62 protein-coding genes and 2 pseudogenes (1 of these 64 running past the window's edge) are annotated in these 57,671 nt (G+C 48.4%); 17 read left to right on the forward strand and 47 right to left on the reverse strand.

The window, feature by feature from the left end; translation table 11 throughout:
* Positions 1 to 112: 112 nt before the first annotated feature.
* The 4 genes from adk to cysM all read right to left on the reverse strand — a co-directional run bounded on the left by adk (position 113) and on the right by cysM (position 5,571).
* Positions 113 to 766 carry an adenylate kinase gene (adk, locus tag QT397_19560; GenBank protein ID WNZ55050.1) on the reverse strand — a complete coding sequence of 218 codons (654 nt, stop codon included), beginning with the start codon at positions 764 to 766 and terminating at the stop codon, positions 113 to 115.
* Between the two features lie 176 nt (positions 767 to 942).
* On the reverse strand, positions 943 to 1,770 hold the full coding sequence (gene mazG / locus QT397_19565) for a nucleoside triphosphate pyrophosphohydrolase (GenBank protein ID WNZ55051.1): 828 nt from the start codon (positions 1,768 to 1,770) through the stop codon (positions 943 to 945).
* Positions 1,771 to 1,789: 19 nt separating this feature from the next.
* Positions 1,790 to 4,036 (reverse strand): GTP diphosphokinase, encoded by a 2,247-nt coding sequence (relA, locus tag QT397_19570; GenBank protein WNZ55052.1) that lies wholly within the window; start codon positions 4,034 to 4,036, stop codon positions 1,790 to 1,792.
* A 638-nt stretch (positions 4,037 to 4,674) separates the two neighbouring features.
* A complete protein-coding gene (gene cysM / locus QT397_19575; protein WNZ55053.1) occupies positions 4,675 to 5,571 on the reverse strand; it encodes a cysteine synthase CysM in 897 nt (298 codons plus the stop codon).
* 298 nt (positions 5,572 to 5,869) lie between these two features.
* On the opposite strand from cysM, the gene QT397_19580 reads away from it, so the two are divergent.
* A complete protein-coding gene (locus QT397_19580; GenBank protein ID WNZ55054.1) occupies positions 5,870 to 8,701 on the forward strand; it encodes a response regulator in 2,832 nt (943 codons plus the stop codon).
* Here QT397_19580 and acpS read toward each other — a convergent pair.
* From acpS to QT397_19620, 8 genes are all read right to left on the reverse strand, one after another.
* The gene (acpS, locus tag QT397_19585) at positions 8,698 to 9,084 is read right to left on the reverse strand and encodes a holo-ACP synthase (GenBank protein ID WNZ55055.1); all 387 of its coding nucleotides are present in this window, start codon (positions 9,082 to 9,084) and stop codon (positions 8,698 to 8,700) included. The genes QT397_19580 and acpS overlap by 4 nt on opposite strands.
* Positions 9,081 to 9,833: a DNA repair protein RecO gene (gene recO, locus QT397_19590; GenBank protein WNZ55056.1), complete on the reverse strand. Its 753-nt coding sequence runs from the start codon at positions 9,831 to 9,833 to the stop codon at positions 9,081 to 9,083. Before recO ends, acpS begins: the two co-directional genes overlap by 4 nt.
* A gap of 26 nt (positions 9,834 to 9,859) precedes the next feature.
* A complete protein-coding gene (gene era / locus QT397_19595) occupies positions 9,860 to 10,759 on the reverse strand; it encodes a GTPase Era (GenBank protein WNZ55057.1) in 900 nt (299 codons plus the stop codon).
* A gap of 123 nt (positions 10,760 to 10,882) precedes the next feature.
* Positions 10,883 to 11,563 (reverse strand): ribonuclease III, encoded by a 681-nt coding sequence (gene rnc, locus QT397_19600; protein WNZ55058.1) that lies wholly within the window; start codon positions 11,561 to 11,563, stop codon positions 10,883 to 10,885.
* Positions 11,556 to 11,996 carry a DUF4845 domain-containing protein gene (locus QT397_19605; GenBank protein ID WNZ55059.1) on the reverse strand — a complete coding sequence of 147 codons (441 nt, stop codon included), beginning with the start codon at positions 11,994 to 11,996 and terminating at the stop codon, positions 11,556 to 11,558. Before QT397_19605 ends, rnc begins: the two co-directional genes overlap by 8 nt.
* Before the next feature lie 53 nt (positions 11,997 to 12,049).
* Complete coding sequence (gene lepB / locus QT397_19610) at positions 12,050 to 12,817, reverse strand: signal peptidase I (protein WNZ55060.1); 768 nt, start codon at positions 12,815 to 12,817, stop codon at positions 12,050 to 12,052.
* A 50-nt stretch (positions 12,818 to 12,867) separates the two neighbouring features.
* Positions 12,868 to 14,673 carry a translation elongation factor 4 gene (gene lepA / locus QT397_19615; GenBank protein WNZ55061.1) on the reverse strand — a complete coding sequence of 602 codons (1,806 nt, stop codon included), beginning with the start codon at positions 14,671 to 14,673 and terminating at the stop codon, positions 12,868 to 12,870.
* Positions 14,674 to 14,807: 134 nt separating this feature from the next.
* On the reverse strand, positions 14,808 to 16,202 hold the full coding sequence (locus QT397_19620; protein WNZ55062.1) for a Do family serine endopeptidase: 1,395 nt from the start codon (positions 16,200 to 16,202) through the stop codon (positions 14,808 to 14,810).
* Between the two features lie 171 nt (positions 16,203 to 16,373).
* On the opposite strand from QT397_19620, the gene mpaA reads away from it, so the two are divergent.
* Positions 16,374 to 17,051 (forward strand): murein tripeptide amidase MpaA, encoded by a 678-nt coding sequence (gene mpaA / locus QT397_19625; GenBank protein WNZ55063.1) that lies wholly within the window; start codon positions 16,374 to 16,376, stop codon positions 17,049 to 17,051.
* Between the two features lie 13 nt (positions 17,052 to 17,064).
* Here mpaA and ycjG read toward each other — a convergent pair whose 3' ends face one another.
* The 6 genes from ycjG to rpoE all read right to left on the reverse strand — a co-directional run bounded on the left by ycjG (position 17,065) and on the right by rpoE (position 21,218).
* Positions 17,065 to 18,012, reverse strand: a complete 948-nt coding sequence (ycjG, locus tag QT397_19630) for an L-Ala-D/L-Glu epimerase (GenBank protein WNZ55064.1) — start codon at positions 18,010 to 18,012, stop codon at positions 17,065 to 17,067.
* A gap of 83 nt (positions 18,013 to 18,095) precedes the next feature.
* A complete protein-coding gene (locus QT397_19635) occupies positions 18,096 to 18,545 on the reverse strand; it encodes a SoxR reducing system RseC family protein (protein WNZ55065.1) in 450 nt (149 codons plus the stop codon).
* Positions 18,546 to 18,557: 12 nt separating this feature from the next.
* Positions 18,558 to 19,781 carry a MucB/RseB C-terminal domain-containing protein gene (locus QT397_19640; protein WNZ55066.1) on the reverse strand — a complete coding sequence of 408 codons (1,224 nt, stop codon included), beginning with the start codon at positions 19,779 to 19,781 and terminating at the stop codon, positions 18,558 to 18,560.
* Position 19,782: 1 nt separating this feature from the next.
* Entirely contained in the window at positions 19,783 to 20,046 is a 264-nt protein-coding gene (locus QT397_19645) for a hypothetical protein (protein ID WNZ55067.1), read from the reverse strand.
* 16 nt (positions 20,047 to 20,062) lie between these two features.
* Complete coding sequence (locus tag QT397_19650; GenBank protein WNZ55068.1) at positions 20,063 to 20,485, reverse strand: sigma-E factor negative regulatory protein; 423 nt, start codon at positions 20,483 to 20,485, stop codon at positions 20,063 to 20,065.
* A gap of 118 nt (positions 20,486 to 20,603) precedes the next feature.
* The gene (gene rpoE / locus QT397_19655) at positions 20,604 to 21,218 is read right to left on the reverse strand and encodes an RNA polymerase sigma factor RpoE (GenBank protein ID WNZ55069.1); all 615 of its coding nucleotides are present in this window, start codon (positions 21,216 to 21,218) and stop codon (positions 20,604 to 20,606) included.
* 178 nt (positions 21,219 to 21,396) lie between these two features.
* Between rpoE and QT397_19660 the strand changes: the two are divergent.
* Together QT397_19660 and nadB are read left to right on the forward strand one after the other, a co-directional pair.
* A pseudogene (locus tag QT397_19660) lies at positions 21,397 to 21,678 on the forward strand (FAD-dependent oxidoreductase).
* On the forward strand, positions 21,675 to 23,003 hold the full coding sequence (gene nadB, locus QT397_19665; protein ID WNZ58568.1) for an L-aspartate oxidase: 1,329 nt from the start codon (positions 21,675 to 21,677) through the stop codon (positions 23,001 to 23,003). The pseudogene QT397_19660 and the gene nadB overlap by 4 nt, the downstream one beginning before the upstream one ends.
* A gap of 46 nt (positions 23,004 to 23,049) precedes the next feature.
* Here the strand turns inward: nadB and QT397_19670 are convergent, their stop codons facing one another.
* The gene (locus QT397_19670) at positions 23,050 to 23,502 is read right to left on the reverse strand and encodes a hypothetical protein (protein WNZ55070.1); all 453 of its coding nucleotides are present in this window, start codon (positions 23,500 to 23,502) and stop codon (positions 23,050 to 23,052) included.
* A complete protein-coding gene (locus tag QT397_19675) occupies positions 23,477 to 23,722 on the reverse strand; it encodes a succinate dehydrogenase assembly factor 2 (GenBank protein ID WNZ55071.1) in 246 nt (81 codons plus the stop codon). The genes QT397_19670 and QT397_19675 overlap by 26 nt, the downstream gene beginning before the upstream one ends.
* Before the next feature lie 112 nt (positions 23,723 to 23,834).
* Between QT397_19675 and QT397_19680 the strand changes: the two genes are divergently transcribed.
* From QT397_19680 to QT397_19690, 3 genes are all read left to right on the forward strand, one after another.
* Entirely contained in the window at positions 23,835 to 24,875 is a 1,041-nt protein-coding gene (locus QT397_19680; protein WNZ55072.1) for a folate-binding protein, read from the forward strand.
* Positions 24,876 to 25,071: 196 nt separating this feature from the next.
* Positions 25,072 to 25,623: a hypothetical protein gene (locus tag QT397_19685; protein WNZ55073.1), complete on the forward strand. Its 552-nt coding sequence runs from the start codon at positions 25,072 to 25,074 to the stop codon at positions 25,621 to 25,623.
* Between the two features lie 186 nt (positions 25,624 to 25,809).
* Entirely contained in the window at positions 25,810 to 26,355 is a 546-nt protein-coding gene (locus QT397_19690) for a hypothetical protein (protein ID WNZ55074.1), read from the forward strand.
* A gap of 157 nt (positions 26,356 to 26,512) precedes the next feature.
* Here the strand turns inward: QT397_19690 and QT397_19695 are convergent, their stop codons facing one another.
* The 8 genes from QT397_19695 to QT397_19730 all read right to left on the reverse strand — a co-directional run bounded on the left by QT397_19695 (position 26,513) and on the right by QT397_19730 (position 32,530).
* Positions 26,513 to 26,752, reverse strand: a complete 240-nt coding sequence (locus tag QT397_19695; protein WNZ55075.1) for a DUF1059 domain-containing protein — start codon at positions 26,750 to 26,752, stop codon at positions 26,513 to 26,515.
* A gap of 274 nt (positions 26,753 to 27,026) precedes the next feature.
* A complete protein-coding gene (gene ung / locus QT397_19700) occupies positions 27,027 to 27,749 on the reverse strand; it encodes a uracil-DNA glycosylase (GenBank protein WNZ55076.1) in 723 nt (240 codons plus the stop codon).
* A gap of 2 nt (positions 27,750 to 27,751) precedes the next feature.
* A complete protein-coding gene (locus QT397_19705; GenBank protein ID WNZ55077.1) occupies positions 27,752 to 28,342 on the reverse strand; it encodes a uracil-DNA glycosylase family protein in 591 nt (196 codons plus the stop codon).
* Between the two features lie 13 nt (positions 28,343 to 28,355).
* Positions 28,356 to 29,291 (reverse strand): hypothetical protein, encoded by a 936-nt coding sequence (locus tag QT397_19710; protein WNZ55078.1) that lies wholly within the window; start codon positions 29,289 to 29,291, stop codon positions 28,356 to 28,358.
* A gap of 64 nt (positions 29,292 to 29,355) precedes the next feature.
* Positions 29,356 to 30,294 carry a hypothetical protein gene (locus QT397_19715; GenBank protein ID WNZ55079.1) on the reverse strand — a complete coding sequence of 313 codons (939 nt, stop codon included), beginning with the start codon at positions 30,292 to 30,294 and terminating at the stop codon, positions 29,356 to 29,358.
* A gap of 246 nt (positions 30,295 to 30,540) precedes the next feature.
* Positions 30,541 to 31,485: an SdiA-regulated domain-containing protein gene (locus QT397_19720; GenBank protein ID WNZ55080.1), complete on the reverse strand. Its 945-nt coding sequence runs from the start codon at positions 31,483 to 31,485 to the stop codon at positions 30,541 to 30,543.
* An 11-nt stretch (positions 31,486 to 31,496) separates the two neighbouring features.
* The gene (locus tag QT397_19725) at positions 31,497 to 31,979 is read right to left on the reverse strand and encodes a YajQ family cyclic di-GMP-binding protein (GenBank protein ID WNZ55081.1); all 483 of its coding nucleotides are present in this window, start codon (positions 31,977 to 31,979) and stop codon (positions 31,497 to 31,499) included.
* 14 nt (positions 31,980 to 31,993) lie between these two features.
* Positions 31,994 to 32,530, reverse strand: coding sequence for a YaeQ family protein (locus QT397_19730; protein WNZ55082.1), 537 nt, complete (start codon positions 32,528 to 32,530; stop codon positions 31,994 to 31,996).
* Positions 32,531 to 32,616: 86 nt separating this feature from the next.
* Between QT397_19730 and QT397_19735 the strand changes: the two genes are divergently transcribed.
* The 7 genes from QT397_19735 (at position 32,617) to QT397_19765 (ending at position 38,680) form a co-directional block, all read left to right on the forward strand.
* Positions 32,617 to 33,477 (forward strand): LemA family protein, encoded by an 861-nt coding sequence (locus QT397_19735; GenBank protein ID WNZ55083.1) that lies wholly within the window; start codon positions 32,617 to 32,619, stop codon positions 33,475 to 33,477.
* Positions 33,478 to 33,519: 42 nt separating this feature from the next.
* Positions 33,520 to 34,266: a TPM domain-containing protein gene (locus tag QT397_19740; GenBank protein ID WNZ55084.1), complete on the forward strand. Its 747-nt coding sequence runs from the start codon at positions 33,520 to 33,522 to the stop codon at positions 34,264 to 34,266.
* Positions 34,266 to 34,877, forward strand: coding sequence for a TPM domain-containing protein (locus QT397_19745; GenBank protein WNZ55085.1), 612 nt, complete (start codon positions 34,266 to 34,268; stop codon positions 34,875 to 34,877). The genes QT397_19740 and QT397_19745 overlap by 1 nt, the downstream gene beginning before the upstream one ends.
* Before the next feature lie 151 nt (positions 34,878 to 35,028).
* Positions 35,029 to 35,514: a hypothetical protein gene (locus QT397_19750; protein WNZ55086.1), complete on the forward strand. Its 486-nt coding sequence runs from the start codon at positions 35,029 to 35,031 to the stop codon at positions 35,512 to 35,514.
* Between the two features lie 57 nt (positions 35,515 to 35,571).
* Entirely contained in the window at positions 35,572 to 36,072 is a 501-nt protein-coding gene (locus QT397_19755) for a hypothetical protein (GenBank protein ID WNZ55087.1), read from the forward strand.
* 16 nt (positions 36,073 to 36,088) lie between these two features.
* Complete coding sequence (locus QT397_19760; protein WNZ55088.1) at positions 36,089 to 37,354, forward strand: hypothetical protein; 1,266 nt, start codon at positions 36,089 to 36,091, stop codon at positions 37,352 to 37,354.
* A gap of 27 nt (positions 37,355 to 37,381) precedes the next feature.
* Positions 37,382 to 38,680 carry a HupE/UreJ family protein gene (locus tag QT397_19765; protein WNZ55089.1) on the forward strand — a complete coding sequence of 433 codons (1,299 nt, stop codon included), beginning with the start codon at positions 37,382 to 37,384 and terminating at the stop codon, positions 38,678 to 38,680.
* A gap of 303 nt (positions 38,681 to 38,983) precedes the next feature.
* Here QT397_19765 and QT397_19770 read toward each other — a convergent pair whose 3' ends face one another.
* The 8 genes and pseudogenes from QT397_19770 to QT397_19805 form a co-directional block, all read right to left on the reverse strand.
* Positions 38,984 to 39,385, reverse strand: coding sequence for a GFA family protein (locus QT397_19770; GenBank protein WNZ55090.1), 402 nt, complete (start codon positions 39,383 to 39,385; stop codon positions 38,984 to 38,986).
* On the reverse strand, positions 39,382 to 39,654 hold the full coding sequence (locus QT397_19775) for a hypothetical protein (GenBank protein WNZ55091.1): 273 nt from the start codon (positions 39,652 to 39,654) through the stop codon (positions 39,382 to 39,384). Before QT397_19775 ends, QT397_19770 begins: the two co-directional genes overlap by 4 nt.
* A gap of 114 nt (positions 39,655 to 39,768) precedes the next feature.
* Positions 39,769 to 40,769: pseudogene (locus QT397_19780) on the reverse strand (IS5 family transposase).
* A 334-nt stretch (positions 40,770 to 41,103) separates the two neighbouring features.
* Positions 41,104 to 41,973, reverse strand: a complete 870-nt coding sequence (locus QT397_19785) for a hypothetical protein (GenBank protein ID WNZ55092.1) — start codon at positions 41,971 to 41,973, stop codon at positions 41,104 to 41,106.
* Positions 41,974 to 42,574: 601 nt separating this feature from the next.
* Positions 42,575 to 43,147 carry an NAD(P)H-dependent oxidoreductase gene (locus QT397_19790; GenBank protein ID WNZ55093.1) on the reverse strand — a complete coding sequence of 191 codons (573 nt, stop codon included), beginning with the start codon at positions 43,145 to 43,147 and terminating at the stop codon, positions 42,575 to 42,577.
* 36 nt (positions 43,148 to 43,183) lie between these two features.
* A complete protein-coding gene (locus QT397_19795; GenBank protein ID WNZ55094.1) occupies positions 43,184 to 43,561 on the reverse strand; it encodes a MerR family transcriptional regulator in 378 nt (125 codons plus the stop codon).
* 451 nt (positions 43,562 to 44,012) lie between these two features.
* On the reverse strand, positions 44,013 to 45,095 hold the full coding sequence (locus QT397_19800) for an FAD-dependent oxidoreductase (GenBank protein WNZ55095.1): 1,083 nt from the start codon (positions 45,093 to 45,095) through the stop codon (positions 44,013 to 44,015).
* Positions 45,096 to 45,393: 298 nt separating this feature from the next.
* Entirely contained in the window at positions 45,394 to 46,950 is a 1,557-nt protein-coding gene (locus tag QT397_19805; protein WNZ55096.1) for a transposase, read from the reverse strand.
* A 128-nt stretch (positions 46,951 to 47,078) separates the two neighbouring features.
* On the opposite strand from QT397_19805, the gene QT397_19810 reads away from it, so the two are divergent.
* A complete protein-coding gene (locus QT397_19810) occupies positions 47,079 to 47,327 on the forward strand; it encodes a hypothetical protein (protein ID WNZ55097.1) in 249 nt (82 codons plus the stop codon).
* A 12-nt stretch (positions 47,328 to 47,339) separates the two neighbouring features.
* Positions 47,340 to 48,221, forward strand: a complete 882-nt coding sequence (locus QT397_19815) for a LysR family transcriptional regulator (GenBank protein WNZ55098.1) — start codon at positions 47,340 to 47,342, stop codon at positions 48,219 to 48,221.
* A gap of 499 nt (positions 48,222 to 48,720) precedes the next feature.
* On the opposite strand, the gene ltrA is transcribed toward QT397_19815, so the two are convergent.
* Entirely contained in the window at positions 48,721 to 50,019 is a 1,299-nt protein-coding gene (gene ltrA, locus QT397_19820; protein WNZ55099.1) for a group II intron reverse transcriptase/maturase, read from the reverse strand.
* Positions 50,020 to 50,740: 721 nt separating this feature from the next.
* Here ltrA and csrA point away from each other — a divergent pair.
* A complete protein-coding gene (csrA, locus tag QT397_19825; GenBank protein WNZ55100.1) occupies positions 50,741 to 50,905 on the forward strand; it encodes a carbon storage regulator CsrA in 165 nt (54 codons plus the stop codon).
* A gap of 166 nt (positions 50,906 to 51,071) precedes the next feature.
* On the opposite strand, the gene QT397_19830 is transcribed toward csrA, so the two are convergent.
* The 10 genes from QT397_19830 to lysS all read right to left on the reverse strand — a co-directional run.
* Positions 51,072 to 51,650 carry a dienelactone hydrolase family protein gene (locus QT397_19830; GenBank protein WNZ55101.1) on the reverse strand — a complete coding sequence of 193 codons (579 nt, stop codon included), beginning with the start codon at positions 51,648 to 51,650 and terminating at the stop codon, positions 51,072 to 51,074.
* Positions 51,651 to 51,696: 46 nt separating this feature from the next.
* Entirely contained in the window at positions 51,697 to 52,146 is a 450-nt protein-coding gene (locus QT397_19835; protein WNZ55102.1) for an N-acetyltransferase, read from the reverse strand.
* Between the two features lie 234 nt (positions 52,147 to 52,380).
* Entirely contained in the window at positions 52,381 to 52,971 is a 591-nt protein-coding gene (locus tag QT397_19840) for an RNA methyltransferase (GenBank protein ID WNZ55103.1), read from the reverse strand.
* A 98-nt stretch (positions 52,972 to 53,069) separates the two neighbouring features.
* Complete coding sequence (locus QT397_19845) at positions 53,070 to 53,507, reverse strand: hypothetical protein (GenBank protein WNZ55104.1); 438 nt, start codon at positions 53,505 to 53,507, stop codon at positions 53,070 to 53,072.
* Between the two features lie 314 nt (positions 53,508 to 53,821).
* A complete protein-coding gene (locus QT397_19850) occupies positions 53,822 to 54,010 on the reverse strand; it encodes a hypothetical protein (GenBank protein WNZ55105.1) in 189 nt (62 codons plus the stop codon).
* A 90-nt stretch (positions 54,011 to 54,100) separates the two neighbouring features.
* Positions 54,101 to 54,424 (reverse strand): hypothetical protein, encoded by a 324-nt coding sequence (locus QT397_19855; protein WNZ55106.1) that lies wholly within the window; start codon positions 54,422 to 54,424, stop codon positions 54,101 to 54,103.
* 56 nt (positions 54,425 to 54,480) lie between these two features.
* A complete protein-coding gene (locus QT397_19860) occupies positions 54,481 to 54,969 on the reverse strand; it encodes a hypothetical protein (protein WNZ55107.1) in 489 nt (162 codons plus the stop codon).
* An 83-nt stretch (positions 54,970 to 55,052) separates the two neighbouring features.
* Positions 55,053 to 55,391, reverse strand: coding sequence for a hypothetical protein (locus QT397_19865; GenBank protein ID WNZ55108.1), 339 nt, complete (start codon positions 55,389 to 55,391; stop codon positions 55,053 to 55,055).
* A gap of 730 nt (positions 55,392 to 56,121) precedes the next feature.
* The gene (locus tag QT397_19870) at positions 56,122 to 57,009 is read right to left on the reverse strand and encodes a hypothetical protein (GenBank protein ID WNZ55109.1); all 888 of its coding nucleotides are present in this window, start codon (positions 57,007 to 57,009) and stop codon (positions 56,122 to 56,124) included.
* A gap of 151 nt (positions 57,010 to 57,160) precedes the next feature.
* A protein-coding gene (gene lysS / locus QT397_19875; protein ID WNZ55110.1) for a lysine--tRNA ligase crosses the window boundary here: on the reverse strand, positions 57,161 to 57,671 show its 3' end. The gene runs 974 nt beyond the window's last position; 511 of the gene's 1,485 nt are visible here — the last part of the coding sequence; its start codon lies beyond the right edge, outside the window; the stop codon is at positions 57,161 to 57,163.

Raw genomic sequence — 57,671 nt, forward strand, 5'->3', positions numbered from 1 at the left:
GAAGAGCGCATACTGCCAGGCCAATACCGCCGTGATCAACTCGCTCTATATCACTTCTGGAGATACAAAAAAGCCCCCAAGTGGGGGCTTTTAAAAAATGTTAGCGATGATCTCAGCTGAGAGCTTCCAACACTTTCTCGCGAATCTCATCCATACCGCCAACACCCATTACCTTGCTGTACTTGGGAGCCGCTTCAGGAGAGCGTGCTTCCAGCTCGCGATAGAAGCCTACCAGCGGTGCCGTCTGCTCGTGATAAACCGCCAAACGGTTGCGAACAGTTTCTTCAGTATCATCTGTACGCTGGATCAGTGCCTCGCCAGTCACATCATCGACACCCTCAGCCTTGGGCGGGTTGTATACGATGTGATAGACGCGACCAGAGTTTTCATGAACCCGGCGGCCCGAGAGACGCTTTACGATTTCTTCATCGTCAACAGCTATCTCCAGAACATGATCGATATGTACATCGGCTTCCAGAAGGGCTTCAGCCTGAGGAATGGTGCGAGGGAAACCATCGAACAGGAACCCTTTAGCGCAGTCTTCCTGGGCAATGCGCTCTTTAACTAACGCAATGATCAGGTCGTCAGAAACCAATTTTCCCGCGTCCATAACATCCTTGGCCTGTAGGCCAAGAGGGGTACCCGCCTTCACCGCAGCGCGAAGCATATCGCCGGTGGAGATCTGCGGAATGCCGAACTTCTCTGTTATGAATTGAGCCTGAGTGCCCTTGCCGGCTCCCGGCGCGCCCAAGAGAATAATTCGCATGTTCAGTAAGCCTCCAATACTATCGACGAACCAAAAGCCGCCGCGCTAAAAGAGCGCTACCTTACACTCACACCTCAGATTGGGCAAGATTGCTACCGATACCCCCACAATCCATACAAACCACAGAGTACTAAAAGGGGCTTAAAGCTCCGCTCTATGTAAGCCTGTTAAGATCCCTAGCTATCAGCACCGGGCTCCCGCTGAACTTTGGCCTTGTCCCAAAGTCTGTCCAGTTCCTCCAGCGTTGCCTCTGATACTTGCCGACCTTCACTGTGTAAACTGGACTCAACATAACCAAAACGCCGCTCAAATTTCCTGCTACACCCCCGCAAAGCTGCCTCAGGATCAACCTTCAGGTGGCGGGATGCATTCACACAAGAGAAAAGCAGATCCCCCAGCTCCTCCTTTGCATGCTCCGTATCCCCATTTGTCACGGCCTCCCGCAACTCTGCAACCTCTTCCCCAATCTTATCGAGGACACCATCAATATTGGGCCAGTCAAAACCGACACGGGAGGCGCGCTTCTGTAATTTGGCTGCACGCGTCAAAGCCGGAAGACCCACAGCTACTCCTGCCAGGGTTCCTGCATCCCCTTTGGCAGTGCGTTCGGCCTCTTTAATCGCCTCCCAATTCCTCTTTACTTCAGCTTCATCAAGAGCTTCGGCAGAGCGGTCGCCGTAGAGGGTTCCACTTGGAAAGACATGGGGATGCCTGCGCACTAGTTTGCGTACCAAAGTGTCAACAATCTGGGGGAAATCAAAGTGGTCTTTCTCACGCCCTAACTGGGCATAAAAAATGACTTGGAAGAGCAGATCTCCGAGCTCTTCGTGCAGGTGCTCAAAGTCTTCCTGCTCAATAGCCTCTGCTACCTCATAGGCCTCTTCAATCGTAGAGGGGACAATACTGGCAAAGTCCTGTTTCAGGTCCCAAGGGCAACCGCCCTCAGGGCTGCGAAGCTGAGCCATCAAGTGGAGGAGGTCCTCCACAGAATAATTATTTTCCACGTTATTCCTTACTCAGCGTTCAGCGCAGAATTCGTCGCTTTGCCGCTGCCACATTGGGCAGTTGATTGATCCGATGTAAAACCTGGCTCAACTCTTCAAAGTTGTGGATCTCAGCAGTCACGATCATTTCTACCGTATGCTTGTTCTTATTAGAGCGGGTTTGCATAGCGGTAATATTAATTTTCTGACTGTCCAGCATCACTGTGACATCCCGCAACAGGCCCTGGCGATCGTAGGCTTCGATCATAATTTCAACGGCGTAAAGTTCGCGGGGTTTTTCCGCCCAACTTACCTGGAGTACCCTTTCAGACTCCTCAACCTGCATACGCAACATATTTGCGCAGTCTTTACGATGTATTGAAACCCCGCGCCCAAGGGTGATATATCCCATAATTTCATCGCCTGGAACGGGGTTACAACAGCCGGCAATGTGGGTGAGCAAATTACCCACTCCGTCGATATAAACATCTGCCTTGCCTTCTCCCCGGGCAACTGGAGCCGTCAGCGATGGTACCCGAGGCACATTGTCGACCTTCACCATTCGCTGGGCTGCGTTGAGAACCTGACCCACGCCTATATCACCGGCACCCACTGCCGCATAGAGGTCCTCTAGGGAATGCATGTTGAGCTTGGCTGCCAACTTATCGAAATCGAAATCACTCAGCGCCAGCTGCTTAAATTCCCGGTCGAGAATACTGCGGCCATCGGCGATATTCTGATCCCGAGCCTGCTGCTTAAACCAGTGAATAATCTTGGCTCGGGCACGGGAGGTAGTGATATAGGCCATGCCCGAAGAGAGCCAATCGCGACTCGGCGCTTCGAGTTTTCCTGTGAGGATTTCAACCTGATTGGCTGTCTCCAACCGGTGGTTGAGCGGCACGATTCGGCCATCTACTTTAGCCCCGCGACAACGGTGACCAATTTCTGTATGGATCTTGTAGGCAAAATCTAATGGTGTTGCACCCCGAGGCAGGTCTACAACATGACCGCCGGGGGTAAATACATAAATACGTGAATCTGCCTCACTGGAGCGCAAATCATCTTGTAGTGGGTTACCTCCCACCTCTTCATGCCAATCGAGCACCTGACGCAACCAGGATATTTTTTGCTCGTAGCTATCTTTACTCTCGCTCTTAAGATCAGTGCCCTTGTAACGCCAGTGAGCACAAACACCGTATTCCGCCTCTTCATGCATAGCAAAAGTTCGTATCTGAACCTCGAGCACCTTTCGTTCAGGGCCAATTACAGCCGTGTGCAGAGAGCGATAACCGTTTTCTTTGGGGGAGGCGATATAATCATCGAATTCATTCGGTATGTTGCGCCAGAGGTTGTGCACTATACCCAAAACCGCATAGCAATCCCTTACAGTTGGGACAAGAATACGTACTGCGCGAATATCATAAACCTGGGAGAAGCCGATATTTTTCCGGCGCATTTTCCGCCAGATACTATAGATATGCTTTGCTCGCCCGTAGACATCACCTTCGATATGCGCGCGCTCGAGTTCAGAGCGCAATAGCTCCAATACTTCGTCGATATACTGCTGCCGAGCCAGTCTTTTCTCATCTAACAAGCGAGCAATCTGCTTGTAATCTTCCGGCTCAAGATAGCGAAATGATAGGTCTTCCAATTCCCATTTGATATGACCAATTCCCAGGCGGTGGGCAAGGGGTGCATAAACATCGGCCACTTCACGAGCAACTCTCTGGCGTTTAGCCGGCTCTGAGTTTTTTGCAGCACGAATAGCACAGGTACGCTCAGCGAGTTTGATCAAAGCGACTCGCACGTCGTCGACCAATGCCACCAGCATACGCCGGATATTCTCTGAATGTTCCTCTACCGCACCACTCGGGCTTTCTTCTCCGGTATCTGCGCTGCGACTGCGAATCGCAGCCATACGCAAAACACCACGAATCAGCTTGGCAACTCGCTCACCAAATTCTTTTTCCACAGCTTGTAGTGGCAGGCGTTTTTCACGTACGGCACGGTACAGCACCGCCGCGACAAGTGCTTCTGAGTCAATTTGTAAGTCGGCGAGAATCTCAGCCATCTCAAGGCCTGTAGCAAAACTGCTAGCGCCCTCAGCCCAGATATTTTCCGCCTCAATTGCGCGCTGTTCTGCTTCGGCACTCACCTCAGCTGCGCGCCGCAAAGTTACTATCGCAGAACCATCCAGGCCCGCGAGTTTCTGTACATGGCGCAACCAGGATTCAAGGTCGAGTTCACCTTCTCCACCAAAGGAATGATGCTTTCTTACTTGAACCATGTTTTAACAAGAGTCATTTGTGTTATTGGCATAATTTTGTCGTTACCTGGCTTAGCAGCACATTTACTCAGTGCTCATGCTGGATTAAGCGCTTCTCTATCATAGGTTTGAACTCACCAAAGTCCATGATTTTCTGTATACATTTCAATAAGCTGCGCGAAATTCAGCAGTTTTTCGTACCAATTTGAGTGGGAGGGTATAAGTCTTGTGCAGCTTGTTGACCTTTTAACCAACAGTAAACCTGCAAAACCAATGCCTATAGAAAACCAAAATTGTGATATTGGGGAAATCGATAGAAGTGGACAGGTTACATCTATTACTTAAAAGTGAATTTCTCCACCTCTACGTGAACATAAAACAAGACTTTACCGAACTTTACAAACTATCAGTTTTTTGTATTTACCAGCTTAGTTATTGCTTTTTTTAACTGGCAATGCACATATAGCAAGAGGATTAGCGGCCCCCCCCAAAAAAAGGGGCAAAAGAGATGATTGTAAATTGATTGGGAAATCACTTTACAAAGCTGCAAATCTCACAACGTTTTTGCTAGTAGATATCAGGAACAATACTGGAATTAAGGTACTTTATTTCCAGCATTGTTCAATAAAATAAGATAAATTAGAGAATAAAAGTAAGAACTATTTTGGGGCGGCAAAAAGCCCTGAAGATAAATAACGATCTCCACGATCACAGACAATTGCAACAATCGTCGCTTTTTCTAGCTGCGCAGACAGCCTTAAAGCACCGGCTACCGCTCCTCCAGAGGAAACGCCACAAAAGATACCCTCTTCTTTCGCCAGCCTGCGAGTCATATCCTCAGCTTCTCGCTGGTCCATATCCATGACCATATCCACTTGCTCAGGAACAAAAATCTTAGGTAAGTATGCCTCCGGCCAACGGCGAATCCCCGGAATACTGGAGCCTTCAGTTGGCTGCAATCCAACGATTTGAATATCGGGATTTTGCTCCTTCAAGTAACGCCCGCATCCCATAATGGTACCGGTTGTACCCATTGAGGAGACAAAGTGAGTCACCGCTCCAGAGGTCTGCTGCCAAATCTCCAGACCGGTTCCCTCATAGTGGGCCAGTGGATTATCGCTATTGGCAAACTGGTTCAGTACCAATCCTTTCTTATCCTCTTGCATTTGCAAAGCTAAGTCCCGCGCACCCTCCATACCTTCTTCAGCGCTAACCAATATCAACTCAGCGCCATAAGCTGTCATTGAAGCCTTGCGCTCCTCGGTAGCACTGTCTGGCATAATCAATATCATTTGATAGCCCTTAATCGCTGCAGCCATTGCCAGGGCAATTCCCGTATTACCGCTGGTGGCTTCAATCAGGGTATCTCCTGGAGAAATATATCCTGCAGCTTCCGCATGGTTGATCATTGAAAGTGCCGGGCGGTCTTTTACCGAACCCGCAGGGTTATTGCCTTCCAGCTTGAGCAAAACAGTATTACTGGTATCACCTGGCAGGCGCTGTAGTTTAACCAGCGGGGTATTGCCTACGCAGTCAGCAATTGTTGGATAATCCATAATGCAATAAATTCCAGAAATATCTCGCGGGATCCAAGTGTACAGCAAGCGGTACTACGCACTAAATACCGTCTACTTTGGTCTACTCCCTACCCAGGTTATTAAGGGAGTTATACCTGAAGCGGTATTATTCAGATGGCTATGCCGCGCTATCTAATCTTGGCAAGGTGAATCTTTGAGCCTCTAAAACGCGCATATTGTGACAAAAAAGAAGCGTTTTCTGATAAGTGAATGAGTGCGCTCAGATGTACATAACGGTAAAATGAGGGAAAAATAATCGTACAAGGCCCCTCTTAACATGGCCCCAGGCAACCCTATTCTCTCAATCGAGGAACCAGAGCAACCTCGATCCTTACGAACCCTGGTATTTCGCCTTACTGTAGCACCCGCACTAATTCTGTCCTTGCTCCTCGCTCTCGTTTTCACCCTGCAGCAAATGCACGATCGTCGCCAATTGCTATTAAGCCACGGTCGAGCCAGCGCCGAACAACTAGCTGAACTAATTGAGATGAGCGGGGGCCATCCAGCTGAACTTAGAATGGAATGGCTGCGTAAAAGTTTGCTGGCGCTTATGCTAGAAAAAGATATGGTCAGATCTGTTCATGTCTACTCCACCGAACCCAGCCCCAAGCTAGCCCTCAACCCCAGCACCGGACTCAGCTTGCTGGCCAGTGTCGGGCCGCGTCCACGCACCCCCATTAGCAGAGACACCCTTAACAAGCGCGAACCCTTTATTTTTGAAGATGATGAGACCCTTCAGGTTTTACAGCCATTGAAAGGCGATATCACCACCTGCTGGATAAGTATTGAGCTACATCGCCCCTATTTCCTGGTGGGAACTTACCAAGTTTTACTCGTAGGCTTGGTGGGGTTGATTCTCTGTACCCTAGCCGCGCTGGCCTGGTCGGTCATCATGTCTGAGCGCTTTGCTCACAGCCTGATTAGAATGGGACATACTCTGGAGGCGATTGGCAGAGGTGAGTTTGATCGACGCACCCATGAAACGGAGAATCGAGAACTCGCTCAACTGGGAAACCAAATTAACGAGATGGCTGAAAACCTGTCCAGTTACCAACAGGAATACAAAGCCAACTTGCTCCAGTCTATGGATGACCTGCGCCAATCCCTGGACAGTATGGAAGAACAAAATATTGAGCTGGACTTAGCACGTAAAAGGGCGCAGGAAGCAAGCAGGATTAAATCGACGTTCCTAGCCAATACCAGTCACGAGATTCGCACACCTTTAAATGGAATTATCGGTTTTACCAACCTGTTGTTAAAAACTGGAATTGATGAGCTACAGCAGGATTACCTGCAAACCATTTTACGTTCATCGGAAAACCTGTTGACTACCATCAACGACATCCTGGACTTTTCCCGCATTGAGTCCGGCAACCTGGTCCTTGACCATATCCCTATGGACCTTGGCTTACTACTTGAAGAGACCCTGCAAATACTGGCCCCAAACGCCTATGAGCACCATCTGGAACTGGTGCCCTTGATCGATTCTCAACTCCCTCCCACTTTAATCGGAGACCCGTTGCGAATAAAGCAAATACTTACAAACTTGGTGGGTAACGCGGTGCGCAGCTCGGCAAATGGCAATATCCCCGTGCGCTTGTCAGTACATAGCATTAATAACTCAGAACTTGTACTCCGTATTTCGGTTACCGGCCTGGGTAACCGTCTAGACGAGGCTGGTCGCCGTGAAATTGAGAACATCCTCACCAGCAAGTCCCCACAGCTCACCCAACAAATCAGCGCAAATGGTTTAGGGATGTCTATAGCCCGCAGCCTAGTTGAGAGGATGAGCGGCTGCACAGGTATTGAAGAAACAGCCAATGACGGCAGCACCTGTTGGGTGCAAATTTCCCTCCAGGCTGAACGCAATCGAGGCATGTATCCGCGTATTCAATATCCTGGCTGCCGAATTTTACTTGCAGACCCCAACCCAGTTACACGGACCCAGGTAGCTCAGCTACTCAGCCAATGGCAAGTGGAGCCCATAGAACTCGGCGATACCGATACTCTGCAACCGGCAATCGAGCAAATGTGGCGGCACGATGCCTTACCGGATGCGGTTATTATCGATACAGCTACTGCCAAAGGTGATTTTGATAATTTCAGTAGCAAAGTGCAGTCGCTGGTTGATACCTATCAGTGCCGCGTGATCGTACTGGGCCCACCCGCTGAATTGCGTCGCTGCTACGACCAACTGCGCACCCGCACTCTCACTTTCCTTAGCAAACCCGTCACCCGAGACAATTTGCTGCGGTCCCTGAAACGAGCAGTACCACAGCAGGGGCAACAGCGGGTTAGTGGCGGGGTACAGGCGCTACCGTGGCCCGCACCACCGCGTGTGCTGGCAGTGGATGACCACGCGGCAAACCGCCGACTGGTCGGCGAACTTCTGCGAGCACAATATGTAGAAGTCGTTATTGCAGCAAGCGGCGAAGAAGCTCTACAGCTTTGGCAGCAGGGAGCTTTCGACCTGGTATTTATGGATATTCAAATGCCCGAGATGGATGGTATCGAAGCTACACGCCTGATTCGTGAGCAGGAGACCGGCCGCCGTACTCCAATCATTGCCCTCACCGCCCACGCCGGCGCCGAAGAGAAAGCACGCCTGCTGTCTGCGGGACTGGACGACTACTTAAGCAAGCCTGTTAGCGAGGCCCAGCTCTCCCATATGATCAAGCGCTGGCTTAAGATCATCACTCCCCAGGCCGCAGAAAAAGTGAAGATTGAGGAGATGCGCCTGGTAGACATTGGCGAATGCCTGACCCTCGCCAACGGCGATGCCAAGCTGGCCAGGGACATGCTGCGCATGTTGATTGACGGTCTCAGTTCAGATGAGAGAGAACTGGAAAGGTTGTACAACCTTGGGGATTACAAGGGCATGTTCGAACTCACTCATCGCATGCACGGTGGCTGCTGCTATTGCGGAGTTTCACGCTTGAGAGAATCAACTTGCGTGTTACAAGAGGCATTGCGCACTATCCAAGGCTCCGATGCCCAAGCCTTTGACCAGCGCAAACTCAATGCTGTTCTCAGGGAGATCCGGGCGCTGCGCGAGTGGGCCTCTGAACAGGACTTGGATGCGCTCTTTGGCCTGGAGGTAGTTGCCTAGCAGGATTCAAATACGACGAATGCCAGGGCCGAGTCTTTTTCATCAGACAGGCTGAGGTGGATTCTGTCCACACCAAGTTTTTCGGCCCTCTCCTCAGCTGCGCCCGCCAGCACCACCTGCGGTGCAGCGCCCTTGCGGCGACGGACATCGATGTCTTGCCAGGAAATCCCCTCACCAATCCCAGTGCCCAAGGCCTTGGCTACAGCCTCCTTCGCCGCAAATCGCTTGCACAGATATGCAGCGCGGATGGGCTTAGCCATAGCATAAAAGTCCTTCCTCTCCGCACTGTTAAGAACACGCTCAACAAAGCGATCACCAAAGCGCTGCCACGCCACCTCGATACGGTCGTAGTTACAAATATCGGTGCCAATACTAACAATCATTTTTTTCCGTAAACCTGCCGAAAAAGCTCTCTGCTCTGCAAAGGCTTATCCCCCAATACTTTCCTCAACAATAAACGTGTAAGACGCTTTGCAGGTGCTAAAGCCTCACCTGACCAGCCACCCCCATTCATAGCGCTGTCCACCCCCAATAGTTCGGCACCTGAAAAAAAACACTCTCCCAGACTCTCATCTTTGGAGCGGTGAACAGGAATTAAACCCCACTCATCATCCAGGCGATAAACCCCATCTTCACTTACAGGGTCTCCTCGCGGGCCGCTAATATTGAGGGACGGGCAGGTACCGAGCTCCAGGAGCAGTTGTAACTCAAAGCGACGAAGCGGACCTTCCAGTTCAGCGTTGGAGAGTCCCTCCAGCTGAGACAGAGATTCCAGCAGGCTCTGATAAGCTGCAAACAGCGTGTAATGCGCCTCGCCCTCGGGAAGGAGCCTTACCATCAATTCATTGGCATAAAGGCCCGCATAAACCGCTCGGCTCTTGAGCCATAGTGGTACACCAACATTTTCGACTGGACCGAGCGTTTTAAGTGAACCCGCTCCCATCAATGTGACAAGCAACGGGGTGAAGGGCTGCAACGCTTGTTGGCGGCGTTGCTTGTCACGGCGGGCCCCACGGGCGACACAGCCCAGTCGACCGTAATCGGGAGTGAAAAGCTCCAGGATCAAGCTGGAGTCTTTGTAGGGCCGCGAATGGAGGATATACGCGGGTTGAGGCGGTTGAGGCGTTTTCATAGGTTCAGGGGAAATTACCCTGATGATTACTCGTCTCTATAACCGAGACTGCGCAGAGCCCGCTCATCATCAGACCAGCCAGATTTCACCTTCACCCACAAATTGAGCATTATCTTGCTATCAAACAAGCGCTCCATATCTTCTCTAGCCTGGCTGCCAATCTGCTTGATTCGCTCGCCCTTATTTCCAATGATGATACGTTTTTGGCCTGCCCGCTCAACCAAAATAGCAGCGCTGATATGCAAGACCTTACCCTCTTGGGCAAACTCCTCTACCTCCACAGTAACTTGGTAGGGAACCTCGGCACCCAATTGACGCATAATCTTTTCGCGAACAATTTCTGCTGCGAGAAAGCGCGAGCTGCGGTCAGTCACTTGATCTTCGGGGAAGAAATGCTGCCCCTCAGGCAAGTGCTTCAGAATAACCTCTTCCAGAGTATCCAGATTTACGTTGCGCAAGGCTGATATGGGAACAATTTCAGCTTTTGGATGCTCCTCAGCCAGGGCTTGTAGCTGGGGCAGTAGATCAGCTTTATCCTCAAGCTGATCCACCTTGTTCACGGCGATAATTAATGGGCATTTAATACCGCGCAGCTTATCTGCCACCAACTGGTCTGCCTCACTCCAACGAGTGCGCTCTACAACAAACACCACTACATCCACGTCCCGCGCAGCACTGGCGGCAGCTCGGTTCATATAGCGGTTAATCGCTTTTTCTTGATCGGAGTGCAAACCCGGAGTATCGACAAAAATAATCTGGTTTGGACCTTCGGTTTTAATACCGAGCATATTGTGGCGGGTGGTCTGCGGCTTGCGCGAAGTAATCGCGAGTTTCTGCCCCAGCAGGTGGTTCAACAGTGTGGATTTTCCCACATTGGGGCGGCCGACAATCGCGACATAGCCACAGCGAGAAGGTTGTTCGCTCAAGAAATTTCTCCGAAAGAGTTGGAGGTCTCCGGGAATCCCCGGAGCCAGAAGCGCCCCCAATGATACAGGAGGCTGTCATTACGATGCGGGAAATGGATCCGGCGCGTCGTTTCTATTGTAAGGTTAGTCCTGCCCGGTGAGGAGCTTATAAGCTTCCACCGCCGCAGTCTTTTCAGCATTACGGCGACTGCTGGCTTCGCCTTTTACGGGCTGTGTAAGGCCACTGACACGGCACTCCACTACAAAATGCTGGGCGTGTTCAGCGCCAGAGACATCTACGACTTTATATTCCGGCAGAGGTTTTTTACGCGCCTGCAGCCACTCCTGCAAGCGGGTTTTGGGATCCTTCACAGTCTCTAATGATAGGCCCTGCAAGCGCAATGCAAACCACTCAAGTACCCGGGCGCGCGCAGCCTCCAAACCGGCATCCAGATAGATGGCCCCAATAAGAGCCTCTACCGCATCGGCCAGAATCGATGCCCGACGAAAGCCGCCACTCTTCATTTCACCTTCACCGAGGCGCAGGCAATCGCCAATTTCCAACTCCCGGGCAAGTTTTGCCAGGGTTTCACCGCTAACCAATTGTGCCCTCAAGCGGCTCAACTGCCCCTCGCGCCCGTTGGGGAACTGCTCGTAAAGTGCCGCGCCGATAGTGAACCCGAGTATCGAGTCGCCGAGAAACTCCAGGCGCTCATTATTACGACTCCCATGGGATCGGTGAGTAAGAGCCAACTCAAGCAGCTCGGCCTGATCAAAATCATGGCCGAGGCGCTTGCAAAGGCGTTCCAATAAAAGATCAGTCACGTTTGCGGAATTGCTCCAGATCGATCAGCGCATCACAGCAAAGCTCCGGCTTCGCAGTGTCGAGCTGTTTATTAAACTTCATCACAACATCCACGTTGTATATCAGTGGCTGGCGCAGTTCGTAGTTGATGCTCACCACAGATCCCTTTGCGCCGCGAACTACCTGCACAGATTTAGTAGGCTCTCCGCGCACATTGTTTACCAGGAAAAAACGGCTCAGCTCTTTTTTAATCTGACCCGTGGTCATATCTTCCAGGTTTGGGTTTTGACCGAGGGTTTTTAGCCCTTCGTTAACGTAACGAGCATCTACGTAGGCCGGTGCCATCTTGGACACACAGGTCAAAGCAAATCCCAACATCGCGATAATCAGCAGCCAACCCCAGTAGCTCATACCGCGCTGCTGCTGCAGTGAAAGGTTGAGTTTACTACCCATAACTATGCCCTCTATCCTTTATAAATAACCGGGCTAACGCCCGGCTGGTTTCTTTATTGGATTGAGCCTACACGCTTAAAGCTGGGCAAACTGAGCAACTTGTCCCAGTGCATCCAAATGGCGAAAGCTTTGCCGACGATATCCTTCTCTGGGACAAAGCCCCACTCCCGGCTATCGAGGCTGTTATCGCGGTTATCGCCCATCATAAAATAATGCCCTTCCGGCACTACACCACTAAAGTTACTGTACTGCCGGGGACGGACACTTTTCTGCATCTCATGGCGATAGCCATCGAGATCTTCCCACATGACTTCTGTTTGCGGATTACTCGGCGGGATAGCCCGGATCAGTTCTTGGCGAGCCATCTCACCGTTGACATAGAGCACATTGTTCTTCAGTTCTATCTTGTCACCGGGTAATCCAATCACCCGCTTGATGTAGTAGGTATCGTTATTGTGGGGCGGAAAGAACACCATGACATCGCCGCGCTTGGGCTCACCCACATCCATTACCTTGGTTCGGGACACTGGCAAGCGCACACCATAGGCATACTTGTTGACCAGAATAAAATCCCCGACTTCCAATGTTGGAATCATTGAACCTGAAGGAATCTGGAAGGGCTCGACAATAAAAGAGCGCAGAACAAATACGATCGCCAGAATCGGGAAGAAAGACTTCGCGTACTCGACAACGATCGGATCTTCTTGCTGGTCCCCGACATTCTTCTTGCGTTGACGGGCGAAAAACAGGCTGTCAACTAACCAGATTCCGCCACTAATCACAACCAACCACAGCAGAATCAGAGGTAAATTTATATCCATTACTTTTCTCTACTATCCCTTATTTTTCGTCGTGGCGTAGGGCCGAAGCCCTACTGATCCACCTTCAGTACCGCCAGGAATGCCTCCTGCGGCACTTCAACACGGCCCAACTGCTTCATTCTGCGCTTACCCGCTTTCTGCTTCTCCAGCAGTTTCTTCTTACGAGTAACATCACCACCGTAACATTTGGCCGTCACGTTTTTGCGCAGCGCCTTCACCGTGGTTCTCGAAACTACCTGACCACCAATAGCCGCCTGGATCGCCACATCAAACATCTGACGGGGAATCAGCTCTTTCATCTTTTCCGCCATTGCGCGGCCTTTCTGCTGCGCATTATCGCGGTGGACAATCAGCGCCAGAGCATCCACCCGGTCACCATTAATCAGGATATCCAGTCGCACCAACTTGGCAGCTTCAAAGCGGACAAAGCTGTAATCCAAAGAGGCAAAGCCGCGGCTTACGGATTTGAGACGGTCGAAGAAGTCCATAACCACTTCGCTCATCGGCAGTTCATAGCGCAGGGACACTTGTGAACCTACGTACTGCATGTCCTTTTGAATACCGCGTTTTTCCACACACAAAGTGATGACGTTGCCCAGATACTCCTGAGGTACAAGAATATTCACCTCGGCAATCGGCTCCCTCATCTCTTCGATGGAGCCTACATCGGGTAAGCGCGATGGATTATCTACCATCACTATCTCACCGTCTGACTGTTCAACTTCATAAACCACGGTCGGCGCTGTGGTAATCAGATCCAGGTCGTATTCCCGCTCCAGGCGCTCCTGGATAATTTCCATATGCAGCATGCCGAGGAAGCCACAACGGAATCCAAAGCCCAGGGCATCAGATGTTTCTGGCTCGTAGAACAGGGAGGCATCGTTCAGCGACAGCTTCTCCAGCGCATCCCGGAAAGCCTCATAATCATCTGAACTAACCGGGAACAAGCCTGCATAAACCTGGGGCTTAACCTTCTGGAAGCCCGGCAGCATATCAATATCATCGGCGCCCTTAGCATGGGTCAGTGTATCGCCCACAGGAGCGCCATGAATATCCTTGATCCCTGCCACCACAAAGCCCACTTCACCTGCGCGAAGTACACCGGTTTCGTGGCGCTTGGGTGTAAAGATTCCCACGCTGTCCACAACATGGGCACGACCGATAGATTTGGTGACAATCTTTTCTTTGGTTTTCAGGGTGCCCTGGACAACACGCACCAAGGAAACAACGCCCAGGTAGCTGTCAAACCATGAGTCGATAATCAGCGCCTGTAGAGGAGCATCGACATCGCCTTCCGGCGGTGGTACCGAACGCACCAGATCTTCCAGTACATCCTCAACACCGAGGCCAGACTTAGCACTGCAACGAGTCGCTTCGGCGGCATCGATACCGATAATATCTTCAATTTCTTCGGCAACCTTTTCAGGGTCTGCCTGGGGCAAGTCCATCTTGTTCAAGACAGGGATAACTTCCAACCCCTGTTCAATGGCTGTATAGCAGTTGGCAACCGACTGGGCCTCAACGCCCTGGGCGGCATCTACCACCAGTAGCGCGCCTTCACAAGCTGCCAGAGAACGGGACACCTCATAGGAGAAATCCACGTGTCCGGGGGTATCAATAAAGTTCAGCTGATAGGTCTTACCATCGCGCGCTTCATAGTCGAGCGTCACACTCTGCGCCTTGATGGTAATCCCACGCTCGCGCTCGAGCTCCATGCTGTCCAGCACCTGTTCAGCCATCTCCCGATCGGAGAGGCCACCACAGTCCTGGATAAAGCGGTCAGCCAGGGTAGATTTCCCGTGGTCGATATGGGCAATAATGGAGAAATTGCGGATATGAGAGAGATCTGTGGCCACTGCGGAATAAAAACCCTTGCAAAATCAAATGATTAGCTGGCTATAGTGCCAACTGTGTGGCGCAAGTCTAACAGAACTCATGGACAGAGGTGAGAGCTAGGTGGCCCAATGGGCCACCAATCGCTGGAAAGCGGCTAGCTTTCGATCTTAATTGTACGGAAAGTGGACTGCCCGGCGCGGAAGAAGCGAATCGGCAATAGCTCATCCTCCGGCAGATCCTTGACGACAGTTTTGTAGTCACTAATGTCGCCAACTTCTTCAAAACCAAGTTGCGCGATGATATCGCCACTGCGCAAACCTGCTTTGGCACCAGGCTTGCCTGGAATCACTTGTTTCACCAGCACCCCAGTTTCCACATTCCAGCGCTGCTTCAGGATATCGGGAATTTCCTCAACCACGACTCCCAGGCGCCCACCCACTCCAGAGCTGGGATTGGCTGCCACTTGCCTCGCTTCATCTTCAGAACCTGGTAGGGTGCCGACAGTAACACTCAGACGCTCGGGTTTACGATTGCGGATCAACTCCACCTGGGCCTGTGTACCCGGTCGAATCTGCCCTACAACGTGAGGCAGGTCGCCAAAAACCCCTATCTTCTGACCATGGAATCGCAAAATGATATCACCGGGCATAATTCCCGCTTGAGCTGCGGGCGACCCAGGGCTTACCTGATCGATCAGGGCGCCGGCAGGCTTACCAAGACCCATGGCTTCCGCCATATTGCGGTCGACATTACTGATTCCCACTCCGAGCCACCCGCGATCCACCCGCCCTTTTTCTTTTAACTGGGCAACCACATCCTGGGCAAGGCTTGCGGGAATAGCGAAGGAGAGCCCGATAGATCCGCCACTGCGGGTATAGATCTGAGAGTTGATACCCACTACTTCGCCATCCAGGTTAAAAAGCGGGCCTCCGGAATTTCCGGGGTTAATTGCAACATCTGTCTGGATAAAAGGAACGTAATTCTCGCGGCTCTCATTGGGGATACTGCGCCCCATCGCACTTACGATCCCGGCGCTTGCGGAGTAGTCCAAGCCGAAGGGAGAGCCAATAGCGACAACCCATTCTCCCACCTGTAGTTCTTCGGAATCCCCCCAGCGTACTGACGACAGGTCTTCCGCGTCGATCTTTAACAGGGCCAGGTCGGAGCGCACATCCTTGCCGATAACCTGCGCCTCGTATTCGCGACGATCAGTCAATGTAACGGTTACCTGGTCCGCACCATCGACCACGTGATTATTGGTTACGATATAACCGTCTTCAGAGATGATAAAGCCGGACCCCATACTCGCTACCGGGCGCTGCTGGCGCTGGCGCGGCTCGAAAAGGTGGCGGAAGATATCGGGAATTTCCTGTTGAAGCTGCGGCTGGCTACTGCGACTAGTGCGGTTGCGATCAACCGTGTTGATTTTGACGACTGCCGGAGAGTTATCTTCGATCAACTCCGTAAGTTCGGGCAGTCCGCGGGCACTGGCAGCCCCGGAAACCAACAGACAAAGAACCAGTAGATATTGTGTACAACGTTTAACCATAGGTTTGTTACCCCTAGTGATCCCTTCTAATATGAAACCATTGGATTTTCGAGTCCTTTCAAGGGCGAGCCTTGGCTTGTCCAGCCCCTTAGGGACTCTCAGTAACGACTTAGTGGCGATCTAGTCACCAAAGTTCTACAACAGACTGTAAAACTGTGTAAAGAGTTAACGATGTCCGAAATGCGCCCGCGCCCAGAACGCGGTCAGTTTCACCTGCCCACCGAGCTCTACGGCCAAAGTGTTTTGGGCGCCCCCCTACTCTATTTTCCCGCGCAAACCGGCACCCACCACGGCCTCATAATGGCCGGCACCCACGGAGATGAAGTCGCCGCAGTCGTCGCTCTATCCTGCGCGTTGCGAGCCCTCGCCACCAATTCATTGAGACATCACGTAATCCTCGCTGTCAATCCGGATGGCTGCCAGCTGGGCACCAGGGCCAACGCGCGCGGCGTAGATCTCAACCGCAACTTTGCCACTGCAAATTGGGATGGCAGTGGCAATGTCTACCGGTGGAACAGTGCTGCGGAAAAACGCGATGTTAGGTTAAGTACAGGTGATAGCGCCGCCTCTGAACCCGAGACCTCTGCACTTTGCCAGCTGCTTGCAAAGCTGGGACCGACCTGGACCGTTTCCATTCACGAGCCCCTTGCCTGTGTCGAGGACCCCAGCAACAGCCCTCTGGGCATGCAGCTTGCCAGTGATTTCAAGCTGCCTCTGGTTGGGGATGTGGGTTACCAGACCCCAGGATCATTCGGCACCTGGTGTGCCGAGCAAACACTGCCCTGTATTACCCTTGAATTCCCCCAATATCAGCTGATGCGGCAAGTGAAGACTATCTGCAAGCGCTAATCGATCTGCTGACTTACGACCAATAAACTCTACCCGCCTTGAAACGCAGAGGGGGCTCCACATCGCTGGCCAGCCAGGTGGGCCCATCCAGGTCCAGAAAGCTAGCTCGACTTCCCAAGGGCCAGGCTGCGCGGATAGCCCGAGAGGTACACAGCATACATCCCAGCATAATTTCCAGGCCGAGATCAGTCGCTTCATCTGCCAGTGCCAGGGCCTCGGTAATCCCGCCAGTTTTGTCCAACTTGATATTGACCATCTCATAGCGTTTAAGCAACTTCGGCAGATCCTCCCGAGTATGGCAACTCTCGTCCGCACAAATCGTCAGCGGGTGTTCAAAGCTCTCCAAAAATTCATCTTCACTCGCTGGAAGTGGCTGCTCAAGCATCGCCACCCCCAACTTGCTTAAATCATGACATCTCTGCAACAAGGTCTCTTTTCGCCATGCCTCATTGGCATCAATCACCAACCTGGCATCCGGTGCTGCTGAGCGTACTGCCGACACCCTTTCTTGCACATGTTGGTCATCAAGTTTCAACTTGAGAACATCAGCTCCCGCAGTCACAGCAATTTTCGCAGCACTTGCCATTGCCTCGGGACTATCAACAACTAATGTCTGTACGGTAGGGAGAAAATCCGGAGCCGGATATAGACGCCCCGCTTTTCTAGCCTCCCAGTCTGCCAGCGCACAATCCAATGCATTTCGCGCCGCTCCGGCAGGCATACGCAGCTGTAATTGCTCTCGGGTCAACCCATCGCTCACCTCTTTGAGCATCGGCTGCAGCTGGTGCAAAACAGAGGCAGCACTTTCTCCATAACGAGCATAAGGCGTGCACTCACCGACGCCAGAGACTTCACCATCACTAAGCTCCACCACCACAACCTGAGCCTCAGTGCGCGCGCCACGAGAGATGACAAATGCAGTACGTAGAGGCCAGCGCTCATCAAAACAGCGAGCCCTCATTGGCAGAGCCTCCAGGCAATAAAAGGAACTCTCAGTTTAGGTCAGGGAGACGAGGGCTAGCTGGCGAAGGCGGAGGCGACGGACTATTTCATTTGGGAGGGCTCAATCTGCAGAAGTACAGGGGTGTAGGTGGGGTTTTGCGACTGGGACCTACTGTACCAGCGAACTCCCAAAGCACCTAAGACCAGACCGATCAAGGCCCCGATTACAGCGCCGGGTTCAGCGAAGAGCGAATCCCCAATCAGTGCAACTAGCACCAGGGACATCAAGGGGACGAGGTAAACCAGCAAGGCACTACTGGTCAGGGCATTCTCGGTAATACCAATTACCGCCACATCATCGAGGTGGATTTTATCTACGGAAAAACCGTTGAGAGCTACTTTAACGCGGGTCGAAGAAGAAAACAGATCGCCCAGCAATCCGGTCCCACAGCTGGACTTGGTAGAACAGCCATTACAGGCGCTACTCTGGGTGGTCTCCACCCAGATAGCATCGGCCTCTATGGCCACCACCCGGCCACGCTCTTGAAGCACCTATATACTCACTTAGCTCTTTGCGGTAATTGAGCTGGCGACACGGCGCGCTGTAGTTTCGGGGATTTCACCCACCACTGTTACAGTGTAAGCAACGCCTTCAATTTCCAGACGGTCCATATAGGCTGTTGTGGCTCCGCGAATTGCGCGACCTTTAAAGCCCTCAAGTTCTGGACCGAGGCGCTGGACAAATACAGAAAACACTCCCAGCCCGTCGCTAAACACCATCATATCGCCATCAGATAAGGGCTTGACGGACACTACCCGGAAACCGTCGGGCAACCAGCCCACCTGCCAGCGGCTCTGTGAAGCCGTACACTCATTCCGATTATCGATGCGCCGGGCATTATTGGAGACCGCCTGTAGTGCGGCATCCTCTACAGGGGAGAGATCCAGTTGTACAAACTGGTAACGCTCCAGTACGCGGCCCTGAGTGCTAACCAGCATGGTCTTCAACGGCAGCCCAGTCTGTTTATCGAGACTCACTACCAAGCCCAGGCGATAGCGATCCCTCGGTCGCGCCTCAATCACAACAGCATCGCGATCCGCGATTCGCTCCTCACCCCGCAAGATAAATTGGTAGGCGCGCTGAGCCTGTTGTTGGCCCGCCGAGCTCCATGCTGTAGCACGATTTCTTGGCGAAGCACTGACATCGCAATTTCCGGCACTGCCGTGGCTGATCAACTCTCTAGGCTCACCACTGAGGTAGCGCACGCGCTCTACCTGCTCACCTTCTCGAACCGCGTGAACAACCTGCAAAGTCTCCAGGAGGCCCGCATGCTCAAAGGTCACCAGACCACTGTATTCAAGTTCAGTTACTGCCTTTGCCAACTTGGCTAGCCAATGCTCAACCTCGTTATTACTCACCACACCCGGGCTTACCATGCCGCTCTGCGCTGCAGGGTTGAGGTTAACTACGCCAGATGTCACCGTCTCTTGCGCCGGCACGCCGCCAACAGCACTTTCTGGAGTTGCAGTTGCTGGAACGGCCGGTACCGCAGCGGGACTTTCCACCTCTCCCGAGCCCCCGTCCGTCATAGCAACTTCCACAACAGCCGGGGCTGCTGCGGGAGCAGTACTCATATCGAGATTGATAGTGGTGGGGGCACTGGGCTCTACGCCAGCGTCAACCTGGGCAAATGACATGGGTGCCAATAACGAGGAGGCCAACAGTAGACCGTTGGCCTTGAGAATCCCACTGAGGATTCGGCGCCCCCTGGTTTCGACTTTCGTCACACTACATTCCAACTTGTTCGCCGTAAGTGGCGCGAGCAAAAGGCACCATGCCCTGACTGCCCACATGAGCGGCTTGTTCTGAGTGCTGAATCATTACGCGATTCAGGTGGCGCATCAACTCGGGGGTTGGTGCCTGCTGTATTACAGCCTGCCCCACAACACCTGTGCGCTGCTCGGGTACAAAGCGGGGAGCCGCAGTGCTCACAGAGCGCGTAGAGGGAGCGGGCACATAAAAACCGGAAGGCTGCGGAGCAGACTGAACCACTGGTTGGGCTTCACGCTCAACCGATGCTACTGGCTGGCTCCCCCTGGATGGTGTTCTGCGGAGAATCTGTCATTTGCTGCACACCCAAAATGGCAGCAAAAGCCACCGTCGCAGCAACAGCACCACGGGACAGCGGACGCCACCAGCGATTGTTGACCAAATTGCCAGCAACCGCAGATCCCCCATTGCCGTTTTGCGACAGAGGCTCTTCCTCATCGATGGCGGCAGAAATACTCGCTGCAAGGCCGATGTCGACCGGCGCGACCTGTTCGCGGCGCATAACACTCGCCGCAAGTTGGTAACGCGACCAGCGCTCACCGAACTCTTCAGAGGCCGCGCTGGCCTTCAGAAGCCGTTGCAGCTCCAGTTCGCTGACTTCGCCATCCATGAGCGCCGAGAGCGACTCGTTAAGACGTTCCTGATGATTCCCGTGGGACATAGGGGTTAACCCTCTTGTGCAATCATTTATTCGGTGCCCACAAGCACCATATTTGGTTACATGTTATGACCGGAGTCTGAGCGGTTGGTTTCCCCGACTGGGAAAATTTTCCGCAATTTTAACCCCTGTCACCCAGTGTTTCCGGCTCGCCGGCCATCACGGCCTGGACTGTCCGGTCTATCGCCTCCCGTGCGCGAAATATTCTAGAGCGCACAGTTCCCACCGGGCATCCCATAACCTCGGCGATTTCCTCGTAGCTCAGTCCCTCAAGCTCTCTCAGCGTTACCGCTGAGCGCAGATCCTCTGGCAGTGCGCGAATAGCGCGATGCACCGCCGCTTCCAGCTGGTCGCGAAACATCTGACTTTCAGGTGTCTCGTTGTCACGCAGCAGGTCAGCACCCGAGTAAAACTCAGCATCTTCCAGTTCAACATCGGAAGATGGCGGCCGACGACTGCGGGAAACCAGGTGATTCTTGGCGGTATTAATCGCAATCCGATACATCCAGGTGTAAAAAGCACTCTCGCCGCGAAAATTGGCAAGAGCACGATAAGCCTTAATAAAAGCTTCTTGGGTTACATCCTGTACTTCACTGTGGTCCTTAATGAACCGACTCACTACAGCAACAATTTTGTGCTGGTACTTGAGTACAAGAAGGTCAAAAGCGCGTTTGTCCCCTTTTTGTACCCGTTCTACCAGCTCACGGTCACTCGTTGACGCCTGATGCGCTGTCATCCCCAACTCCCATATCCAGCCACACTGCGGGCGCCACAAAATTTGACTGCGGGGCCACCGGCGCAGGCGTTTCTTTTACTGTGTTGATGACAATGACAATAGGACATAAGTTCCACGTCAAATCGACGAATAATCAGGAGGCGCTATACTACGCGACCCTTAAACATAATTGAAATCTATGAATGCCCAGGCAAACTACGACGTTCTCGTAATTGGAAGCGGTGCAGCAGGCCTTACACTGGCCCTGCATCTCGCCTCCCAGTATCGCGTGGCCCTGCTCTCCAAACAGAGATTGCAAGATGGCTCCACCTGGTTCGCCCAGGGAGGCATCGCTGCAGTGCTGGATGAGATGGATTCGGTTGAGTCGCATATTGCAGACACATTAGACGCGGGTGCAGGACTCTGCCACCCCGCTTCAGTGCGCTTTACCGTAGAGGAGAGCACTGCCGCGATCAGCTGGTTAATCGATCAGGGTGTGGACTTCACCCGCGAGGAACAGGGTTACCACCTCACCAAAGAGGGGGGCACAGTCACAGGCGCATTATTCATAGCGCCGATGCCACCGGCCAAGCGGTACACAGCACCCTGATCACCAAGGTGCTAAACAGCCCCAATATCGACTGTTTCGAACACCACGTTGCCATCGATCTAATCCGCCAGCCGGATCCAGATAAAGGCCGATTTCGCTGTGCCGGCGCCTATGTACTCAACAAGAGCAACGATGAGGTCGAGCTGATCCAGGCTAAAGCCGTCGTCCTGGCCACCGGGGGGGCCAGCAAGGCCTACCTTTATACCAGTAACCCGGACGGTGCCAGCGGCGATGGAATCGCAATGGCTTGGCGCGCCGGGTGCCGCGTGGCCAATATGGAGTTCAATCAATTTCACCCCACTTGCCTTTACCATCCCAAGGCCAAAGCCCTGCTGGTGACAGAGGCTTTGCGCGGTGAAGGCGCTGTACTCAAGCTTCCCGACGGCAGCCGGTTTATGGACCGCTTCGACAAGCGAGGAGAGTTGGCGCCACGGGATATCGTCGCCCGCGCTATCGACCACGAGATGAAACGGCTGGGGGCAGATTGCCTCTATCTGGACATTTCCCACAAAGATCCACAGTTTGTCCGCGATCACTTCCCAACGGTTTATAACAATTGCCTTCGATATGGCATTGATATCACCCGAGAGCCTATTCCAGTGGTGCCTGCAGCTCACTATACCTGTGGAGGCATTATGGTCGATCGCCATGGGCGCACAGATCTGGACCAGCTCTACGCCATTGGCGAAACGACATTTACCGGCTTACACGGCGCCAACCGCCTTGCCAGCAACTCGCTGTTAGAGTGTCTGGTTTACGCTCGCTCAGCAGCCCTGCATATCGATGAGCACCTGGGTATGGTACAGGCGCCCCGCCCATCTCCAGACTGGGATGCATCGCGAGTCACCGATTCCGATGAAGATGTAGTGATTTCCCATAACTGGGATGAGCTGCGCCGGTTTATGTGGGACTACGTAGGCATTGTGCGCACCCGCAAGCGACTCTTGCGCGCACAACACCGAGTAACGTTGCTGCAGAAAGAAATTCGCGAGTTCTACGCCAATTACCGCATCAGCAGCGACCTGGTTGAACTGCGCAATCTCTCCCTGGTATCGGAATTGATTATTCGTTCGGCCCTGGATCGCCGCGAGAGCCGGGGGCTGCACTACTCCCTCGACTACCCCCAACTACGTGAACTTGCTATGGACACGATTTTGGTGCCAGAGAACTTTGCCGGCCAACGCCAATTTATTTAACCGACCAATTTTTAGCCAACTGGGCCCGCCACGGCAACCCAGCTAACTAGCGGGAATAGCGCAGTGCCACTTGTAGCCTGCGCCAATCCTGCGGCGCCAGCATATCCTTGGCCAACACCAAACGGAGCCGGCGCCCAGCCCTGTCCCGACCATTTATCACCACCAACCAAGACCACAACACCAGCTCATTTACAAACTGGAATTCGCGACGATCTGCGCCATCAGGGTGCCAAAACCACCTTCGCTCACGGGTCGATAAATGGCCGCTCACAGTTTTCACCCGGCGCCACTCTATCCCGGCGTAAACCATAACAAAAAGGCTCGCCAGCCCTGATAACACTAAAGGCAGGTTACACAACCAGACCAGTAAGATCGCCAGGAAGGTGATCAGCAAAAGGAGCAAATGCAAAAGAAAGGAAGGCGCAACGACGCAACTTAAGCGGGCGCTGCGCTCATAAAGCGGGGGTGTCGAGCTATTCCTGGAGTCCGGTGTTGTCACGGATGATTTGCACTATACGCTTCAAGTCCGGGTCAGCCGGGTCTTCTCGACGCAAGAACCAGGCGAACAGATCCTGATCCTGCTCATCAAGCAGGCGGATATAGCGCTGCTGATCCTCTGGCTCCAGGGTCTCGTAAACATTATCCAGAAACGGCAGCAAAACCAGATCCAATTCCAACATGCCACGGCGACTGGCCCAAAACAGGCGGTTGCGATCCATACTTCTTTCCAACCAGATAAAAAGCGCAGTATACCCCCTGCCCCACCAAACTTGAAAAGGGCGCGAAGGACCCCCAAATTATGCCCCGAATACAAATGCAGGTGGCAGGATTATGGATCAGCAACAGTGGCAGGATTTTCTCAGCAACGAGGGCGCCATTTGGGAGGGCAGCAAAGCTCACTTCCCTCTCACTAGTCGCGAAGACCCTCAGAGTTTGCACCTGCTGGACCTGGGCCCAATCGGAGCTATTTCCATTACCGGACCCGACAGCCAGAAGTTCTTACAGGGGCAGCTCACCTGTGACTTGATCAACCTTCCCGATGAACACAGCACCCTGGGAGCTCACTGCAATCCTAAGGGGCGTATGATCAGTGCTTTTAGTGCACTGAAACTTTCGCAAAGTGAGTTCATCTTCCGGTTGCCAAAGGATTTGGCCCCCATCGCCCAGCAAGCGCTGGCCAAGTACGCCGTCTTTTTCAAAACAGAGCTGCACGACATCAGTGATGAAACCCACTGGTTAGGCCTGCAGGGGCGCGATGTGGCAGAGCGCACCTCCAAACTGCTGGGCTTCGAGCAACCCTCTGTCGGCGAGGTGAAGCTATTTGACTTGGAAGGAGAGCGCTGCATTGCCCAATGTATTACCGACCTGCAACTAGCCATCCTGGTACCCACCAGCAAGGTCCAGCAACTGTGGCAAAAGCTATCACCAGAGTGTGAAGCTACCGGCTATGACTGTTGGCAAATGCGCCAAATTGAAGCCGGCATCCCCCAGCTGGACGTCGCCACTACAGAGATGTTTATCCCGCAGATGACCAACCTGCACCTGCTCGGTGGCGTGAGCTTTAAAAAAGGCTGCTATACCGGCCAGGAAGTAATTGCCCGTATGCAATTCCGCGGCGCCGCCAAGCGTCGCCTTTACCGGGCAAGCTGCGCTTCGGGGGATCTCCCTGAATCGGGCATGGAGATATTTGGAGATGGAAAGCAAAGCATTGGCAATCTGGTGGAAGCCTGCCATAGCAAAGAAGGCGTTCAGCTACTCGCCGTACTCACCATCGCCAAAGTGGCCGCAGGTGAAACCTTACACCTGAAAGATGGCCGCACTTTGGATATCGGAGAACTTCCCTACGATGCAGACGCCGATCCGCTAGCCTAAACCGGAAAAGTACTTTTAATCAAAAAGGCGGCTTTTTAGTCGCCTTTTTTGTTTATGATTTAACAACCAGAAAAAACCTCTGGAAAGTAAAAAGGTTTGCACCAATCAAAACGCAGCTTACTACCGCTACTATATTTATGGATATTTCCCTGGGCTTCAAAATTTCAGCTAAATAAAGCAGTAGAGGGAGGCAATATTGAAAGAGTTAGACCAACTAATTGTCGTTCTTGAATGCTGCATTATTCTGGCAGGCTTTGCTGCAATAGTTGGCACACTCCAACCCAGAAAAGGCAGAAATCTTGGCAAAGGAAGAATTGTATCCCTCGCAATGATTATTTATATCAGTTTGATCAACGCATTACTGGCAGCCTTCACCCTGACTCTATCCAATTTTGATCTCGCTGATCGCACCCTGTGGTCAGTAAGCAGTTTTGCCATGAGTGTGGCTACGTCGTTTTCTATCGGCTACCTATGGATAAAGAAGCGACTCAAATCTGTTTCAATTGTTGCCAAGGTTACCTATTTCCTTCTTTTTGGAATTGCCGGCTCAGTCGTTATTATCAATATCATGAATGCGCTAGGGGTCATTTTCAACAGGGAGTATGGGCCGTATTTTTTATCCTTTGTTTGCAACCTATTTGTCGTCGGTTATGCATTTTCAAGACTGCTTATGCGCCCATTATGGGTAGCTGTTAGAGAAAATGAACTAGGCCGAACCGGCAAAGAGAAAACGGTGGCGTCCGGCTGATTTTCAGCTAAAAATGTGGCGCCAACCATTGGACACCTACACCTAACAACAATTATTAACCATATAGCAAGCGGGCTAAAATAAAGCTAATTGTGAGACGGGAAACAACTTACCAGCTCTCCATTTCACTCATATACTGTTATCAACTTTCCTATTTAACCTTTCTGCTTGGGACAATAGCGGAAGATGGAAAAACTGTCGGTACAAATCGATCAATTGCTTGTCATTATTGAAATATCCATAGTGCTGGCAGGATTTGCGGCAATGGTTGCCACATTTCAATCAAGGAGAATAGAGAGTATCTCTAGGGGCCATGTGGTGTCTCTGGCCATGATTGTCTATATCAGCCTATTCAGCGCACTGCTCGCCGCCTTTTCTTTGGCGCTTTTGAACTTCCGTATTGATGCTGGCTATGTTTGGTCTACAAGCAGCTCCTTGATGGGAATAGCCACCACAGGCTTTATTGTCTATCTGTGGAAAAAAAGACACTTCAAATTTGTGTCTATTGTAATGAAAGTTACCTACTATGGGCTTTTCAGTATCGCTTCATCGGTAGTTATCGTCAGCACCCTCAACGCTACTGGCATATTTTTCGAAAGAGAGTTTGGCCCTTATTTTTTAGCCTATATCTGTAACTTGTTTTTTGTCGGCTTTGCGTTTGCCCGGTTGTTAATGCGACCTCTTTGGAAGGCCGTTGAAACCAAAAATAAACACCCTGTGAAGGGCCGCTAATCCAAAACAGAGAAGATTATTGAGCAATTAATATATCACCACTCAACTGGAAATACTTTCTGATTTACTCAAGCTTTATATCTACAGTCAATTCCAACACGATTTTAGCGCCATTTTTTACGCTCAAATGATTTTTACCTATAAATACTAATCTTCTCTATTTACAATCCGGGAGAGCTGAAAACTCTTCTTTTTTTGACTCGTACCACTTCTTCATCGATTCAGGATCTTTCATCAGTTCCTGCATTTTCTTCATAGCCAGTAAGTGCTGGGCATCATTTTTACGATACATCTCGATTCCATGCATCTTACTGAGTTCCGCCACCTCTTCAAAACTATCCCCGTGAAACTCCACATCGCAGGCACCTCCCAACTCCTTACAAGTCATCATTTTCATAGCAATATCACCTTAGATTTCATAAGTTATATTTTATCTGACAGATAAATAACTTCAAAAGAGCCAAAAATAGATAATAGCTCTGATTGGCTTTCAAGTCTCTAAAGACCCCCATCACAAAACACTGCCGAAGCAGAGAGTTGACACATATAACCACTAAAAAAAATAGAAGGATTTTTTATCTGGAAGCCAAGAGAAGGATAACAGGAATAGAATTTTTGGCGCTCTGGATAAATACAAACCCGGATAGATAATACCTATCCGGGTCAAGCCACTAAATCTCCACAGCAATCCGCTTCAATTGACCCGCCTCTGGCAAAGCCCATTCAATAGGCTTTTCTCCACGCTGTTGCAACCAGTGATTTGCCTGGGAAAAAGGACGGGTACCAAAGAACCCCCGGTGCGCAGATAGAGGGGAAGGATGTGGAGCACGCAACACTAAATGCTTATTGCGGTCGATAAAGCCTCCCTTCTTTTGGGCATAGCTCCCCCAAAGAACAAAGACTAACCCTTCGCGCTGTTCCGCTAGCTTGTGAATCGCCGCATCCGTAAATTGCTCCCAACCCTGCCCTTGGTGGGCGCCGGCCTTGCTGTCCTCAACAGTAAGGGTGGCATTTAGCAAAAGCACGCCCTGCTCTGCCCAAGGTTGCAGGCAACCGTGGTGTGCAGGGGGAATACCCATATCGGAGTGCAACTCTTTATAAATATTTTGCAGCGATGGAGGAATGCGTACTCCGGGCATCACAGAAAAGCACAGGCCATGGGCTTGGCCAACGCCATGGTATGGGTCCTGACCCAGGATAACGACTTTTACCTGATCAAAAGGTGTGGAGTTAAAGGCATTAAAGATCTGGCCACCGGCTGGGTAGATCTTCTTACCGGCAGCCTTCTCCCCCTTTAAAAACTGACGCAATTGGGCCATGTAGGGTTGGTCAAACTCCCCGCCCAAAACATCGTACCAAGAGGGGTGGATCTTTATTTTGTCCGGAACCGGCATTCTTAAACCTTCAATATCTTTTTAACATAGTGTTGTAACTCGGGCACAACTTCCTCCTCAAACCAGGGCCTGCGACGCAACCACAGGGTGTTGCGCGGGCTTGGATGCGGCAAGGGAAAGTATCCCGCTGGCAGTGCATCGCGGTAATGTCGAACATTCTCGGTAATACTGCCATACCAGTGCGGGAGGTAATGGCGCTGGGCGTATTGTCCCACCAACAGCGACAGTTGCAAGTTGGGTAATTGTGCCATTAGGCGCTGATGCCAGGTGGCGGCACACTCGGGTCGCGGCGGCAGGTCACCGCCCTTGCCGCGCCCAGGGTAACAGAAGCCCATGGGAATAATGGCAATCTGGGACTCGTCGTAAAAGGTGTTCCTATCAATCGCCAACCAATCTCGCAGGCGATCTCCTGAGGGGTCATTCCAGGGGATACTGGTCGAGTGGACCTTGGTGCCCGGGGCTTGGCCGACGATCAGTAAGCCTGCAGATACTGCGGCCCTCAAGACTGGGTTCGGCCCCAGAGGAAGCTGTTCTTCACAGAGGCGACAAGCCCGTATTTCCTCTAGCAGTGCCGGTAACTTCTCAACTACCACCTATTTTACGCCCCTATTGTTTACCGTCGGGGAAAGCCAAATGTAACAACCGCGCGCGGCGATCCTGGGGATCACGGGCACGACTGATATTATTGTTATTGAAAACCACAAATACCCCCTGGTTATTTACAGCAACTCCAGACCCCATTCCCCCCAACCGCGACACTTCATAGGCGTACTCTGGAGACTCCTCAATCTCACGGTAAACCAAGCACCATTCAGCTTGCAAGCTCGGCAGAGTTCTTCTGCATACCGCATATGCGTTGCTTTCAAGAGTAAAAAGAGCGCCGTCATGATAATCAAGTCCTCTCAGATTCTCCGGGTGGTCTCCAAAATCCAACCCCACTACAGAAGGCAAAGAGAAAACTTGAAACTCTCCTTTATTTCCCACCTTTAACAATCCCCTGGGGTCCCGCTCTAAAGCTACCCACAAGTCATCGCCAACCTCAACTATTCCCTCCCCGCCATTGTTGAATCCCAGCGAATAACCCAGGTGTTCTATTGCTGATGACCACTTGTTATTAATCCAGCGTGAACTCCCATCTGTGTCCACTTCTGCTATTCGATTGTGACGTTCACTCAATAAAAATGTACCGTCGTCTCTACAACATATTCCACCAAAACGCATTGCGGATTTAGGCTGCAATAAATCCATAACAAAGTGAGAAATATTATCAGCTACTCCCCTTTTGGGCGAAGGCAGGCCGCTAACTTTCAGGTATTTTTCTAATATCGCACTCTGACCGTGCAAATTGATTCTATATATTTTTTCCGATTCTTTAGGAGATATCGTTATTAATTGGCCACAAAAACTCAAACCAGATAGACCTACACCAGAGCTATTATCTATCCAGTAATCAGCAATATCTTTAGCCAAAAAAATCTCAGCAGCCATTCCCACAGAAGCTAAAAATATGAAATTAATTGCGAGGAAAACTGTCTTGACCATTACATTCCCCATTAAACACAACCCAACTATTCGAACCCCAATAATAGAAAGCCTCTATTGGTATTTAGTCAGATTGATCTGGTAGAGCCAGATGTAATAAGAGTGCTCTGCGATCCTGAGGGTCGTGAATACGGCTGATATTATCATTGTCAAACACAATAAAAACGCCCCGCTCTCCAATAGCCAAACCATCTCCCTTGCCACCGGTCCGCGATACCTCGTAGCCGAGTTCAGAGGAGTTTTCATGTTCCCAGTAATCCAGGCACCACTCAGCTTTCAAGCCGGGTAATTCCCTGCGGCAAACTGCATAGGCATTAGGTTCCAGGGTCCACAAAGCCCCATCATAGTAATAGAGGCCTGCCATATTTTCCGACTCATCACGAAAATCCAGCCCTTTTACTGGCGGCGGTGTAAAAATCTGTACACTTCCCTTGGGGCCGAGTTTTACCAGGGCACGGGGATCCCGCTCTATAGCCATCCAAAAGTCATCGCCCACCTTCTGTAGCCCTACACCGGAGAGATTATACCCGTGCATATAGCCTTGGGCTTTAGCCGTGGCCGACCACATATTTTCTAACCAATGCCCCTTTCCCTCCATATTTATTTCGGCTATGCGGTTGTAACGTTCACTCAACAAATAGAATTTATCATCGGCACAGGTGATGGCTTCAAAATCCATCGCTGCGGCTGGGCGAGTAAGATCCAGTAGGAAATGCCATAAATTGGTCGGCCTATCTTTTTTCGGAACCCGGAGCCCAGCCAGCTTGATATAGGGCTCCAGGGTTGCACTCCTGTCTCCTAACACTATCTGGTAGATCTCCCTGGATTGCTTATCCGACACCGTAACCATTTTTCCATCGCAAAAACTCAATCCAGATATACTTAACCCGGCACTATCATCCACCCAGTAATGAGCTATTTTTTTTGCGGGAATAATTTCAGCTGCCAGCCCCATAGATGATAAGAGCGCACATACGATAGTTAAAAAAATACGCTTAATCACGATCCTTCCAATTTATCGCCAAAGTGATTTAAGAACCGGGAGATTCCCTGCGGCCAACGGACACTACCAAGCTGTAAGGTCCCAATAGCTATTGGTACACAGCATAGTTACCCCAATTGCTCTAAACAATTTTAGCGCTAGTGACTAGAAGATATTTTAAAAATGGAGGGAATTGTTGAACGGGAGAGAACTAAAGGGATGGGATTAGCGCCGACTCTCGGAAAGTACGGCGCCAGACAGAGTCAATTATTGCTGCCTACTGGCCTCATCTGGCATTGCCAGATGCAACAACAGCGCGCGCTTGTCGTCAGCCGCCAGGGCACGGCCGACATTATTGTTGTCGAGGATAACGAAAATACCCTGCTCTCCGACTGCCAGCCCCTCGCCCTTTCCATAGCGGGTTTCTTCATAAACCCGCTCGGGAGATTCTTCAAGGGCGCGATAATCCAGGCACCACTCGGCTTCCAGGCTAGGAAGTGCCCTGCGGCACACGGCGTGGGCGTTGCGCTCCAAGGTAAAGAGTGCGCCGTCGTGGTAATTCAATCCCGCCAAGTCCTCTGAACGGCCAGCAAAGTCCAGGCCATCTACTTGAGGCAGGGTCAGTGTGCTGGCCTCGCCATCTGCATTAAGCCTCAACAAACCACGGGGTTCGCGCTCCATGGCCACCCAGAAAGTATCGTCGGCTTTCACCAACCCCTCGCTGGAAGCATTGGTCTTCTTTAGAAACCCCTGGGACCTGGCTAATGCCGACCAGCTATGCTCCTGCCAGCGTGCATTTCCCTCGATATCTACGATGGCAATTCGGTTGTAATGCTCACTGACCAGATAGACCTGGCCATCGCTACAGGTAACACCTTCAAAGTCCAGATCTCCTGCCGGGCGGAACAACTCCTTGAAGCCTTCCCAAGCGCTGACAGGCTCATCCTGCTCCGGTATCCCAAGGCCGCTTAAGCGAAGATGTGATACCAGGTCGGCACTGCCATCGCTAAATTCAAGCGTGTAGATCTCTTCAGAATTCTTATCGGAGACTGCCAGCAGACTTCCAGAACAGAAACTTAAGCCGGAAATATCCAGGCCTGCACTACTATCAACCCAATAGCTGGCCAGCAACCTAGCCGGGGTAATTTCTGCGGCTATCGCCAATGGCGACAACAGCACGGATAGAACACTGAAGAGAGTACGCTTGATCACTGCAAAACCAATTAATCGCGGAAGTTATTAAACTGCAATGGCTGTTCCAGCTCTTTACCGCGTAACAAGGCGATCACCTGCTGCAAGTCATCGCGCTTCTTGCCAGTAACACGCACCTGCTCACCCTGAATGGCAGCCTGCACCTTGAGCTTTTCATCTTTGATCAGCTTAACAATCTTTTTTGACAGTTCTTTGTCAAGGCCATTTTTCAGGGTCACGTCCAATTTGACCTGCTTGCCGGATTGCTCTTTATCACCTACATCCATCGCCAGTGGATCGATATCGCATTTGATCAGTGCGCCGCGCAGCATATCCACCATCTGGTCTACCTGCATGTCCACTTCAGCGCGAACTACCAGGGAGAACTCACTCATCTCCACTTCCGCATCCACACCTTTAAAGTCAAAGCGGTTGGTAATAGTACGATTCACCTGATCCACAGCGTTGGTGAGTTGATGCTTATCCACTTCAGATACAATGTCAAAAGAAGGCATTAAGTTGTCTGCTCCTATTTCCAGGTTTCCGGAGTAATCTCCGCGTTGTTGTCACTATCAGCCAGCCAGATATGGCCATCCTGAATGGTTGCACTCAGGTCCATATTGCGCTCAGCCATAGCCGCCAATTGCTCAGTGGCATCAGCGGCTAAATGGTAGACGGTAAGGTTATCAAAGCGCTCCAATTGGCTGGCCTGTTTCTGCCACCAGATTGGTGCTGCACGGCGCCCGTAACTGTATACGATAACGCGCTTCGAGCGGTTGCAGGCTTTGCGAATTCGTTCCTCAGTGGGAAGCCCCACTTCAATCCAGAGATCGATTTCCCCGCTCAAGTTCTTTTGCCACAGATCCGCTTCCTCATCGGAGGACAATCCCCGGGTAAACTCGAGCGTTTCCGCCGCATTGTGTGCAAAAGCCAGTAGGCGCACCATCATACGCTCATCTGTTTCCGAGGGATGTCGCGCCAAAGTGAGCGGATGTTCGGCGTAATAATCCCTGTCCATATCGGATATCTGGACTTTGGCCTTAAATATTGTTGCTTTTAACGCCATTTTGGCTCCATGGTGATGCCTTCTCCAGCGCCGGGAGTCAGGCGGACTATTCTTGATGGGTTCACGTGAGAATAAGGATATTCCGCATGACCTCTGCGCTCCCCAGCGGCTGGCCCTTTTGGCAGAGCTCACTGCTACTGCTGCTGGCAACCACCCTCAGCGGCTGTGGTGTCAACAATATCCCAACCTACGACGAGCAGGTTAAAGCCACCTGGGCCCAGGTTCAAAACCAATACCAGCGCCGTGCCGATCTGATTCCCAATCTGGTGCAAACCGTAAAAGCTTACGCATCCCACGAACGGGAAACCCTACAAGCCGTCACTGAGGCTAGGGCCAAAGTCAGCTCTCTCCAGGTTGACGGCAACCTTCTCAATGACCCAGCCAAGCTGCAACAGTTCGAAGCAGCACAAGGCCAGTTAACCAGCGCGCTATCCCGCCTTATGTTGGTGGTAGAGCGATACCCCGACCTCAAAGCCAACCAGAACTTCCTCACACTGCAATCTCAGTTAGAGGGCACCGAAAACCGCATCAGTGTCGCGCGCCGGGATTATATCCAGGCTGTAGAGCGCTACAACCGCGAGATTCGCACTTTTCCAGGAAGAATCTGGCATGCCGTGCTCTACAGGGATATGCCGCTTCGAGAAACTTTCGAAGCCACCAATGAAGATGCCGATAAGGCACCTGAGGTTAAGGAGTCTCTGAATAACTCCATGATACCTCTGGCATGCAGAGCGGTTCACAATCAAGGCGCGGCTTCGCAGGAATGTCTAGACCTTTCAAGAAGTCGTAACGCGGAGTGTGAATCGCTCTGCAAGCCCCGAAGGGCGGGCCTTGAAGGCCACAGCTGCTGTGTTGCAGCTCTTGCAAAGGGCTACGGCCATTCGCGGCGAGCTGCGCCTAACATCTGCAGCCTTCAAGACCCGCAGAGGTATTACGGAGTTATTTAGAGGCTCCTCAACTTCCAATAGACAGGCGCCATCGACCCCAAAATGAACCGCCCCAGTCTTGCCATAACCACCCTGATCGCTCTGGTCTGTGCCTTAGCAGCCTGGGCCGATGTACAGTTTCCAGCGCTTTCCGGCCGGGTAGTAGATCAGGGAGAGTTGTTAAAGGCCGATGAGAGATACCAACTTACTGAGTTGATACAGCAGTATGAGCGCGACAGCGACAATCAGCTGGTTGTCGCCACCATCCCCGAGCTTCAGGGCATCACTATAGAGGAGTATGCCAACCAACTGGCACGCAAGTGGAAGCTAGGAAAAAAAGATAAGGACAATGGAGTGCTTTTCCTGATTGCGCCCAATGATAGAAAGGTCCGTATCGAAGTAGGTTACGGCCTGGAAGGAGCCCTAACCGATGCACTGGCGGCAAATATTATCCAAACCAAAGTACTGCCAGAGTTTCGCAATGGCGATTTTAGCGGCGGAATCAATGCAGGAGTTCGATCAATTATCGCCGCGACAAAAAATGAATATGTCGCTGAACCCGTAGAAACCAAAGAGGGACGCCGAATTGCTGTACTGGTCGGCGTATTCCTTCTGCTGGTCATGCTACACCTCTTCGGCAGTGCCGCACTGGGTTCACCTGTACAGAGCCGCATTTTTAAGCGGGGGCGCTACGGCGGCTACTATGGTGGAGGTGGATTTGGCGGAGGTCTATCCGGCGGCAGCTCTGGGGGCGGGTTTAGCGGGGGCGGCGGAGGTTTTGGCGGAGGGGGCGCATCGGGAGGATGGTAATGCTCACCAATACTTATCAACGCCAGGTAGCAGAGGCAATCAAGGAAGTAGAGTCCCGCACCGACGCTGAAGTCATGGCTGTGGTCGCCAAGGAAGCCGACAACTACCTTTATATCTCTACTCTATGGGCCGCATTCCTAACACTGTTAGTCTCCCCTCTGATCGAATTCCTGCCGTTCTGGATCAACCTCCAACAGGCGGTGATGCTTCAGTGGATTTTATTTATTGTCCTGGCAGTAATATTCCGCTGGCGCCCCATCACCATGCGCCTGGTACCAAAGAAAATAAAATTCTGGCGAGCTTCAAATTTAGCCCGCAGGCAATTTCTGGAGCAGGATTTACACGCAACCAAGGACCGACTCGGGCTACTGATATTTGTTTCAGAAGCCGAACACTATGTAGAAATACTGGCCGACAGAGGCATTGCCCAACACATCACCAATGACAACTGGCAGAGAGTAGTTGAAAATTTTGTGCAACAAATCAAGCGGGGAAAAGCTGGAGAGGCATTACTGGCATGTATTGAGCAATGCGGAGATCTACTTCACGAAGCGATACCCACCAGCACCATTAAAGATGAACTGCCGAATCATCTAGTCGTCATCAATTAAATCCCCGTATCCCCCAAAACTGGCAACACCAACTTATTCAAGTTTCAAAACGAAACTCCACGCCATACCAACCTACCCTCATATTGTGACTTGAATCATCAACTAAGCTGCCTAAAGGCATAAAACCCATAAGTAAACTCTGTACAAGAAGATGATTCCGACTAAAACCCTATTGCAGCTTTTCAGTATTACTCTTCTGTTACTGGCATCTGGATTCAGTGCCGCTCTCTGGTCTCAAGAACTACAAAAGAAAAATACGACTTCGACAATCGGGGACGGTAACTTCCCGGGCACTCGTATAGCCTCCCCTCGCCCAAAGCAAGCCACGACCCGCTTCCTGCCAGCATTGGGTAACAGTGATAAATTAACATTTCATGTCGAGCATCAGTGCAGCAACCACATTGGCGATCTCGACGCCCTCAGAATGGAATGGGCCATCAGTAACCGGCAAGTGAATTTTCCGACTTGGGACCCCAGCAGTACCAAGCCGGAGTCCGAAAAGTTACCAGCTGCCCCCACTGAGGTTGTATTCGTACCTACTATTTATGGCGGAAAAGTAATTTATACAAAGCTGACTGGGAAAATCTATATGGAAGTCAATATAGCCTTCGGTACTGATCTTGAAGTACCAGACTAAATTAACCCCCTTCAAAAACGAATAATGCGCAACTGATCAACTCTGCTCAAGCAACACATGACTCCCAAAGCGAAATTTTATTTATCATTCAACAAAATACTTATCAGCCTGGCCCTGATATTATTCAACAGTACATTATCAACAACCAGCAAGGCTGATTTCATCAGTTTAAGTGGCGCTGAGACCGCCAACAATATTGCGGAGATCGATATACAAAAAAATATCCTAAACATTAGATTCGAGATATCAGCAAGCGATGCCAAACTATTTTGGCCAGGAATTGATGATACACCAGACATTTATCGACTGGCACAATCGGCAAAAACCCAACAATCTTTCGACTTTCAAGTACTCTCTGGAAATAAGAGCATTAAGCCCAAACTCATCTCAATTCGAGTAGCCCAGAGAAAACCTAGAATTTCCCCTTTTGCTGGGCAAACCGATCCCCGCACCGGCATAAAAATGCCGGATTTCCCGACAGATAAAAAGATTCTTTTAACTCAGCTGAAATATCCAATCGGTGGACTTTCAGTCCTGCAACTAACCCCCCATCGGTAGTGATAAGCTGGCATCCGTGACAATTGGCTTTACCAGTCGCCACGGGCAAACACCTATCAGCGGCTTTCACTACCTATCCCAAGCTGAACCACTCATTATCGACTGGAAAGACCCATGGAATACACATTTTAAGAACACCAATATTAGTCGGCATAATCGCTACCCTCTAATGTCTTTCCTCTACGTAGAGCCCCGCCAGATACGTCATGAGATACTCGTTCGCACCAAGGACTTACTGGAGTGGACTAATCACCCTTTCGATGCCTGGCAACCATTAACACCAGAAAGTAAGGCCTTCCTGCACCACACGGTACGCAGCTATCTAAATAATAAAAATCCAACTTCTATTGATCAGTCGCCCTCACAGCCGAATAGCATTGAGACTGTTTTTCTCCGCGCAAATAACAGCGGGTACTCACAGATTTCAGAGAATGACACTATTGAAATGGGCTCAGTGATGATTGGCTACCGGGAAAAATTTTCCATCGATGCACTGCCTCAGAGTGTTACCGTAGACTGGAATCTATTTACCGATACGATCAACTCCGTTCCCACCCTAATTCAGGACCCCACAGGCCCATTCCCCACCCATGTAATTCCCTCATTTCCTGATATTCAGTGGCACAACTACCTATACGATTACCGACCTCCAAATAGCGATCCACTTGTAATAGAAACCCCCAGCCTGGCGGTCCCTATGGCAATCCTATTTTCATTTCTTATTATTACGATAATTGTATTGACGCTATCCACAAAACACTCACTTATAGGCCGCCAGGGTTCAACTATTCTCTATACCGCCATAATAATCTCAGCTGGCGCTTTGTACCTCAATCTTCCAGAAGAATACCTAGTAAACCTCCCGGGAACCGCTAAAAAACGGGACTTGGGCCAAGTAACAGAACAGCTACTGTTAAAAGTTGCAGCCGCATTTAAAGAGCCTCTACCGATCAATCTGGAATTAAAGCTAAAAAACCTGATTACCAAGGAAGGATTCGAAAGTACCTATTCAAATCTGGCACAAATTTATCGCCCCCAAACAACAAGTGGTGGCTTGGGATCAATCAGTACTATTACAAACCTTAAAGTCGAGTACTCCAGCCAAATTAACCTGAATGGCAACAAAGGATTCCGGTTGATTACAAGTTGGCAGGCGGTAGTAGAGGACCGAAGCTGGGGACACTTTGAACAAAGACCGCAAGAGACCCGGGCCAATATCGCAATTATCCAGTCTGATAACCACTGGAAAATCGCTGGATTTACTCCCCTATCCGTACGGTAAGAATAAAATAGAGAAATAGCTAGAGCCATGAAAAACAGCACACTCAAGTTGCCCGCGATGATTGTTCTATATCTCCTCATATCCAGCATCAGCGGGCAAGCACAAGCGCATTTCCTTCTCAACCTCAATGTACGGATTTTCCATATAGAGCACACAGCCAGTGGTGCCAACCTATATATGAGAGTGCCTATGCCCTATTTACTGGCAGATAAAACAGGACTGGGGCGCGACCCCTATACAGGCAAACTCCCACAACCCGCCCCATATACCAAAAACTCCTTGGATCAAGGTGACTTGGTCCACTATGTTGACTTTCAACAGCTGGAGCTAGCGCCTCTAGGACTCGGTAATATTGCAGAGAGCGCCACTTTTCTCCGCAATACTGACATGCAAATAAAAGGCGATGTAAAAGCCGTGCGCTTGTATCGGATAGGAAGTGAACCGGACTTTGCAACGCTGGAGGAGGCACAGCAGGCATTTTTAAAGCAATATTTACCTGAAGATACCAATCAAAGGTTGTATGTGGGTGACACCTTGGTTGATATTCAGATCTACTACCCTCTGGAAGCTCCCCTTGGGGAATATCAACTATCCAGCTCTCTTAACCCAGGCCTCCCCAACCAGGAAGACACCGCCAACATGGTACTGGATTACAATCCAGGTAGGACCCAGGTCTTTCGCTCACGCGGTCTTATGCAAGAGCCACTACTGATTACCCACTCCTCAATAGACGCTGTGAAGACTTTTCTGGCGGAGGGCATCGCCCATATCCTGAAGGGGCTGGACCACGTGTTGTTTGTACTCTGCCTAAGCCTCGGTGCACTCAGCCTACCCCTACTCTTGTGGCGCGCTACCGGCTTTACCATCGGTCACAGTATCACCCTCTCAGCCGGATTCTTTGGCTTTGTTCCCACAGTCAGCTGGTTCGTACCTATGGTAGAAACCGGTATCGCCCTATCCATAATCTATATGGCCTGGATATCACTACACAGGGAAGACACTAAGATCACAGGCAGCGAAAGTACAATTTTTATCGGCACCTGCATGCTCGGCCTACTCCACGGCCTGGGTTTTTCATTTGTATTACATGAAATACTCCAAGTTGACTCCCCGAATATCTGGCAAAGCCTCTTGGCCTTCAACCTGGGGGTAGAAGCCGGGCAAGTACTCATAATTCTTGCCATATGGCCCCTTGCCTATTTAGCCAGGCTGTGGAAAAAGGAATGGGAAATCCGGATACGTTATTCTGTTGCTGGACTCTGCAGCGCAATTGCTTTTATTTGGACATTAGATAGAGGATATGAGCTTGTTTCGGCAATTTCCTGAACAGAAGAATGAGTTTCCTCTCTGGCTATTACACCCGAGATACTAAAAAGGGAGAAGGAAATAATACACTGCTCTCGAGACCCTATGAGGCATGGATGCCGATTAGGAGCTTACAGGGATGTATTCACAGCGTGTCTCGAGTGCGGTGTATTCTTTCCTTACACCCCAGTAGTAATACACCTAAAACTGATTTGTATTCCCAAGTTCCAGAGACAAAACTCACTCCAAAATTAACCTCCCTGCCACTACACACGTAATAGTGAGTAAAAATACAAAGCACAATAAATCAGGATGTTAAATAATTTAAGATCCAAACCCCTTGGGATGCCGCTTCCCTGCGTCACCTATTACTTCCCAAGAAGCCTTTGAGTCAACCCATAAATGATGAACCACTTTTAGATTCTCGTTACCATCCACCAAGCTTCCTGCAGGAATGTAAGTATTTAAAGAATCATTCTCTCCGGGCAGAGTCGAACCGCAAGTAGCGCAAAAATTTGTATGCCAATCATGCCCGGGCTTAGACCAATACTTAAGGTTCTCCTTACCTTTAATCCAACTAAACTTCTCGGTAGGCACAATAGCTACAGTAATAGCGCCACTCCCTGTGGAGCGACGACAGATTGAACAGTGGCACATATATAAATCTGTGAGGGATTCTTGTATCTCATAAGCTATCTCTCCACAATTGCATTCACCTTTAGTCAAAAAGACACTCCTTTTTTAATAATAGAAAGATACAAAGCCCACATATCTGAGACATCTATATCACCTTGTATAGATTTTAACCGATCATGGAGCCCCAAAAGAGCATCTATTCGCACTGAACAATCCCTCCAGCTAATTTTAACTCCGGTATTAGCTATCTGTTCTACAACAAATGTCTCAGGCTGAACTTCCACTCCAAATAGATAAAAGGTTATCAGAAAGAACAGGTTTTCATGGCGCGCATATCTTTTTGCGTTTTCTATTTGCACAAACCTTTATCTAAGGACCCTCTGATCAACGAAGCATTTTTCTAGAATTAAGCTGAACTGCTTGAAAAATTCACTTTATTACGCTCAAGCGCGTAATTTTCGCGTAATAGTCCCCTAGTTTTTCATCTGAAACCCTAAATAGGCGGGTTTCAGGCGAACCACCCCTAGGTGGCCAAGTATTTTCTCCCTATTAGTAAGTTAGTAAAGCCTGCTAGCAAGCACAGCCGCTCAGTATTCTTTAACAGTCCCCGATAGCGGACCTTGTCATAACCAAATACCCGTTTAATGTAGCGAAAGGGGTGTTCAACCTTCGCTCTTATCTGTGCCTTGATCTTTTCCGCCTTACGGAGTGCATCACGCCCTGGAAGAGTTTTTAGCTTGCTCGGCTTCATTGCTATGTACCAATCCACCTCCCGCTCCTTCAACTCTTCACGCTTCTCCGCACCAATGTACCCAGAGTCACCCCAGACTCTTCCTTCCTCCCCATGGAGGACTCGCTCTGTGGTTGTGACATCATGCGAATTCGCTGCTGTTGTATCTACGCTATGTATTACTCCGAGCACATCATCAACCCCGATATGCATCTTCATTCCAAAGTGCCACTGATTGCCTTTCTTTGTTTGATGCATTTCTGGATCACGTTCTTTCTTTTTATTCTTAGTTGAAGTTGGCGCAGAGATAATAGTGGCATCTACAATCGTGCCTTCACGCAGTACCATGCCATTCTCAGCAAGATGCTTGTTGATTTCATCAAAAAGCGCTGCACCAAGCTGATTGAGCTCCAATAAGTGGCGAAAGTTAAGAATCGTTGTTTCATCGGGAATTGGGCCGCTCAAAGTCAATCCAGCAAAACTACGCATGGATTCAATTTCATACAGTGCATCCTCCATAGCGGGATCACTGAGATTGTAAAATAGCTGCATGCAATGAATACGGAGCATGACACTCAATGGATATGGCTGTCGGCCACGTTTGCCTTGTGGATAGCAAGGAGTGATCTGAGCTTCTAGTCGCTGCCATGGGATAAGGGCTTCCATTTGAGAAAGAAACTTCTCTCGGCGAGTTATACGGCGCTTTAGCTTATATTCTGCTTCGGCAAAGGTGACTTGGTGCATGATTCATCGTAGTCTTGATGGGTAGGTGAATATTACCAAATTGGCTCAGAATTATTCAGAGGTTCCCTAACCTGATTTCTCTCAACATTGATTCAAGTTTTCGGTAGCAAGTGGCTAATAGAGGCTGAGTTGAGCAATATATAAAAGTGAGCGCCAGCACACTTAGTGTGGTACTCACTTTCTTACTTGGTGAAAGGATTCTATACAACTTAACAGGTTGCTGCGGGATCAACCGGGGCTTCATGTATCGTGAAGACCGGAAATATCATTAAAGAATTTAAATTTAGCAAAATAATGATAGATACAGAGAACTAGGCGTAGCTTAGTGTAAATTTTATTTAGGTCTAAGGGCCTCAATAAACTTCGCATCTACCCACATTATTTCAAAATTCGGTGGAGTACAACGCCGACAGTAGAAAAGGTATTTTCCATCGGGCGTTACATATCCACCACCATCTTCCCCCTCTGTATTGATCTTGTCACCGAAGTTAATAGCTGCGCCCCATGAGCCATCTTGTTGACGAAAACTGATGTACATATCGCTATCACCAAATCCACCCTCTCTTTCACTATCCCAGATAATATAGGACTCATCAGGGGCAATAAACGGATGAGCAGTCCACTTGCCTGTATTTATCTGCTCTCCAAAAGGTTTTGGCGCTTCACGCTTACCATCTAACAGACGCGAATAGCGAAGAATACCATCTCCATTTGAACCTACTTCATCAAATACAAACGTTCCTTTTGCAGAAGCCGTAAGGCGCATGATACGAAAGTCTTCAAATAGTGGCCCCAGGCTTTTAGGATCTGACCAACCATTATCTGTGCGCTCTCTATATCGATTTCTAGAATACATTGTTTGACCATCAGGTGAGATAGAACCACCCCAGGCCACTTCCGATTCATACCAACGATTACCGTCAAGCTTGAATGCAACTTTCGAAGACTCGCCACTTTGGTGATATCTTCTTGTAACGTAGTACTCCTGCATATCAGGCGTGAAGTAACCACCCCAATCCCGATACTCTTTCGAGGGATTAGGAGCAAACAACTTTGGAGTTAACCCAGGAGGTTTCTGTCCAAGATAGGGTCCTTCAAGAGCTGTCGGTGTATCCTGACTATAACTGTTAACACTCAAAATTAGGAGTGAGAGTAGAGCAATTGAAATACAAAGGTGCCTCATGACATATCCTTGCTTAAACATGAAGTAATAAGCAACCAATGTATCTATTCAGGCTTTATAACACCTGACGTCCATATGAATTTTGTCTGATTCTTGTGAGAAGAGGTGTGATCTGCCGACTATTTGTATGAAATATACACAAAAGCGACTTTATAGCGAAGGTTCAGACCTCCCTTTTGCCCTCCATATATACTGACCTTGCGGCTCATTTAGTATTGCCAATCCACACTGAGCACTCAGTTACAGAGAGAGTTATCGGGACACGACGATCTTAAATTTATAGATACACCCTCAGATATCCACCTATTCGCTGTAAGTAAATCCACAAGTCTGTCCAAAAGAATAGATGATGATGGAAACTATGGAGTAACGAGCACTATTTTCTAATATCAATCGAATGATCAATTTTTATTCTGCGGGATTAAGAATGAGCGATACTTTAGTCCCAATGGCTGCTGCATTTTCTACCAGATAGACATCAATCTGGTAGAAAGTGCAGCTCAATTAGATACATTGCCTGAAATACACTTACTTAGATCTCTACCGATTGAAGTTAAAGTATCGTCAAGTGTATTGGTTGTCGTTAGGAAGTCATAACTAACATAGATTGATATGTTCTAGGCTAAATACATCTAGCACCAAGTCCCTTAACAGCTTTCAACCAGGAACCCTGTTGATTCTTATCAGACATAATCATTGAACCAAATAAATTAACCTCTGCTTTCGAGAAGCCGCAGTATTGAAGAGTAAATCGATCAAGCTGCTCTAATACTGGCTTTGCTTGTTCTTCTAAATATTCTGTAGGGGCATCCATTGTCAAAATTATTCTTGATGTTTTGCCTTTAAGAAGCTGTATCGGTTCTGCACTACCACTCTCAAATTTAAAGGTAGTTCCGGGAAGAAAAGATCGATCAATCAAGCCTTTTAGCTTTCCTGGCAATCCGCCCCACCAAATAGGCGACACCACAACAATATGCTGTGCCCATTTAAGAGCCTCTTGAAATTCAGATAGACAATCCTCCAATACTTGATAATCATCGTACCCAAACTCTAAATTCGAATTGAAGTCCATTTCCGACAGGTTATATCGCCGAACATTAGCCTGTCTCTTTGCTTCAGACTCATAGACATCGCTCAACTGCTTAACAAAACTGTTCTTCTTTGGATTGCCATTTAAAAGTAGGATATTTTTCATCTCGTCATACTATTGCTTAAAGACATGATGAAAAGTCTACCGTCTCCCCTTAAGGGGAGGGTCAAGGCTTTTATGACAGGAATCTATAGACGCAATACATTGATCAACCTTCTCAGCTTTATTAGAAAGTGATTCCAATTCAGCCTCAATTTTTCTTTTTACTTTCTTCAGAAAAACGCTGATTCGAGCCCAATCAACCTCTCCATTATGGTACCGAATAACATCCTTCAACTCAGCCAAAGTCACCCCAAGTACTTTGGCTTCTGAGATCAAAGTAAGAATTTCAACATCTTCTGCCGTATAGACTCTATATCTGCCCTGCCTTTTAGGAACGGCAATAAGGCCTTTTTCCTCATAAAATCTTATCGCTTTTACAGTGAGATTCGTTCTTCTTGACACCTCTCCTATAAACATACAGACCTCCTACCTATGCTCAATTTCCCGTTGAGATTACAGCCTATGAAAAATATTCATCACATGAAAGGAGCCTTCCATGAGTTTGGGACCTTCGCAGCTCTTACGGGTACCTAGTAGAAACCCATAAGAGCCGGGACTCACTTCTTACATTCTCATGCTTTCGGCACAAACATTACGTTGGAGAACGTAAATACGCAATACCGCAAATTAAGAAGAAAAGGTCCTCTAATTTCCTGTAATAAATTCAGACGGGGAACCTAACTACGTAAATAAACTACTACTAATGGCAGTAACACCTCTATGCCGCCTCATACGCATCTGGCAAGTATGGCTAGTATCTGGACTACCTCTTACTTGATTTTCAATGGTCAGTGAGAATGTCTATTCAGAGAAACCTTAGAGACTGGTTGATTTTAATTAGAGGTACTCTACTGTATACCAAAAAGCTCTAGCTAAGTAAGTCTGGAGTTGTACCGCTCGCTTTAAGCATGTGGCCTATCCCCATGTCTTTTTGTTTCAGGTTAACAAATAGCTTTGAAGTAAAAACACCAAAGGGCATTTGAGCTACACCTGTCTCTGTACCGGTCGGCGTAACAATGGCATAACTAGGTGTTTTATAAGGCTTAGCCTTTTTACCTTTGGCTTGATTAATGATAACGCTCGCTAAGATGCCTCCTTGAACATTTGCTATATAGCCGTGCTTATTTTCATCCAGAGTAGAGCAATCACCTATCGCATAAAGGTTAGAATAACCCCTAACCCGCATATATTCGTCCACTTTAATTAATCTCATCTTATCTAACACACCGGGTAATTCTGTTTTTAGAAACTCGGTATTTGGCGACATACCTACACATTCATAAATCAAGTCTGCCTTGAAAGTTTCTTGAGTATTCATAGAACGGTAAATTGCACCTTCTTTAACTAACCGGGTATTGAGATGTACGCTAACCCCCTTAGCCGTAAGCTGTTCTAGCGCCTTGTTCTGAGCTTTAGGCTTAAGATGGCCAAGTAGTACATCTTTAGAATGGACTAACGTCACGGTTTTATGGGGATAAGCGCTGCTAATTTCCCCGGCCAGCTCCACACCCACGGTACTGCCTCCTACAATCAAAACTGACTGAGATTTCGCCAGTATTTTTTGCTCATTCCGCATTTCTTGCTCACGCTCGGAAATCGTATAAGCTGATGTGGATTTAGCTATCGGCAAGGTTGGGTAACGACTGCCTGTCGCGATAACTGCCTGCTTAAAGTGGATCTCTAATCCATTTGATGACCTTGCTATCCGGTCATCCATGGAAACCACATCTGCTTGAACAAAATCGCTCTGAATAAAGTCACGATAATATTTACGTGGATTAGCAGTCAGTAAGTTAGGCGCTATCGCATTACGTAATGTGGCAAAGGTCACTTCAAAATGGTCCTTTCGGTCAACCAATACCACCTGCATACCCTGCTTAGCTAACTTTTGGGCCACAGAAACACCAGCAAAGCCTCCACCAACGATTAACACGTCTGTCCGTTTGATCATAACTCGCCTCAATATCGTTCAACTGTTCGGATAAAGCGCGACCGCTCGCAATGCCTCACGAACAGGTCACTTCTTGATAGGGAGATAAGGATAAAGTTAGACTTAAGCTAATGATATTAACTATAATCTAACCTCTTGTTAGCTTTTGACTAACGAGGCTGTAGAAAAACAGTTTTAGAAAAAGCTGTCATTCCTCAGGTTCCTCCAAACAAAAATTTCGGTCTAAATTTAGCGATACCACTAAATTTCTTTCATTGTATTAAATTTAGGCGCCTTGATGCCCCTAATTTATACTCAATCAATGGATACTGCCATATCTCATCAACTTTTCTATATTATGTACCAAGCAGAACATCTGCCATTGTCCCTGAACCTTACTTTTTCCTCGTAGCGAGAAGCGATTCAATCGCTTGTTGGTACCAATGTTCCCGAACACTGGCTCGACAACAGACATTCGATGTCCATAAATGGTCTTGCCTTCGATACTATCAACCCGCTTTTTCATCCAGTCAGTGGCTGTCCGTCCGTTTGTCCAAGTTAGGGATACTTGCCTTCCATGTCCTTTTCGAGAGCTGGCAGATTCCGGGTTTCGCATACACTGATTTTTAAGGCTGCATTCCCTGCAGTCAGTGAGGCGCCCTTCGAACAGTAGTTTTTTCTTACCTTCACTGACATGCTCTTCTTTTAACAAGAGCATCGCTTTTCCTGCAGGACAGATACAGGTTTTCTTTTTCTTGTTGAATGTAAATTCACTAGCTGGGATAGTCTTCTGGACATTAGCCCTACCTTTTTGATTGCGCTTGCCATACTTGGTTTTTTGCTTTGTAAAAGCTTTATCACGTGAACGGAATTTATTGTCAGGTATATAGGCATTGATGCCGCTCTCTCGCAGGTAGCTGTAGTTAGCGTCGTTGGAGAACCCAGTATCAGCAGTAATGATGACCTGTTTGGCCAAGATGTCTTCATCTATTCCTATATGCTGATAATGGCAACTGATGCCATCGAGAATAGGCTTCAATGTATGATGTTCTTGCCCCTCACCAAAGGCCTGTGCTTCAACAACTATCTGATGCTTCCTATCAACTGCGGCAACGCCGTTATAGCCCTGGATGGTTCCCTTGCTGGTAGTCATCTTGGCTGACTCATTGTCTGTGATATTACTTTTTACTTCTTTAGGGTTTTTACCTTGTCCCATCCTGGGGGAGTGATTCTTTAAGAACTGATCAATTTTATCAAAGTGTTTCTGAAGAGTATCCGCCGCTTTAGCTACCGCTTGTTTTCGCTCTTTTTCATTAGGCTTCCTGCCATCAAGCCTCTTGTGCTCTTTGAGACAATATTTGATCTTCTTGAGAATTTTTTCCTGCTTCTGTTCTAGTTCTTTAAAAGTTCCCGAATGTTCTTTGCTGGCATTGGATGGCATCTTGCATCCATCTATTGCGAAAAGTTCGTTGCCAAGCAGCCCCTGCTGATCGCAGACCAGTAACACTTGCTCAAACACCGACTCAATCGCATCAGGATAACTGCTTACGAAACTCGCAATACTAGTAAAATGTGGAACGGTATCGCATGACAGTGCTTTGAAGAGGATATTGTTCTCACATTGCCATTGAATTTCACGGCTTGAGGTAATGCCTTTTGAGTAAGCAAACAATATGATTTTCAGGAGGATAGCTGGATCATAAGCGGTTCGCCCGCCGCTATCATTTTGATATTTTTTATGGAAGACAGAGAGGTCGATATGGTCATCAATCAGATGATGAAGTGTAAACTCAAAGGTTTCAGGTTGTAGTTGCTCTTCGAAATTGATGATTACCATTGCATCTTGGTTGTAATCGTAACGTTTGAAATTGGGCATATGGATAATCTCGACATCAAGACCTCCATTTTAACAAAAAAGCTACCTTTTAAGAGTTTTTCTACAGCCTGAACAGGTTGATTCAGCTGATATCGGGTGATGATACCGCGCAGGTATGAAGTAAAAAGGTGTATGCAGACTCCCAGCTTCTGCAGGCAGAAGAAAAACAAGTAGCTGGTTTACGTTACTCATTCAAAATGATCAGCGGTGTTGATGCTGTCCAGTTTGCAAGCACTGGCAAATGGTATCAAGTGCAGATTACTCATGTTGTCAGCACAACAGAAAAGATGCTTCACAAAAGAAAGCCAGTTAATGGCTATTTTCAGTTTAAGATCCTCAAATATGCTGCATCAGAAACTTACCTATATTTTCTCTAAGCTCACGCCACTATGACTTTGGAACAATTACGATATTTTAAGGCGATAGTTGAAGGTGGCTCGCTAAAAGCTGCTGCCCAAACACTTCACCGAACACAGCCCACTATAAGCGCCGCCATCAAGAAATTAGAGGCGGACCTCAATCTACAACTATTTGATCGGGACCAATACAGGAGCACACTCACAGCTGACGGCAAAGCCCTGTATGAACAATCCAAATATGTACTAGCTGAAGCCCACTCGTTTGAGAGCTTAGCTAAACAGCTAGTCGCAGGAGAAGAACTGGAAGTAGGTATTGCGTTTACTTCCGCCATACCAGTCGGCCCAATACTCAGCGCAATCCGTCAGTGCAAAATTGAGTACCCAAAAACACGCTTGGAGGTCTATTCCGAAAATGGCCTCGGGCCACTGGACTTATTGAAGGGAGGCCAGGTTTCCATAGCTATTATTCCGTGGACTGAAACTTACGACCAGCTTGAATCCATTCATCTAATGAATATGAAATTCATTTCTGTGATCGCTGGCGACTCTCCCCTACTTACCCAATACGATGAAGTCCCAAGGCAGATTATGCTACGCCATCCCCAGGTGATCATCAGTGGTAGGAAGTCATCCACTAAAACCTACGGGGTGCTTGAAGGGGGCGATCAATGGAAAGTCAACGATTTTCCGACTAAAAAAGAAATTATTCTTCAAGGTACGGGTTGGGGTACGCTACCAGAACATATGATAGAAGCGGAGCTTGAACAGGGCTTATTATCGCCCATAGCAGTGGAAGGGATACCAAAACCGCAAGAACTGGAAGTGCGGGTGGCTAGACAAGTATCTGATCCGATGGGTCCCGTAGCAAGTTACCTTTGGCAATTATTCCTAAACCTTCAGGGTTTTCATTAGAAAACACTTACGATATTTCTACCAAAATTTTTCAGATTCTTTATGTTTAATACATAGATTCTAAGAATTTGAAGCTGACCTATTAGGTGTTTGTATTTTACGAGAGAAACTCTTTGGTTGAGCTTCATCACACTAGCGCATAGGTAAATAAAAGGCGCTTAAATTATCCTGTTAGAAACAATTAAGTTTGTTTCCATATCAAAGATGCGTAAAATCGATAGATCTCTATTAGTATTTTGTTATTTTTGGTTGGGCTTGATTCGGCTCTCACCTAAATAGAAGTACCAGAATTTCCTAAACGATCTATTTCTTCAAGAGGAGAACGGTAGCGAGATATAAGAATAAGTAAAAGGCGCTGACCCAAGGTGCTACCAACACCCGGGGCCAGCTAACCAAATTGATACAGACACTATCAAAAGTCGAGTAGACCAAAGGAACTTCCCCTTCGACCTCTCACAGAACCGTACGTGAACCTCTCAATTCATACGGCTCTTCGTATTCAGCACATTTGCAATCTTCCCATTCTCCAGTGTGCAAACAAGCCGCGCATTTGTTGACGAACCTTTCCAATAAAGACCCAGCTCTTGAAACAGCTTCGCTTTAGATGCTTAAACTTCTTCCTGGCCCAACGCATCAGCGTTTGGTCAAGATACTTCTGAAGTCGATAAACACCATATCTCCGCCCAAAGTGACCATAGTAGTTCAGCCAACCCTGTATTGCGGGATTAAGTACTTTTGCCATTTCAGATAGTGATCGATCCACCCAGTTTATTACTCGCCATTGCCTGACCTTATCCTTAATCCTCTTGAAGGCCTTAGGGCTCATTGAAGGACTAAATGCGGTGAAGATCTGCCCTTGGCGATTCCTTGCTTTTCTGGGACCAAATCGAAACCCCAGAAAGTCAAAGTGGGTCACTGGGTGGGAGTCTTTACGATTACTGTTCTTGCAGTAAACCTTGCGCGTTTTCTCTGGATGAGCCTCAAGCCCGCAGGTAGTCAGGCGTGCTTTTAGAGCCGCCAGTAAGCGATCCGCCTCTCGAGGATTACGACAATGGTAAACAGCATCATCCGCGTAACGCTCAAAAGGAATATCTCTGTGCGTTCTCACCATCCAGGCGTCCAGCGCGTAGTGCAAAAACAAGTTTGCTAGTAGCGGGCTAATTACGCCCCCTTGTGGAGTACCTTGTGTTCGCTCTTCAAGCTGTCCGTCCCGATGTTGTACTGGAGCCGTTAACCAGCGCTGTACATAGAGTCTGACCCACCGATGATTATTATGTTTATCTAATGCCTTCAGCAGGAGTTCGTGATTAATATTGTCAAAGAAACCTTTGATATCTAAATCAACTACCCAGATTCTATCCCAGCATCGTTGTCGAGCTCGACGCACTGCGTCTATAGCAGATTTGCCTGGCCGATAACCGTAGGAGTCAGGGTGAAATACCTTCTCCAATTCTGGCTCCAGCAGTTGCTTAGCCACCATTTGTGCAATGCGATCTTCGATTGTGGGGATACCCAGTGGTCGCAGGCTGCCATCGAGTTTCGGAATATCCACTCGTTTGACGGCTGATGGAAAATAGCTGCCAGATGACATCCGATTCCATAGCTTGTACAGGTTTTTGACAAGACTCGATTCGTATTGCTCTATCGTTATCTCATCAATCCCCGCTCCGCCGCCATTAGCCTTAATCTGCTTCCACGCTTCCCAAACCGCTCGCTTGGGAATATTGAATGGCTTTGCGCTAATCGTTAATTCCTCCCCATCTGGGTTGATTACACGGTTAGTCGCCGAATACGACAACCCCTTCGCTCCACGTCCATTACAGCCGCTTCTCCACTACTACGGGTTGTTCCGCCCCTGTGACCAGTCTTGGTACTCAACGTCTTGTAGGGCCTCTACTTGACGCTCTTCCTTAACACCTGGACGACAGGTTCTCCTGTTCCACCCAAAAGCCTGTTGTGTGTTCACGCCACCTCTATGCCGGATGCCACTCGGTCGGTAAACAGGTAACCTCCAAGCTTATCCCCGCACTTAGCCAGTGCACGGGTTTTGACATCATCTTGGTAATACGCTTTCGACACCTCATCAGTGGTTCATTTGCATTCGTCTCTACACAACATACCTGACGTATCTCTTACGCCTTTTCCTCAAGCGCTTCTAACCAAAGCTCTTTACTCCGATCACCTTGAGGCGGTTTGTTATCACTTCCTGCAAAGCGATAACGGAGGGCCGACCTCCATCTCCTGGATAGCACGTATTTATTTTTTATTTATAAAAAATAAAAAAAAAAAATACTCAGGACGCACTGGCTATATGCATCATACGCTAGATACCCGCTCGTCTTCAATAAAGTGGAGTACATTCAGTAGCTTGGGGTGTGTCTCCAAGCTCTGGGAGCGTTGCGCTCGCCTTTCCTTCTTCTATGCTTATCGTTCTCGTGCGCCCCCTCTTCTAGCCGCTTCTTTCAATACTCACCCAAGAGAACGCTCTTTCTTGTAGCCTATATCAGTAGGAAATGAATATGTTGATATTGAAACGTCGAATAGGTGAAAACCTACGAATCGGCACCAAAGTTTCGGTTAAGGTATTAGAGGTTAAAGGCAATCAAGTGAAGATGGGGATACATGCCCCCAAGTCCGTACCCGTTCATCGAGAAGAAATATATAGGCGCATCCAAAAGGAATAGATGGTGAATTATCGAAGCCGTTGAGAAGCAAGTGTTCGGTCTTCCCAGCGGCTTTCCAATTAGTTTATGACCTTTGGAAAGGCCTCGGTTAGCTAAATACTTGCACAAACTAACCAACAACAACTGTCTCTATGTGATATTTGTCAAACTCCAATACGAACTGCATTCAACTGAAACCTTTACAGATGGGGTCGTTGAAGGGCGTATTACATACTATCTGCTTGTATTTAGCATAAGCTTCTGCATTATAATTTCTGGATTGGGGATTCATAAAGCCATGAAGGTAAGTGGAATGATGAACCTCCACTTGCTCTTTCTGCTTCAACGTCTGCATGACCTCTGATACAGAAAAGTGAGGCTCCATCACCGGGAATATCAAGCGCGTAGGAAATATAGGATCAATTTTGACGTAATGGCGAACTTGTGAACTATAAAATAAAATTGCCCCTGAAACATTACTCAAAGCTTGATGATCAGATAATCTCCATATGGCCGATGCACCAATACTAAAACCTACTAAACTCACATGACCAAATGATGCGCTGATTCGCTCTGATAATTTTTCAATGTATTTATCGAGCCCAACCTTTGATGTAAAGTGTGAATACGCCTCAACTTCACAATCGAAATTCATCAATTCTGAATTATACGGATCAACTATCTCTACACTACCAGGAAGATCCGCTGCAAATCGCTCTAACGCTTTTGTACGACCAAAAATATCTGAAACCAAAATCCAAGCCATAGTTTATTTTTTTCATGTAACAAGAAAGAAACGATACACCAACCATTTATAGTTTAATCTGTGAATATTTATCGAGTTCGATACAGTATGTCGTAAAATATCGACCCAACAGCTCAGTTTTATGTACTGTTTTGGATATTCTTTTCAAAGCTCTGTATTCTGGCCTACTGTCAAGCAAATGACACACTATTTCCTTATGCCCTAACTCCTTAGCCCAACCGATCATTGTTTTGAATACCGAGAGACCAAAACCCCAAAACTGTTGAGATATGACAACAGCTATCTCAAAGCCGCTATCATCAGGTTGAATACCACACCACCCAGCTAAAACTCCGCCTATATAAATTAGTCGAACGCGGCACCCTGGCAGGGTGTCTACTTCTAATTTAAACTTGCCCCACTCATTAATACTTTGGATATCAAAGTATTCATGTTTAATTAAGTGCTCCCTAAGTGAATCCTCATTGAGTACAGCTAACAGCTTATCTCGATTCACTTGGGTTAGCTCCTTAAACTCTATCCTGCTCATATTAAAGTAACTTTGACCTTCTCGTTTTGGGGTGATTTTAAGGACGAAATAATTTTTGCTTGCTTTATAAGTTACCCAAGATTAATTGCGACCGAAAGGTAGATGCCTATTCAATAAGGAAAGTTTCTTTATCCATTTGAGGAAAAGAATGCAGCCACCGTGTAAAAAACACACAAATAGGACATCAACTTCATCGTTCTATTAGTCGCTACGGTTTGCTCTCTTGTACTTTTCCTGGTACTCGCGGCGCTGCTTAGTAACTTCATATAATACAATTCCAGAAGTTGTTCCGAGATTCAGGCTTTCAATCATTCCAAACATTGGAATGGATACGCAGAAAGCGCTATTTTCTACTGCAAGATCACTTATACCTCTAGATTCGTTACCAAACCAAACAGCCAGCTTTGGCTGAGTATAATCAGCCTCATGTAATATAAAGTTGTCTTTTCCTTTTACATGGGGAGAGGTGACAAGCGAGATAAACCTATTTTTCGCCAAATGAGCCAGACATTCCTCGGTACTATCAAAACGCTTTACGAAGCTCCATTTGATCGCAGAGACAGACGGCTTCGAGAGTGATTTCCTTTCTCTCATTTCCTGCCAGTCATCGGGTATTAGATTGCGAGGATCAACAATATACGTCTTTTCAACGCCTAATGCATTGACGTTTCTAATGACCGCTCCAATGTTCTTCATATCCATCGGGCACTCGAGAACAGCTATCAGATTTTTACAGCGATAAGGCTTAATTTCATCAGCTCTTTTTCGGGCACCATTTTTATCATTTTCCATATTCTAGAAGACCTTAGATAATTTGTTCATTCATAGCCCTACACTCAAATGCATATTCACGCACCGCTCGTAGTGTATCCTAATATTTTCATCTGGCGTTATTTCCAGCTTGAATCAAGGTATAAACGAGCAATAACCAACCCCTTTTCGTACGGACTTAGATTAGCAATCTTGATTCGGTATTTATCGCACCCAAGAGCATGCTTATAGTACGAGCCCAATAAAATGTCATTTGTTTTGTTGCCTGCTCTTGCTTCATTGTAGGATTTCAAGCTATCTCCGATACCACTATCTCCTATATATTTCCCCTTATTCGCGAAAAAAACTGTTTGGTAAACAACGTCTCCAGCCATATTCATTAACGAAACTTCCAACCCTGCTTTTTCATTAGCCCAATACCTTGGCTCCTCTGAATACCAATAAACCTTAAATTGAAACCCTACGTTCTCTGAGCACATATTCATAAATTCATATTCTTGCCCCTCTTCGCTCATATCAAAACTATCAAATCTGACATTATGGTATGTGGCAGGCATGAACATTAGCCAGCTTGTATCCTTCGTATAGATTCCATCTCCTTTAAACGTACAAGACGCTACAATGAATGACACAAATATAACTTGAAACCAAGAGATTCTAAATATACTCAACTTTACTCCCTTAAACATAACACCTTAACAAACGGAAACTAGATCGCAACAAACGTAATATAAGCCATCCTGCACCAAAGACGTATAAATCATTGTTTTATTAAAATAGCACACCGACATGGCCACTATAAAGAAAAGCAACAACGGGCAGCTTGGTTTAACTTGGAAAAAATCGGCACTCTCTATCTCAGCCTCTAATTTCAATAGTTTTTCTGTATGCCAATATCTTTTAGGAGCATTTCATTTGCGAATATCACAACCCTGTTACTCCACTCATTAGGACCAAGCTCTTCTACTGAATCATAAAGATCAATCAGCTCTCTAGATTCTTGTTCGAGGAGGTTTTTAGCAACCCCTGAGATAAAATCATATAAATCGATAATACCCATAAGATGCTTAGCAACCTAAAACGTTTGACCGAAGGCGTTTTCTGCTGGAGGTGCCGACCCATCTATTTTGAGGGCGACATAACTTCAATGTTATGATCCACTATTTGAAATACTCGCTATTTGGATATAAATTGCCTTAGGTTTGCTCTTAAATACCTCGGAAACGACTTCTTTTGTTATAACTTCAAGGTTCTTCACAGTTTCTCCGCGCACGTCATTAACATCTAAAACAACAGTAACTTGAGTTAATACTCCATTGTCAATACTAAATCCGAGCTGTGAGTCCCAGCCGTATTTTTCTTTAATGGCAGCTTGGGCAAGCTCCTGTTTTTCAAACATGCCTTTCATATCATCGACAGCATCGCAGGCAACTAACAGAATTGTAGCCAGAGCCAAAAACAGCATTCTAATCATTAAATTCTCCACTCGCTTCAAACTTACAACCCCAATAACAGGCCATGAATCTTTTATTATGTACTATCGCAGCTATCAGAAATTTTCTCCATTTTTCCGTAACCGACTTCACCAAAACTTCTTAAAGAAGCTGTTGATTCTTTTTTAATGTTACTAACCATCCTGCTCCATTGGATATCAGCCTTCTTTGAACTTATAAAAACAATACCCCACGTCTGACTTTCAACCCAAGCTCCGCCATCATGAATTATATTCATTAGCAAATTTCCAGATTTTTCCAGCACTTCATATTCCTGATAAAACTTCTGGAACGGCCCACCTTCTTTCAGCTTAATGTATAATTCGGGAATCTCTCCACAGTTTAATACTACCACCTGATAAATGGGTTCACCCGTATCATTTGGAAGAACTTTAGTAGAAAATCTTTCAATGTAACCTGACCATGTGCCGGACGCCCTTCCTGTCTCAGATAACTTATCTGGCTTTGCGACAAAAGTTGTACATGAAATCAATATTAAAGGAATAAATACTAAAAAATACTTCATAACCACCTTAAAACTTTAACGCTTGCATTTGCAGCGGCTGCTATAAAGCATAAGGTGCCGCCGCTTTTTTGTTATGACTAGACTTACTCTGGCCATTTATCACCCTCCGAACGGGCAATAAAATCGTAGTTTAACTCAGTACCAAAGGGCTCAGATGGTAATTCCGAGCCTTGGTAAGTAACTGAGCACTCCTGGTTTAAAAATGCCAAAAGATCATGTATCCCAGCCTCTTTAGCTTCTTGTACGATTTTAGCAATTTCATTTCGCTGGACTTCAGATAACGATGAAAGCACCTCGTTGCGGTACTCGTTTTCTTTAGTATCCGGGTAGATACCCAGCGCCACCCACTTAGAAGTGGCTGATTCTTTTATAGAAACCACTTTCTCAATAAATTCTTTGTATTTTCCTAACCCTTTATTCATGAATTAACTAGCCATTACGTCCGCAGCACATGCGAGTTTATAGTAAAGGAAAAGTCGAAGCGGAAAAGCCGTCGCTGTACCTACGTTTGTTATACACTATTGCCTTGTCGCTCAAAGTCATATTTTAGCCCCGGCGGCAAGGTGTAGTACCCGCTCTCATTAATTGAAACATACATTGTTTTGCCTGCAATTTTTGGCTCCCAACCTGAACTCAATGCAAATCCTACAGCCTCTCTTACAGACTTTGGTGACAGAGTAAAGTACCAACTACTAGCATCTATATACAATAGAGATTTGGTGTTTCTAGCGAGATGTACTCGAATATGGAATTCCTTGCATGGATACAAAAAAAAGATTCTCTTGATTAGCCACCCAGAAATAAATGCTATTTCCAATATGTAATTTTCGTTTGATTTTATTTGTCATGATTGTACATTTTATTTATATGTTAGCTCCCTAACCACTATTATCTTGACTACTATTTCAAATGTAAATCAACTGCTCACATTTACCTTTCACTATCATTTCAATTAGATGTACATAAACGAGACCATCGAACCAAATAAAAAAGTATGATCAATATAACCACTATCAAATGTTGCAGATAGATAACCAACTCTTTAATTTTAAGATTATTACTCTAAAAATCTTAGCCTCTTCATAAATAACGGTCACTAAGAAGATCATTGAGCGACCCCACACGCTTTAATCAAAAATAGAACTCGCTCAACTACCACCGCCAAGTCGCCGCAATATAAGGCCCATGTTGAGTAATATCATAAGCAAAACGCCCATCAGAGAGTCGATCGGAATAATCAATACTGTAATACTGATACCCAAAACGCAGTGAGGTTGTCTTCCAGGCGCGCCAGTCGAATCCGGCTAGTAGGTTCCACTGTAAGTCATCACCCCCAGCGCCAAAGCCTCCCAGTTCCGTGCGTACAGCAACGGTTAGGCATTCAGTAATTCCGATTGCACCTCGCGCAGATAGTGTAGGTTCCCACCAACTCTGTTTGCCTCCAAGGCGATTCCTAAATTCGGGCCTGGGGCCTATGTTAATTCCCGCTCGTGCTTTCACTTCCTGCTTTAATCGGTTCCAGCGCAAACCCGCTCCCACATCTACAAAGTACTTTCGCCCACTATTAGCCAGATTCCCTTCTAAAATCCGGTAACCGGCTAGGGCATTTATCCAGCCCTGGCGAGCATCCACCTCAACATCAATATCTACATCGATATCCAGCTGTGGGTTTCGCGGCGGGGTTATGGTTGCTCCCTTGTCCAATCTGAGGTGCACATAGTAGAGATCCGCCACTACCCCAAAGCGCCCTTTCCAGGCTTCCAGGCGCACAGAAAATGCAGCGTTGAGGAGCTCCAGGGTTTTACTTAAATCCAGATCAATATCGACACTGGTGTCAGCGACAGTAGAAGTCCCTTTAGTGCGAAGCGGGAGGAAAAGATAAGGAGTGGCAAGGAAGCGCCAGTCATCGGGCTCTTTGGAAGTTAGGCTGGCAGCTGTTGCAGGCTCCGAACTTTGCGCGGCGGTACAGGAGATAAAGCTACAGAGCGTTAGCGCCAATATTTGCCTTGCGCTTTTCTCTTTCGCCTGTCCCTGTTTCATAGCAGCAACCGCTCCAAATCATTCGAGGCTCCATAGAGCACCAATGAATAAGGATAGATAGAGCTGAGGGAAGTTTCAGAGTGAGGAAATCTGCGGCATAGGGGGAGGAAATACTGCCGGGCAGGTAAAACTACCCGGCAGTGAGAAGCGATTAGTCGTTCGCTTCAGGGCGCATATGTGGGAACAGCAGTACGTCGCGAATCGACGGAGAGTTGGTAAACAGCATTACCAGACGGTCGATACCGATGCCCTCACCAGCGGTGGGCGGCAGGCCGTATTCCAGCGCGCGGATATAGTCGGCGTCGTAGTGCATGGCTTCGTCGTCACCGGCATCTTTCTCCGCAACCTGGGCTTTGAAGCGTTCAGCCTGATCTTCTGCGTCGTTCAACTCGGAGAAACCATTGGCTATCTCGCGGCCGCCTACGAAGAATTCAAAGCGGTCGGTGACAAACGGATTGTCATCGTTACGGCGAGCCAACGGAGACACTTCGGTTGGGTACTCAGTGATAAAGGTCGGCTGGTCGAGACGATGCTCTACAGTCTTCTCGAAAATCTCGATCTGTACCTTACCCAGGCCCCAGCTGTCTTTCAGCGGGATTTCCAGCTTCTCAGCTACCGCGCGGGCGGATTCGATATTGTCGATATCGGCCGCAGTCAGTTCC

The sequence above is a fragment of the Microbulbifer sp. MKSA007 genome, from assembly GCA_032615215.1.
Taxonomy (GTDB): Bacteria; Pseudomonadota; Gammaproteobacteria; order Pseudomonadales; family Cellvibrionaceae; genus Microbulbifer.

Excerpts from the sequence above, each read along its gene's own strand:
- mpaA (WNZ55063.1), top strand. The coding sequence starts at position 16,374 with ATGTCCGAAATGCGCCCGCGCCCAGAACGCGGTCAGTTTCACCTGCCC.
- QT397_19800 (WNZ55095.1), bottom strand. The coding sequence starts at position 45,095 with ATGATCAAACGGACAGACGTGTTAATCGTTGGTGGAGGCTTTGCTGGT.
- QT397_19830 (WNZ55101.1), bottom strand. The coding sequence starts at position 51,650 with ATGGCTTGGATTTTGGTTTCAGATATTTTTGGTCGTACAAAAGCGTTA.
- QT397_19690 (WNZ55074.1), top strand. The coding sequence starts at position 25,810 with ATGGAAAAACTGTCGGTACAAATCGATCAATTGCTTGTCATTATTGAA.
- QT397_19675 (WNZ55071.1), bottom strand. The coding sequence starts at position 23,722 with ATGGATCGCAACCGCCTGTTTTGGGCCAGTCGCCGTGGCATGTTGGAA.
- QT397_19765 (WNZ55089.1), top strand. The coding sequence starts at position 37,382 with ATGAAAAACAGCACACTCAAGTTGCCCGCGATGATTGTTCTATATCTC.
- QT397_19620 (WNZ55062.1), bottom strand. The coding sequence starts at position 16,202 with ATGGTTAAACGTTGTACACAATATCTACTGGTTCTTTGTCTGTTGGTT.
- csrA (WNZ55100.1), top strand. The coding sequence starts at position 50,741 with ATGTTGATATTGAAACGTCGAATAGGTGAAAACCTACGAATCGGCACC.
- relA (WNZ55052.1), bottom strand. The coding sequence starts at position 4,036 with ATGGTTCAAGTAAGAAAGCATCATTCCTTTGGTGGAGAAGGTGAACTC.
- QT397_19870 (WNZ55109.1), bottom strand. The coding sequence starts at position 57,009 with ATGAAACAGGGACAGGCGAAAGAGAAAAGCGCAAGGCAAATATTGGCG.
- QT397_19845 (WNZ55104.1), bottom strand. The coding sequence starts at position 53,507 with ATGCCTGCCACATACCATAATGTCAGATTTGATAGTTTTGATATGAGC.
- QT397_19840 (WNZ55103.1), bottom strand. The coding sequence starts at position 52,971 with ATGGAAAATGATAAAAATGGTGCCCGAAAAAGAGCTGATGAAATTAAG.
- QT397_19605 (WNZ55059.1), bottom strand. The coding sequence starts at position 11,996 with ATGGGTAGTAAACTCAACCTTTCACTGCAGCAGCAGCGCGGTATGAGC.
- ung (WNZ55076.1), bottom strand. The coding sequence starts at position 27,749 with ATGCCGGTTCCGGACAAAATAAAGATCCACCCCTCTTGGTACGATGTT.
- QT397_19865 (WNZ55108.1), bottom strand. The coding sequence starts at position 55,391 with ATGAATAAAGGGTTAGGAAAATACAAAGAATTTATTGAGAAAGTGGTT.
- QT397_19710 (WNZ55078.1), bottom strand. The coding sequence starts at position 29,291 with ATGGTCAAGACAGTTTTCCTCGCAATTAATTTCATATTTTTAGCTTCT.
- lepB (WNZ55060.1), bottom strand. The coding sequence starts at position 12,817 with ATGGATATAAATTTACCTCTGATTCTGCTGTGGTTGGTTGTGATTAGT.
- QT397_19755 (WNZ55087.1), top strand. The coding sequence starts at position 35,572 with ATGACTCCCAAAGCGAAATTTTATTTATCATTCAACAAAATACTTATC.
- QT397_19750 (WNZ55086.1), top strand. The coding sequence starts at position 35,029 with ATGATTCCGACTAAAACCCTATTGCAGCTTTTCAGTATTACTCTTCTG.
- QT397_19790 (WNZ55093.1), bottom strand. The coding sequence starts at position 43,147 with ATGAAAAATATCCTACTTTTAAATGGCAATCCAAAGAAGAACAGTTTT.
- QT397_19735 (WNZ55083.1), top strand. The coding sequence starts at position 32,617 with ATGACCTCTGCGCTCCCCAGCGGCTGGCCCTTTTGGCAGAGCTCACTG.
- cysM (WNZ55053.1), bottom strand. The coding sequence starts at position 5,571 with ATGGATTATCCAACAATTGCTGACTGCGTAGGCAATACCCCGCTGGTT.
- QT397_19805 (WNZ55096.1), bottom strand. The coding sequence starts at position 46,950 with ATGCCCAATTTCAAACGTTACGATTACAACCAAGATGCAATGGTAATC.
- QT397_19855 (WNZ55106.1), bottom strand. The coding sequence starts at position 54,424 with ATGATTAGAATGCTGTTTTTGGCTCTGGCTACAATTCTGTTAGTTGCC.
- QT397_19850 (WNZ55105.1), bottom strand. The coding sequence starts at position 54,010 with ATGGGTATTATCGATTTATATGATTTTATCTCAGGGGTTGCTAAAAAC.
- QT397_19725 (WNZ55081.1), bottom strand. The coding sequence starts at position 31,979 with ATGCCTTCTTTTGACATTGTATCTGAAGTGGATAAGCATCAACTCACC.
- QT397_19785 (WNZ55092.1), bottom strand. The coding sequence starts at position 41,973 with ATGTTTAAGCAAGGATATGTCATGAGGCACCTTTGTATTTCAATTGCT.
- QT397_19795 (WNZ55094.1), bottom strand. The coding sequence starts at position 43,561 with ATGTTTATAGGAGAGGTGTCAAGAAGAACGAATCTCACTGTAAAAGCG.
- adk (WNZ55050.1), bottom strand. The coding sequence starts at position 766 with ATGCGAATTATTCTCTTGGGCGCGCCGGGAGCCGGCAAGGGCACTCAG.
- QT397_19695 (WNZ55075.1), bottom strand. The coding sequence starts at position 26,752 with ATGAAAATGATGACTTGTAAGGAGTTGGGAGGTGCCTGCGATGTGGAG.
- QT397_19680 (WNZ55072.1), top strand. The coding sequence starts at position 23,835 with ATGGATCAGCAACAGTGGCAGGATTTTCTCAGCAACGAGGGCGCCATT.
- QT397_19730 (WNZ55082.1), bottom strand. The coding sequence starts at position 32,530 with ATGGCGTTAAAAGCAACAATATTTAAGGCCAAAGTCCAGATATCCGAT.
- QT397_19650 (WNZ55068.1), bottom strand. The coding sequence starts at position 20,485 with ATGTCCCACGGGAATCATCAGGAACGTCTTAACGAGTCGCTCTCGGCG.
- QT397_19815 (WNZ55098.1), top strand. The coding sequence starts at position 47,340 with ATGACTTTGGAACAATTACGATATTTTAAGGCGATAGTTGAAGGTGGC.
- QT397_19740 (WNZ55084.1), top strand. The coding sequence starts at position 33,520 with ATGAACCGCCCCAGTCTTGCCATAACCACCCTGATCGCTCTGGTCTGT.
- recO (WNZ55056.1), bottom strand. The coding sequence starts at position 9,833 with ATGAAAACGCCTCAACCGCCTCAACCCGCGTATATCCTCCATTCGCGG.
- QT397_19580 (WNZ55054.1), top strand. The coding sequence starts at position 5,870 with ATGGCCCCAGGCAACCCTATTCTCTCAATCGAGGAACCAGAGCAACCT.
- ycjG (WNZ55064.1), bottom strand. The coding sequence starts at position 18,012 with ATGAGGGCTCGCTGTTTTGATGAGCGCTGGCCTCTACGTACTGCATTT.
- QT397_19745 (WNZ55085.1), top strand. The coding sequence starts at position 34,266 with ATGCTCACCAATACTTATCAACGCCAGGTAGCAGAGGCAATCAAGGAA.
- rpoE (WNZ55069.1), bottom strand. The coding sequence starts at position 21,218 with ATGACAGCGCATCAGGCGTCAACGAGTGACCGTGAGCTGGTAGAACGG.
- acpS (WNZ55055.1), bottom strand. The coding sequence starts at position 9,084 with ATGATTGTTAGTATTGGCACCGATATTTGTAACTACGACCGTATCGAG.
- QT397_19860 (WNZ55107.1), bottom strand. The coding sequence starts at position 54,969 with ATGAAGTATTTTTTAGTATTTATTCCTTTAATATTGATTTCATGTACA.